General features: G+C 38.6%; 34 protein-coding genes, 1 tRNA gene, 3 pseudogenes and 1 riboswitch. Of the genes and pseudogenes, 19 read left to right on the top strand and 19 right to left on the bottom strand.

What is annotated here, in order from left to right; all coding sequences use genetic code 11:
* Window positions 1-723: 723 nt before the first annotated feature.
* Window positions 724-1,641 (bottom strand): rhodanese-related sulfurtransferase, encoded by a 918-nt coding sequence (locus PVV70_RS07635; protein WP_273758678.1) that lies wholly within the window; start codon window positions 1,639-1,641, stop codon window positions 724-726.
* 112 nt (window positions 1,642-1,753) lie between these two features.
* On the opposite strand from PVV70_RS07635, the gene eda reads away from it, so the two are divergent.
* The gene (eda, locus tag PVV70_RS07630) at window positions 1,754-2,419 is read left to right on the top strand and encodes a bifunctional 4-hydroxy-2-oxoglutarate aldolase/2-dehydro-3-deoxy-phosphogluconate aldolase (protein ID WP_273758671.1); all 666 of its coding nucleotides are present in this window, start codon (window positions 1,754-1,756) and stop codon (window positions 2,417-2,419) included.
* Here the strand turns inward: eda and PVV70_RS07625 are convergent.
* Together PVV70_RS07625 and PVV70_RS07620 are read right to left on the bottom strand one after the other, a co-directional pair.
* A pseudogene (locus PVV70_RS07625) lies at window positions 2,389-2,785 on the bottom strand (ferredoxin--NADP reductase); the annotation flags it as partial. The gene eda and the pseudogene PVV70_RS07625 overlap by 31 nt on opposite strands.
* Window positions 2,786-2,790: 5 nt before the next feature.
* The gene (locus PVV70_RS07620) at window positions 2,791-3,621 is read right to left on the bottom strand and encodes a ferredoxin--NADP reductase (RefSeq protein WP_273758670.1); all 831 of its coding nucleotides are present in this window, start codon (window positions 3,619-3,621) and stop codon (window positions 2,791-2,793) included.
* Window positions 3,622-4,241: 620 nt separating this feature from the next.
* Between PVV70_RS07620 and alr the strand changes: the two genes are divergently transcribed.
* Entirely contained in the window at window positions 4,242-5,357 is a 1,116-nt protein-coding gene (alr, locus tag PVV70_RS07615; protein ID WP_273758669.1) for an alanine racemase, read from the top strand.
* A 781-nt stretch (window positions 5,358-6,138) separates the two neighbouring features.
* Here alr and gcvP read toward each other — a convergent pair.
* The 3 genes from gcvP to gcvT are packed head-to-tail and all read right to left on the bottom strand — an operon-like array spanning window position 6,139 to window position 10,427.
* A complete protein-coding gene (gene gcvP / locus PVV70_RS07610; RefSeq protein ID WP_273758677.1) occupies window positions 6,139-8,934 on the bottom strand; it encodes an aminomethyl-transferring glycine dehydrogenase in 2,796 nt (931 codons plus the stop codon).
* Window positions 8,935-8,939: 5 nt separating this feature from the next.
* On the bottom strand, window positions 8,940-9,308 hold the full coding sequence (gcvH, locus tag PVV70_RS07605) for a glycine cleavage system protein GcvH (protein WP_273758668.1): 369 nt from the start codon (window positions 9,306-9,308) through the stop codon (window positions 8,940-8,942).
* A 6-nt stretch (window positions 9,309-9,314) separates the two neighbouring features.
* A complete protein-coding gene (gene gcvT, locus PVV70_RS07600; protein ID WP_273758667.1) occupies window positions 9,315-10,427 on the bottom strand; it encodes a glycine cleavage system aminomethyltransferase GcvT in 1,113 nt (370 codons plus the stop codon).
* Between the two features lie 137 nt (window positions 10,428-10,564).
* Window positions 10,565-10,662: riboswitch (glycine riboswitch) on the bottom strand.
* Between the two features lie 445 nt (window positions 10,663-11,107).
* Here gcvT and PVV70_RS07595 point away from each other — a divergent pair.
* The 4 genes from PVV70_RS07595 (at window position 11,108) to PVV70_RS07580 (ending at window position 14,595) form a co-directional block, all read left to right on the top strand.
* Window positions 11,108-11,770 (top strand): LON peptidase substrate-binding domain-containing protein, encoded by a 663-nt coding sequence (locus tag PVV70_RS07595; protein WP_273758666.1) that lies wholly within the window; start codon window positions 11,108-11,110, stop codon window positions 11,768-11,770.
* Between the two features lie 13 nt (window positions 11,771-11,783).
* Window positions 11,784-11,990: a Trm112 family protein gene (locus PVV70_RS07590; protein WP_273758665.1), complete on the top strand. Its 207-nt coding sequence runs from the start codon at window positions 11,784-11,786 to the stop codon at window positions 11,988-11,990.
* Window positions 11,991-12,781: 791 nt separating this feature from the next.
* Window positions 12,782-13,162, top strand: a complete 381-nt coding sequence (locus PVV70_RS07585; RefSeq protein WP_273758664.1) for a helix-turn-helix transcriptional regulator — start codon at window positions 12,782-12,784, stop codon at window positions 13,160-13,162.
* Window positions 13,163-13,563: 401 nt separating this feature from the next.
* Entirely contained in the window at window positions 13,564-14,595 is a 1,032-nt protein-coding gene (locus PVV70_RS07580) for an aspartate-semialdehyde dehydrogenase (RefSeq protein WP_273758663.1), read from the top strand.
* 357 nt (window positions 14,596-14,952) lie between these two features.
* Here PVV70_RS07580 and PVV70_RS07575 read toward each other — a convergent pair whose 3' ends face one another.
* Window positions 14,953-15,606, bottom strand: a complete 654-nt coding sequence (locus PVV70_RS07575; RefSeq protein ID WP_273758662.1) for an SH3 domain-containing protein — start codon at window positions 15,604-15,606, stop codon at window positions 14,953-14,955.
* 517 nt (window positions 15,607-16,123) lie between these two features.
* Here PVV70_RS07575 and PVV70_RS07570 point away from each other — a divergent pair.
* The 3 genes from PVV70_RS07570 to PVV70_RS07560 are packed head-to-tail and all read left to right on the top strand — an operon-like array spanning window position 16,124 to window position 18,656.
* Entirely contained in the window at window positions 16,124-16,942 is an 819-nt protein-coding gene (locus PVV70_RS07570) for a MetQ/NlpA family ABC transporter substrate-binding protein (protein ID WP_273758661.1), read from the top strand.
* Window positions 16,943-16,969: 27 nt separating this feature from the next.
* Entirely contained in the window at window positions 16,970-18,004 is a 1,035-nt protein-coding gene (locus PVV70_RS07565; protein ID WP_273758660.1) for a methionine ABC transporter ATP-binding protein, read from the top strand.
* Complete coding sequence (locus PVV70_RS07560) at window positions 17,997-18,656, top strand: methionine ABC transporter permease (RefSeq protein WP_273758659.1); 660 nt, start codon at window positions 17,997-17,999, stop codon at window positions 18,654-18,656. Before PVV70_RS07565 ends, PVV70_RS07560 begins: the two co-directional genes overlap by 8 nt.
* Before the next feature lie 206 nt (window positions 18,657-18,862).
* On the opposite strand, the gene PVV70_RS07555 is transcribed toward PVV70_RS07560, so the two are convergent.
* Both PVV70_RS07555 and PVV70_RS07550 read right to left on the bottom strand, forming a co-directional pair.
* A complete protein-coding gene (locus tag PVV70_RS07555) occupies window positions 18,863-18,991 on the bottom strand; it encodes a hypothetical protein (protein WP_273758658.1) in 129 nt (42 codons plus the stop codon).
* 680 nt (window positions 18,992-19,671) lie between these two features.
* Entirely contained in the window at window positions 19,672-20,151 is a 480-nt protein-coding gene (locus PVV70_RS07550) for a MaoC family dehydratase (protein WP_273758657.1), read from the bottom strand.
* A gap of 164 nt (window positions 20,152-20,315) precedes the next feature.
* On the opposite strand from PVV70_RS07550, the gene PVV70_RS07545 reads away from it, so the two are divergent.
* Entirely contained in the window at window positions 20,316-21,650 is a 1,335-nt protein-coding gene (locus PVV70_RS07545) for an NAD(P)H-dependent oxidoreductase (protein WP_273758656.1), read from the top strand.
* An 882-nt stretch (window positions 21,651-22,532) separates the two neighbouring features.
* Here PVV70_RS07545 and PVV70_RS07540 read toward each other — a convergent pair.
* Together PVV70_RS07540 and PVV70_RS07535 are read right to left on the bottom strand one after the other, a co-directional pair.
* A complete protein-coding gene (locus PVV70_RS07540) occupies window positions 22,533-22,889 on the bottom strand; it encodes a hypothetical protein (protein ID WP_273758655.1) in 357 nt (118 codons plus the stop codon).
* A 908-nt stretch (window positions 22,890-23,797) separates the two neighbouring features.
* Window positions 23,798-24,010 (bottom strand): hypothetical protein, encoded by a 213-nt coding sequence (locus PVV70_RS07535; protein ID WP_273758654.1) that lies wholly within the window; start codon window positions 24,008-24,010, stop codon window positions 23,798-23,800.
* Window positions 24,011-24,476: 466 nt separating this feature from the next.
* On the opposite strand from PVV70_RS07535, the gene PVV70_RS07530 reads away from it, so the two are divergent.
* From PVV70_RS07530 to PVV70_RS07515, 4 genes are all read left to right on the top strand, one after another.
* Window positions 24,477-24,746 carry a hypothetical protein gene (locus PVV70_RS07530; protein ID WP_273758653.1) on the top strand — a complete coding sequence of 90 codons (270 nt, stop codon included), beginning with the start codon at window positions 24,477-24,479 and terminating at the stop codon, window positions 24,744-24,746.
* An 863-nt stretch (window positions 24,747-25,609) separates the two neighbouring features.
* Window positions 25,610-26,353 carry a creatininase family protein gene (locus tag PVV70_RS07525; protein ID WP_273758652.1) on the top strand — a complete coding sequence of 248 codons (744 nt, stop codon included), beginning with the start codon at window positions 25,610-25,612 and terminating at the stop codon, window positions 26,351-26,353.
* Between the two features lie 21 nt (window positions 26,354-26,374).
* A complete protein-coding gene (locus tag PVV70_RS07520) occupies window positions 26,375-27,406 on the top strand; it encodes a GTP-binding protein (RefSeq protein WP_273758651.1) in 1,032 nt (343 codons plus the stop codon).
* Between the two features lie 11 nt (window positions 27,407-27,417).
* Window positions 27,418-28,389 carry a WD40 repeat domain-containing protein gene (locus PVV70_RS07515; RefSeq protein ID WP_273758650.1) on the top strand — a complete coding sequence of 324 codons (972 nt, stop codon included), beginning with the start codon at window positions 27,418-27,420 and terminating at the stop codon, window positions 28,387-28,389.
* Window positions 28,390-29,468: 1,079 nt separating this feature from the next.
* Here the strand turns inward: PVV70_RS07515 and PVV70_RS07510 are convergent.
* The 6 genes from PVV70_RS07510 to PVV70_RS07485 all read right to left on the bottom strand — a co-directional run bounded on the left by PVV70_RS07510 (window position 29,469) and on the right by PVV70_RS07485 (window position 52,322).
* Window positions 29,469-32,723, bottom strand: a complete 3,255-nt coding sequence (locus tag PVV70_RS07510) for an autotransporter outer membrane beta-barrel domain-containing protein (RefSeq protein ID WP_273758649.1) — start codon at window positions 32,721-32,723, stop codon at window positions 29,469-29,471.
* A gap of 155 nt (window positions 32,724-32,878) precedes the next feature.
* Entirely contained in the window at window positions 32,879-33,130 is a 252-nt protein-coding gene (locus PVV70_RS07505) for a hypothetical protein (protein ID WP_273758647.1), read from the bottom strand.
* Window positions 33,131-33,599: 469 nt separating this feature from the next.
* On the bottom strand, window positions 33,600-37,154 hold the full coding sequence (locus PVV70_RS07500; protein WP_273758646.1) for an autotransporter outer membrane beta-barrel domain-containing protein: 3,555 nt from the start codon (window positions 37,152-37,154) through the stop codon (window positions 33,600-33,602).
* A 936-nt stretch (window positions 37,155-38,090) separates the two neighbouring features.
* Window positions 38,091-40,895: an autotransporter outer membrane beta-barrel domain-containing protein gene (locus tag PVV70_RS07495; RefSeq protein ID WP_273758645.1), complete on the bottom strand. Its 2,805-nt coding sequence runs from the start codon at window positions 40,893-40,895 to the stop codon at window positions 38,091-38,093.
* A 1,168-nt stretch (window positions 40,896-42,063) separates the two neighbouring features.
* Window positions 42,064-45,216 (bottom strand): autotransporter outer membrane beta-barrel domain-containing protein, encoded by a 3,153-nt coding sequence (locus PVV70_RS07490; protein ID WP_273758644.1) that lies wholly within the window; start codon window positions 45,214-45,216, stop codon window positions 42,064-42,066.
* A gap of 671 nt (window positions 45,217-45,887) precedes the next feature.
* Entirely contained in the window at window positions 45,888-52,322 is a 6,435-nt protein-coding gene (locus PVV70_RS07485; protein WP_273758643.1) for an autotransporter outer membrane beta-barrel domain-containing protein, read from the bottom strand.
* Window positions 52,323-52,520: 198 nt separating this feature from the next.
* Between PVV70_RS07485 and PVV70_RS07480 the strand changes: the two genes are divergently transcribed.
* The 5 genes from PVV70_RS07480 to PVV70_RS07460 all read left to right on the top strand — a co-directional run bounded on the left by PVV70_RS07480 (window position 52,521) and on the right by PVV70_RS07460 (window position 56,364).
* Window positions 52,521-53,471 (top strand): siderophore ABC transporter substrate-binding protein, encoded by a 951-nt coding sequence (locus PVV70_RS07480; RefSeq protein ID WP_273758642.1) that lies wholly within the window; start codon window positions 52,521-52,523, stop codon window positions 53,469-53,471.
* Between the two features lie 102 nt (window positions 53,472-53,573).
* Window positions 53,574-54,530: an iron chelate uptake ABC transporter family permease subunit gene (locus PVV70_RS07475; protein ID WP_273758641.1), complete on the top strand. Its 957-nt coding sequence runs from the start codon at window positions 53,574-53,576 to the stop codon at window positions 54,528-54,530.
* Window positions 54,523-55,473, top strand: coding sequence for an iron chelate uptake ABC transporter family permease subunit (locus tag PVV70_RS07470; protein WP_273758640.1), 951 nt, complete (start codon window positions 54,523-54,525; stop codon window positions 55,471-55,473). The genes PVV70_RS07475 and PVV70_RS07470 overlap by 8 nt, the downstream gene beginning before the upstream one ends.
* On the top strand, window positions 55,470-56,228 hold the full coding sequence (locus PVV70_RS07465) for an ABC transporter ATP-binding protein (RefSeq protein ID WP_273758639.1): 759 nt from the start codon (window positions 55,470-55,472) through the stop codon (window positions 56,226-56,228). Before PVV70_RS07470 ends, PVV70_RS07465 begins: the two co-directional genes overlap by 4 nt.
* Window positions 56,229-56,293: 65 nt before the next feature.
* A tRNA-Gln gene (locus tag PVV70_RS07460) sits at window positions 56,294-56,364 on the top strand.
* A gap of 168 nt (window positions 56,365-56,532) precedes the next feature.
* Here PVV70_RS07460 and PVV70_RS07455 read toward each other — a convergent pair.
* Both PVV70_RS07455 and PVV70_RS07450 read right to left on the bottom strand, forming a co-directional pair.
* Window positions 56,533-57,350 (bottom strand): annotated as a pseudogene (locus PVV70_RS07455) (DNA adenine methylase).
* 175 nt (window positions 57,351-57,525) lie between these two features.
* A pseudogene (locus PVV70_RS07450) lies at window positions 57,526-57,671 on the bottom strand (late control protein); the annotation flags it as partial.

Raw genomic sequence — 57,671 nt, 5'->3', positions numbered from 1 at the left:
ATTGGCTGTAAGAATGACTGGAGCGGTTAGTTCCAGGTACCGTACCGGTTGACCTCACCATTTGAGAACCAGCGGACACCCACAGGCACGTGCGACTTTGGGCAAGGAGTTCTATAAAACGAATCCTTTCGTATTTCAATCATTTTTTTAATTTTAAACATTTTTTAATTCTTAAAAAGAACATGATGCTAAAAAGCAACACTCTCCACCACCAGACAAAGCCATCCCCCCACTTTCATAGGATTATTCCCCTACACCATCCGTGTAACAGAAATTACAATCTTGCTTTAAAAGCGCCTCTTGTTTCGCTTCCCCATTCCACTTTTCCTACATCCTCTATGGAAAACAACGCAACATATCATACTCAACACATTCATTTATAATTGATACTTTGTTATTCTGACCTTAGATCAAGAATCTGATCGTAAAATGCTCTCATTTCCCCCCTCTCTTACAATGCATCAATCAAAATCATGTCTCTTGCACGTTACAAACGAGGAAAGTTCTGTAGAGTAAAATGATAAAGTATTTGAATACTCAATCCTATAAAATCTGGGGAAACAAACAATCTATAATGATTATTTATCAATTAATAAATTAATGTAAAGAAAAAGACCGAAAAACATCCGGTCTTATGAAATATTTTTCTACCAAGATAAAGGCGGTTCTCTCTTGAATTTAAAAGAAAAATGCTAAAACTTAAATCCCTACACAACGATATCCTTATGTCCCTTGATGCGCATCAATTGCACGCGATTTCAACAATTGGAATTGCCTATGGCGCTCGCGAAAACGCTCTCTATCGGCTTCACTGCGCGTGTTATAACAAGCATCACAAGAAACACCTTCCTCATAGTGAGGCGATAATTTGCTTTCAGCATTCAAAGGAGAACGACACGCACGACAGAGTTCGCGTCCACATTCTTCAAGACCATGTTGAACGGAAACACGCTCATCAAAAACAAAGCACTCCCCCCACCATAAACTTTTCTCTTTTGGGACGGTTTCTAAATATTTCAGAATTCCTCCTTTTAAATGGTACACTTGGTCATAACCAAGTTCACGAACATACGCTGTTGATTTTTCACACCGAATACCGCCTGTACAAAACATAGCAATTTTCTTTTTCTTCTTTAAATCAGCCTCATGTTGACGGACCCATTCAGGAAATTCACGAAATGTTTTAATCTTCGGATCAATCGCTCCTTTAAAACTCCCAATTGCATATTCATAATCATTACGCGTATCGATTAAAATTGTTTCTTCATCTTGAATAAGAGCATTCCAATCTTCAGGCTCCACATAAGTCCCAACAACTTTTAGCGGATCAACGCCTTCGACGCCCATTGTCACAATTTCCTTTTTCAACCGCACTTTCATGCGATGAAAAGGCATTTTTGATGCCCATGAATATTTAATCTCTGGCGTTTGAAATGCTGGCTCAGCCGTAATAAAATCGACCAATGCCTCAATCGCTTCACAAGAACCAGCAACAGTTCCATTAATTCCCTCTTGTGCTAAAAGGAGGGTCCCTTTGATATCCTTTGCTTGACATAAATCCTGCAAAGGCTTTTGTAATTGACGATAATGTTTCAAATCTGCGAAGCAATAAAGTGCAGCAACTTTAAAATTCTTTTCCATGTGTTTTGCCATAACGCGCGTTTCATCCAATTTCAAGATCTATTCATTTACTCTTTAACATATTGTGCTTAATCAAACGATATAAATAATATCCTCTCGAAGAAAGAACATCATGTGCCAAAAAAGAGAAACCCTTTTATCATATCTCCAAGGACAAACTGTTATACCTGTTTTGACCATCGACAATTTACAAAATGCTGTACCTTTAGCACGGGCTCTTGTCAAAGGCGGATTAAAAACAATTGAGATCACCTTGCGAACACCACATGCCCTCAAAGCAATTCAGATAATGACACAAGAAGTCCCTGAAGCTATTGTTGGGGCCGGAACAGTTCTCAACACAACACACTACGAACAAGCCGAACAAGCTGGAGCAAAATTTATCGTAAGCCCTGGATTAACAAATGAATTAATCAATTGTGCAAAAAATAGTGAAATTCCGCTTCTTCCTGGTGCAATAACCCCAAGTGAACTCATGCAAGCTTTAGACAAAGGTTATTCATATCTTAAATTTTTCCCTGCCAAAGCCGCAGGAGGTCTTGCCTTCCTCCAAGCATTAGCCTCTCCTTTCTCTGAAATTTTCTTTTGCCCAACAGGGGGTATAACACAAAAAAGTGCAACACAATGGCTCCAACTTCCTAACGTCTTCTGCGTTGGCGGTTCTTGGATAACGCCCCAACAACTCATTGCCATAAAGGATTGGGATTCGATGAGTGCCTTAGCACACTCTGCATCACAACTCTCCTCTCACTTTACAAAAACGCGCTCTACAACATGACGATACGGACGCATTATTGGCCCCTTCAACAAGACCAAACCCTTCACACATCCTTGCACAATCTTTTAGCATTGCCATGGACCACAAATCATCACCCGATCTTCATCAGGAGAAATTTTTGGCAAGCCGATTGTTTCAAAAAAGCACCGCTCTCCATAACGACCGTAATACGCCCCATATGCTCTGAAGGCTTACGGCGTGGTCATAGGAAAAATTTCAACTGTTGTGCATACGCCCCAATCAGTGGATCTTGTTGCAAAGAGCAAACAAATTCTTTTCACGCGTTGTTTGAAAAAGAACAACTTCTGAAAATTTTTTACAACGTTCAGGATCACGAATAAGGCTTACAAAAGGAGCACCAGCGCCCACCATCACTCTACAAAAGCGCGCTCTACAACATAAGTCGCGGGAGCATTATTGGCCCCTTCAACAAGACCAAACCCTTCGCACATCCTTGCGCAATCTTTTAACATTGCCATGGAACCACAAATCATCACCCGATCTTCATCAGGAGAAATTTTTGGCAAACCAGTTGTTTCAAAAAAGCACCCATTCTCCATAACAGTCGTAATACGCCCCATATGCTCAGAAGGCTCACGCGTAGTCATAGGATAAAATTTCAACTGTTGTGCATATGCCCCAATGAGTGGATCTTGTTGCAAAGAACAAACAAGGTCTTTTGCATAAGTCAACTCATTCTTTTCACGCGTTGTTTGAATAAGAATAACTTCTGAAAATTTTTCATAAGTATCCGGATCACGAATAAGGCTTGCAAAAGGAGCAATCCCCGTACCAGTTGAAAGAAGATAAAGGCGTTTTCCAGGGATAAGAGCATCCAGAACCAGCGTTCCTGTAGATTTTTTACGCATAAGAACTGTATCACCAATTTTAATTTTTTGCAGATGCTCGGTTAAAGGTCCCCCTGGAACTTTTATCGAAAAAAACTCAAGCTGTTCATCCCAAAAAGGACTTGCAATCGAATAAGCGCGATAAATCGGCTTTTCTGCATTTGGCAAACCGATCATAACAAATTCACCTGAACGAAAACGAAAACTTTCCGGACGATTCAAGCGAAATTTAAACAAACGATCTGTATAATGATAAACTTCTTGAACAGTAAGAGCATATACATTCTCAGGAATCGGAAAATTTGAAGCAACGCTGCTGCTGTTTGACGGAACATTGGTAGCAGACGTATTCATACTCTTCCCCATATCCTTATTGAACGTTAAATTTCGAATCCCTGACGTGATATAGTACGTGCATCACCATCTGCCAACAATTTTCTTAAAACAAAAGCCTTAAGATTAACACTTTTATGTCCAAATTAATCGAATAAAGAAAATGCCAATACAAATCATATTCAAAGGAAAATAAATTTTTTGAGTCTTAAACAATCACTACACTCTCTTCGCCTTTAACACACAACGCATATTTTCCATTGTTAAGAAAGTCATGCATGTTAAAACAACTCCACCCACAACCAACAGCATAACATTGCACTCTTCAAAATGATACAATACAATAGGTTATGCTTTATTTTTTTAATATGCCTCAACAAGAGAAAATAAGTAAAAAACAAAAATCTATGTTTTTCAAATTATCAAAAGACGCCGTGTGGCTAACAACACAAATAAAACTAAATATCTCTTATATCCAGAGTACTATTTTACATAAAAAAAACGATTTCATGATACACAATTCGGTATGGGAGACTGATGATTTTGATCGTCGCAAACAGTATCTTTTCCTCTATCATAAGGAATTTCTGTGAAATAACCAAAAAAATTCCGTATTTCAAGAACACAGATAAGATTTAAAAATGAATAAATCCGCTAATGATAAAATAAACACACACCTTTATGCAGCTGTCGCAACCATTGATATTAGTGCTATTGTGGCCAATTATATCACTTTAGCCAAACGTGTAGCGCCAACACAATGTTCAGCAGTCGTCAAAGCAAATGCCTATGGGCTAGGCGCTCACAAAATTGCTCCTGCCCTTTATCAAGCGAGTTGTCGTACTTTTTTTGTTGCTCAAATCAGAGAAGCAGTGCACTTAAAAAACATCTTACCATCAGATGTCACGATTGCTCTTCTGAATGGACTTCCACACTTAGCAGAAGAGTTTGTCGCACAGTCTGGTATTGTTCCTGTCCTAAACTCTTGGCATGCCATTGAAATTTGGCAAAAGATTTGTCAAAAAAAGGATAAAAAATTTCCAGCAATTGTTCAAATCGATACCCATATGAACCGATTAGGACTTGATCAAAAAGAATTACAAAAACTTATCAAACGCCCTACAATTTTTGAAACCGCAGACATAAAATATATTCTCAGTCACCTTTCTAACGGAGAAGATGATACTCACCCATCAAATTATACCCAATTAACTTCTTTCAAAACAGCCCTTGCACAACTACCCCCTTGTAAAGTTTCCTTTGCAAATTCTGGAGGTATTTTTTTAGGCTCAGATTTTTATTTTGACCTCGTTCGCCCCGGTATTGCACTTTATGGAATCGCCCCTTCAGGAAAACACCCATCCCTTTTAAAACCTGTTTTAAAACTTGAAGCCCAAGTCATTCAAAACCGTGTTGTTGGTGTAGGCACACCTGTTGGTTATGGAGAAAGCTTTATAACCAACAGACCAAGCACTCTTGCAACCATTTCTATTGGCTATGCAGATGGTTGGCTTCGTGCTCTTTCAAATAAAGGAGCTGTTTATTTCAATGGGCACAAACTTCCCATGGTTGGGCGCGTTTCTATGGATTCCATTATTGTAGATACAACCGATCTTGATCAAAAACCTCAAACAGGTGACTGGGTAGAACTCATTGGCCCCCATCAAACACTTGAAAAAGTATCTTTAGATGCCGATACCCTTCCCAATGAAATTCTAACATCTCTTGGGTCACGCTATAAATACATTTACACTTAAAGGCTCTTTTAAATAAATAAACCGATACAAATCATCATCTTAGAAAATCAGAGAGCTTTTACGAAAGATTTTACAACAATCAATCGCATAGCATGGTCATGAGACACCGCCCATTCAAAAAAGTCTCACAATAGACAAATTGATGGGCTGTTTTATAAAAGTAAACGTCACCCAAAACACAAAAATTGAACTTTTTTCTCACATAAATGAACGAAGATGATAAACTGAGGATTGATTTTCAATTTTAAAGATTATCCCACCACAGATACGCAATCCCCTCGCCCTCATATGACATACAGGCATGAAAAAGCTGGAACTGTTCATAAAGCCTTTTTTTGCCTCACTCTCTGGCGCAAATATGCTGCTGTGTTAGGTTTGGATATTGATTGATAAACAACAGCTAAAGCACACGCACTCTTAAAAAAATAATGCCATAAAGTCAAAAACTGACCTGCAATAAACTGGAAAAATGTACCGGCTTTTTATTAAAAAGCTCTGTAACAAGCAACCATAACACCATTTGGCTTTGCGTTTACGCACTCTGACAGGTGTTCATCCATATTTTTGCATCATCTTCATAAAGAGCCGATAGAAGAAAAATATTTAGACAATTCTTAGCTCGAAAATCTGAAAGGTTGACGAGATACGACAACAAAATTTCGCATGCCTTTATCATCAGAAGCATTAAAAGTGTATTTATTCCTTATAAGCACAAAGCCCACACAAAATGTGTGGGCTTTTTTCTTTATACAAATAAATAAATTAAATACATATTTTTTATTTAATAAGTATTTCCCAAGGGTGGACACGAACAAATAAGCATTCTATCTCCCGCAACATTATCAATCCGCGATACTGGAGGCCAATATTTGTTGGCTGGATCAACAGAGCTATTGGGAAAAGCAGCTTCTTTTCGCGAATAGGGGCGTGCCCAAGCATCATCTAAAGTATCTGCTACTGTATGAGGGGCATTCACTAATGGATTATTGTCTTTTGGCCAAACCCCGTTCCCAACTTTCTTTGCTTCTTCAGCAATCGAGAGTAATGCATCACAAAAACGATCAATCTCTGCTTTTGGTTCTGATTCCGTTGGCTCAATCATCAGAGTTCCCGGAACAGGAAACGACATTGTGGGCGCATGGAATCCATAATCAATGAGACGTTTTGCAATATCATCAACACTCACCCCATACTGATCTTTCAACAGGCGTGTATCCACAATACATTCATGAGCAACACGTCCATGTTTGCCCCGATAAAGAATGGAATAAACCGGTGAAAGACGTGCAGCAATATAATTAGCATTTAAAATGGCTATTTGTGTTGCATATTTTAAGCCATCAGCCCCCATCATTCGAATATACATCCACGTAATGGCAAGAATAGACGCACTTCCATAAGGCGCTGCTGAAACCGCATGGGTTGTTCCATCCTGTTCATGCCCTGGTAAAAATGGTTTGAGATGCGCTGCGACCCCAATTGGTCCCATACCAGGACCGCCCCCTCCATGGGGAATAGCAAATGTTTTATGAAGATTCATATGACAAACATCAGCGCCAATATCAGCAGGGCGAGCAAGCCCCACAAGTGCATTGAGATTAGCGCCATCAAAATAAACTTGTCCGCCATTTTGATGAATAATAGAACAAATTTCCTTAATGCTTTCCTCATAAACACCATGGGTTGAAGGATAAGTAATCATGAGAGCAGCCAATTTATCCTTATGCAATTGCGCTTTCATTTTTAGATCATCAACATCAACATCGCCATCGCTTAAACATTTTACCACAACAACTTCCATGCCCGCCATATGCGCCGAAGCTGGATTGGTCCCGTGTGCAGAAGCAGGAATAAGACAAACTGTCCGTTGATGTTCTCCCCGTGATTGATAATAGCGTCGAATGGCCAAAAGCCCCGCATATTCACCTTGAGCACCAGAATTTGGCTGAAAAGATACTTGCGCAAATCCTGTAATTTCACACAACCATGCATTTAACTGATTGACCATCTCCACATAACCCGCCGCATCCTCTTGTGGAACAAAGGGGTGTATATTGGCCATACTCGCCCAACTTACAGGCATCAATTCAGCCGCCGCATTAAGCTTCATTGTACAAGAACCAAGAGGGATCATCGCCCGATCCAACGCCAAATCCTTATCCGCTAAACGACGCAAAAAGCGCATCATATCTGTCTCTGAATGAACCGCATGAAAAAAGGGTTGAGAAAGAAAAGCAGTATCCCGCCTTTGACCAAAGAGTCTTGGAGAAACTTGATCAACGAGTTGCGCACCCCAAAGCTGTGCTAGAGCAACAGCATCTTCTTCTGTCGACAATTCATCAAAATTAATTGCAATGGTATCATCATCGAGAACACGAACAAGGCGTCCACTCATCTTGGCTTGATGCGCAATTTCTCGGGTTTTTCCTTTCACAACAATGCTAACGCAATCAAAAAAGGACTCACCTTCACAAGAAACACCAGCAGCCTCTAAACCAGCAACAAAACGACATGTTAAATGATGAATTCGCTGCGCAATTTCTTGTAAACCTTTTGGCCCATGCCAAACAGCATAAGCCGTTGCCATATTAGCCAACAAAGCCTGAGCTGTACAAATATTTGACGTCGCTTTATCACGCCGAATATGTTGTTCACGTGTTTGCAAAGCTAAACGAAAACCAACACGCCCTTCTGTATCCACGGATTGCCCCACTATACGGCCTGGAATAAGACGTGTGAGCGCATCACTCACCGCAAGGTAGCCAGCATGAGGACCACCAAACCCCATCGGAACGCCATAACGCTGCATCGAACCGACAACAATATCAGCGCCCCATTTTGCCGGTGCTTCCATAAGCGTAAGCGCTAAAGGATCAGCCACAACAATAACCAACGCCCCTTTTTCCTTTGCCTCTTTTATGACCTCACTGTAATCTTCAAAAGAACCTTTTGTATCGGGCCAAGAGAGAACAATTGCCGCTGTATCAGAACAAATTTCTTTCTCAAAGCTGATCCGAATGCCTTGTGTTTCAGCACGCGTCTGCACAACACTCAAAGTCTGAGGATGTAAAAGACTCTGAAGAGAAATTTTTGTTTTTTTCTCCCGCGCAAAACGAAAAGCAAGGGCATTGGCTTCCGCTAAAGCGGTTGCTTCATCAAGAAGAGAAGCAGCAGCAACCGGTAAACCTGTCAGTTCACTGATCAATGTCTGAAAATAAAACAGAAGCTCTAAACGACCTTGGCTAATTTCTGCTTGATATGGCGTATAAGCGGTATACCAAGCTGGATTTTCAAACAAATTTCGTAAAATAACCGGAGGCACAAATGTTCCATGATACCCTTGCCCAATAAAACTTTTATGCACACAATTACGCGCCATCATATTGGAGAGTTCTTCCAAGGCTTGCCCTTCACTCGCAGCTTTGGGAAGGTTGAGTGAACGCCCCAAATGGATAGAATTGGGAACCGCTTGAGAAATGAGTGTATCAACACTATCGAGCTCTAAAACATCAAGCATTTTTTGTGTTTCATCAGAACGCAGCCCAATATGTCGAGAAGAAAAAGAACGCTCGATCATAGCACTCATCCAATCAAAGCTTTATAAGCATCTTCATCCAACAACTCTTTCAGTTGTGTTTCATCCTGCACTGTCATTTTCCATAACCAGCCTTCTGTTTCGGCTTTCTGGTTTACCAGTTCAGGATTATCAGCCAGTGCTTCATTGATTTCGACCACTTCACCATCAAGAGGAGAATAAACATCTGAAGCTGCTTTAACGGATTCCACAACAGCCGCCGCCTCACCTTTGGAAAGTTTTGTCCCACTTTGGGGTAAATCAACAAAAACTAAATCGCCTAATTGCTCTTGCGCATAATGTGTAACCCCAACAGTCACCATTTGTCCTTCAACGCTAAGCCATTCGTGGTCTTGTGTAAAATAAGTTTTAGACATAAAAAATCATCCTTTAAAATAACGTTGTTCAACAAAGGGAAGAGAATGCACCAAGAGCGCAATCTTTTTGCCTCGCAATTCTGTAAAGACTTCTGTTCCTTCAACTTTACACGCAACAGGAACATACCCCATCGCGACAGGACCATCAAAAGAAGGACCAAAACCACCGGATGTTACCACGCCAATCTCATTGCCCTGTTCATCGAGAAGCACCGCACCGGCACGAATAGGCTGGCGCGTTTGCGGTTTTAATCCAACACGACAACGATCAGGTCCTTTTTGCAGCGCTTCAAGAAAAGCCTTTGCACCGTAAAATTGTGCTTTTTCTCGGACACTTTTAGGAACAGCCCATGTTAGGGCTGCATCAATAGGCGTCGTCTCAGGGGTAATATCATTTCCATGCAAACACAACCCCGCTTCCAACCGCAAGCTATCGCGTGCGGCAAGTCCAATCCACTCAACACGCGAATCACTCAGCAATTTTTCAGCCAACATATGCGCATGCCCTACGGGCAAAGCAATTTCAAAACCATCCTCCCCCGTATAGCCAGAACGCGTTATAAACCAATCTTGTTGAGGTTCGAATCCCTGCATAAAGAACAATTGATTCCCTGGTAAATCCGCATCAGAAAGAACCGCTGCCGCTTCAGGACCTTGAAGAGCAAGCAATACCCTTTCAAGGGCAATCACTTGACATTCAAAATCAACAGCACGCTTTTCCAATTCTACAAAATCAGCCTGTGCATTTCCCGCATTGGCAACCAACATAAAACGGCTCTCTTCCAAACGGGTAATGATCAGATCATCGAGAATACCAGCCTGCTCATTAAGCAAATAATTATACCGTGATTGTCCAATTTTTAAAGCTGCTGCATCAATGGGAAAAGCATAGGATAAAAACTCTACGGCTTGTGCACCTTCAACGGCAATCAATTTCATATGAGAAATATCAAAAAGTCCTGCATGTGCTCGCGTATGAAGATGCTCTTTCAAAACGCCAAGAGGATAAGTTAAAGGCATGTTCCACCCCGCAAAAGCGCCAAATTTTGCCCCTGCTTTTTCATGCAAATCATATAAAGGAAGTGTTTTTAAAAAAGATGTTTCTTGTGCTGTGCCCATAATAACTCCAAAGCTGCGCTAACGGCCACACAATATGGTCGTCTCTGCACCCCTCTGTCATCAACCTGAGAGACTCGCGAAAAGATCTTTCGCTTACACCTTCGGCGCGGGCTCTCCCGACTTTCCAGATCTGCCTTGCTCCTTTTACGGTCCTTAAAGCCTGAGAGATTATGGGCTATTTCCCCTTCGGCGGCAATGCGAAAACTTGCAATTTGCACTCTCCCGCAAAAGAATGAAAGAAACGATAACGCTCTTTCCAGCATGTTTTAATCTATAACCTATCTTTATCGCACTGTCATTAGGAAAGTGAACCACAAGCTCTCATTTTAAAACTTGCATAAGCTACTTTAAAAGATTTATAATAGCACCCTTTTGAAGCTTACAAAAATTGTAAGAAACACATTTTAGGAAATTTAAGACAAAAATCAAAAGTTATAGACAAAAATACCCCTTGAAAATCATGCAAAAGGTCACACACTAAAAAGATCGCAAAGTAATATTCTTTCTTGTGCAATTCACCCTTAAGAGTAGAGTTTCATATTCTTTTAAAAATAAGGATTTCAAGTATTTTATAAGGTTGATTTTAATGCACAAGAAGTGGATTTTCTACTTTTTCAATAGTGTCATCAAGTGCAACGATTGACAGGCTAAAATTACCGAATAAAGGTCACAACATACTCATGAAAGCTGGTAATATCTCCTACAATTGCGAAAATGATCTTCCAAAGCAAATTGCTCTTTTCCCTTTAGAAGGTGCGCTCTTACTGCCCGGCGGTTTTTTATCGCTCAACATTTTTGAACCAGAATCGCTCGAAATGATTGAAAATGTTATGGTATCTGATCGTCTCTTGGGCATTATTCAACCCCTTTCATCGGATACGGACCGCTTTTCTACACAACTTTATAAAACAGGTTGTATAGGACGTATTACAAACTACAGTGAAACCGGTAATGGACAACTGTTCATTATCTTACAAGGTGTTTGCCGTTTCACCTTAGAACAAGAATTGTCAAATACAAAGTCCTATCGAACAGCTCTCATCCAATCAAATATCAAAGACTTACAAGAACTCGATATTGAAGAAAGCATTCATCGAGAAAGCTTACTTGATGTTGTTGAGAAATATCTGACCATCCATGAAATGGAATACAATTGGAGCAGCATCATAGAAGCCCCGACACCGATATTGGTGAATGCTTTTTCAGCGCTTATTCCCTTTACACCGGCAGAAAAACAAGCTCTGCTTGAAGCGCCAGATATCAAAAGCCGTGCCCAAACGCTTCTCGCATTAACAGAACGCTCACTCATGAAACAAACAGGAACAGATTACCGTTTAAACTAATGAACGTAAAAACATGAAAAAAATGACCACAGATCCCAAAATGCTCGAATTACTTGTCTGCCCAATGACGAGAGGCACGCTTTCTTTCAACCGAAAAACACAAGAGCTTATTTCTCTCAAAGCCAAACTTGCCTATCCTATTCGTGACGGTGTTCCCATTATGCTTACTTCAGAAGCGCGTCCTTTGCAAAACAATGAAAAAACAACTCATAAAAAATAAACACTCTTTAGGCAATTTGTCTTTCAAAGACCCACTGTTATCAAGCTTCTATCAAGATGATATCTTAGTGTCTTGAGAAAAAGAGTTTTACAATCCGACTTTACAACTTTTCAAAGTCTCTCAAACGATATTTTTATCTATCGTGGATGCCCTGATGACATCAAAACTTGAAAAAACCAACAAGGAAAATGGGCTGTAATTTCAATTGACGATTGAAAGCAATTGCCTTAAGGTCTAGTCGGTATACACGGCGGTCAGGGGGTTCAAATTCAAACATTAAATCCTACTTTGCAAATATACTTCCGGGACTCTTGTTATGTCCAAGTGCATTTTACGCACTAAAAGCAAGAGGCTGACTCGGTTTCAGCACTTCCAGATCCCGGAAGTCTCCAATCCCGATAGTTGAATGCCGAGGGTGCTTGCACCTGAAAGGCATGAGTATAAGCCCAATATCCAGTTTTAATGACATTTCTATAGGCTAATCTATAAGCTAAAAAATGCACTTTGATTTGCTTGAAATAAGCAATTTGAATTTCAATTGACGACTGAAAGCAATTGCCTTATGAAGAAGGCTTGTGTTTTTGGTCGTATACGCGACGATCAAATAGGGCCTGGAAGCCCTAACATCGAACGCAGAATGAATCCGCTTTGCGGGTGTCCCGGAATTTCCGGGGGCTCTTGTTATGTCCAAGTGCATCTTACGCACTAAAAGCAAGAGGCTGATTCGATGTCAGCACTTCCAGACCCCGGAATACCAATGCGAGGGCGCTCGCAGCCGGAGGGGAAACAAAGTGCAAGCTAAAAATTCACATTCTTACGACATTTCTTTAGGCCAAAAAATTCGCTTCAGAAGAAATATGATGGGGTTTTCTCAAAAACAATTAGGAAGTCATTTGGGCGTAACGTTTCAACAAATCCAAAAATATGAAAAAGGTTTAAATCGTGTGAGCGCAGCATGTTTACAGGAAATTGCTGATGTACTGGGTGTTCCCGTTTCCTTCTTTTACGCTGATTGCACAAAAAAAGAAGAGACTTCCTCGCATTGTGATGACAGAATATCGAGTAAAGCAGAATATTTACTTTTGAAAAATTTCAGAGAGCTTACCCGCAAAAAACAAAGAGCAATTTTGCAGTTGATTTCTCATGAAAAAAACAGCTTCTTATTTTTATGAATTTACTGAAAAGCTCTCAACTGTTCTGAATAACATTGAAAAGCATTTTAACTGTCTCCGCCCCAAAAGATAAAAAAATCTCCCAAGGCGATGCATCATACCATCTTTTAAAAATTCAAAAGTATGAAGAGAAACAATTGACAGAAGATAAAAAATTCACTTAAGTGCTCTCGCAAAGAGATGAAGAATTCGCATAAAATATTCAATTTTTTTCACTTCTGAAAGATTAAAAAAGACAATATTATTTGCAATACAATACTTTATTGTGCTGACAATTCTGATTGCTGTGCACAACATGGGATTTGTTGAAGATATAATTTAATGTTGTTCCTTGACCAACTCATTCTCTCCTGAGTATCGCGCGGGGAATAAACGTGGAGAGATACGAAGGAGTATAGAAAATGAGTTTTAAAGTTGCCATTGTCGGCGCAACAGGAAATGTCGGTCGTGAAATGCTTACAATTTTAGAAGAGCGTGGTTTTCCTGCGCATGAAATTGTTCCTCTAGCATCACGACGCTCATTAGGACAAGAAGTTTCTTATGGAGACAAAACTTTAAAAGTAAAAGCACTGGATACTTATGATTTCTCTGACACAGATTTGTGTCTTATGTCTGCAGGGGGAAGCATTTCCAAAGAATATGCTCCTAAAATCGCGGCAGCAGGCTGTGTCGTTATCGACAATTCCTCCACGTGGCGCTATGATGCCAATGTTCCGTTGATTGTCCCTGAAGTCAATGCTGAAGCCATAAGTGCCTTTTCTAAGCGTAATATTATTGCCAATCCCAATTGTTCAACCATTCAATTGGTCTTAGCTTTAAAACCTCTCCATGATGCTGCTATCATTAAACGGGTTGTTGTCTCTACATATCAATCCGTCTCTGGAGCTGGTAAAGAAGGAATGGACGAACTTTTCGAACAATCACGCGCTGTGTTTGTTGCAGATCCCATTACATCAAAAAAATTCACTAAACGCATTGCCTTTAATGTCATTCCCCATATCGATGTTTTCATGGAAGATGGTTATACAAAAGAAGAATGGAAAATGACGGCTGAAACGAAAAAAATTCTTGATCCCAAAATTAAATTAACAGCCACGGCTGTTCGGGTTCCAGTCTTTATCGGTCATGCAGAAGCTGTCCATGTTGAATTTGAAAAACCACTCAGCGTATCTGAAGCGCAAGCGCTCCTCCGCGATGCCCCTGGTTGTCAGCTTATCGATAAACACGAAGATGGTGGCTATACCACGCCTTATGAATGTACGGGAGAAGATGACACCTTTATTAGCCGTATTCGTGAAGATATCACCGTTGAAAATGGTTTAGCTTTCTGGGTTGTCGCCGATAATTTAAGAAAAGGCGCCGCATTAAATGCCGTTCAAATTGCTGAATTGCTCATTTCTCATAATTTGATAAAACCTAAGTCTGTCAATTAACGTCCTATCCAAAAGGACGAAGAATCCTAGCCGGTCTGTCAAAAGTCCGGCTTTTCTTCAAAAAATTTTCCCCTACTGTGGATTTATATCACCACCCTAAAGAACAATCATACGGAGCGTTGACAAATTTTATCCTAAACATCCTTGAATCCCTCGCCACCTTAAAGTTACCCCATACCGCTTAAAACAATGAAGCTCTCTCTGGACTGCTCTTGTATACAATTGTATTTTTTAAGGCGGTTGCACTAATCTCCGCCTTTATGACATTTACGGGACAATAGGATCAGCAGCATAAAGCATTTTTTGCTTCATGCTGCCATCTTGTTTGTCATTCCTATTATAAAATTAACTTTATCCTTATCGAGCAGGATAAGTCACAACACGGTAACGCGTTTCATTGCGTTCAAAATTTTTGTCATTAACCTTATCCGGAAAGAAGGGATTATAAGCATTGACGTGCTTTACAGAAACTTCTTGTGCCTTTGGCGAAGGATTAAAAATTGTTCTTTCATCTCTTTTTTTGACTCCTGTGGAATCGATAATCACATCTTTTCTGTACAGTTTTTGCATATTTTGACGTGTTTTTTGCATCGCTGGAAGAGCTTTAAAATCAGAAACAATCTGTTTTACTTTTTCTTTTTTTACTTTTGGCGATTTTATCATAGAATTTGATTTTGATTTTACAGGCACCTTTTTAAAAGCAATGGTAGGAACATTAGCGACATTGACATAACGTGCAGATGCCCAACCAACTTTTCCATGATACCCAAGAGAACACCAAGTTTTATTAGATAAGCAGCCATAAATTTGCACTTTTGCACCCACTGGAACCGTTGTGATCACTTTATAAGCTGTCGCAGGACCGGTGCGTAACGATACCTGACCTGATGCAACACGAGCAACAGTTCCAGCAATAGTCCCAGCTTGCGCGTGAGAAGCAGTCATAGCCACCCCTGATGCTCCCAAAGCCCATAAGATCATTGTCGTTGATAAAAAATTCTTTCTTAACATTATTTTTCTTCCTCTCTAATCTGTGAAGGGCAAAATATTCGCCTTTGCAAAAATTTGCCGCGTTTAAATCCAGTAATCATCACTCTTTCTTTTCCCCAAACGCCCCCAGCTCCATTGCAACCAAATCTCTCTTTGTCCCCTCCACCCCTCTCCACAAACATGGTCTTTTGACTTTGATTGCGCAGTATGTCCCTCATGAATTGACCACTAAAACATCATCTGATTGCTTGACTCTTCAACCAATCATTCTCTTAAAGAAGTTTTTAAAGTGTCATTGGTTCCCTCAACAAATCATTATAATAGAAGAATTGATGACCTGAATTTCAGAGATCTTCTATGAACAAATGATGATATTTCCCCAAAACTGCCGAAAATGGAGAGAAAAAGAATACTCTTTTTAAAATAAAAGTGATTGAATATTCTCTAAAGCTTGTATAGGCTTAGATCTTCCTAAAAAAATACAGAGTATATTGAAGATTTCCTCAAAAAATCTCTTATAAAAGAAAGTTAAAAGCACATGACATTAAAATTTTTTTCTCGTAGTTGTCTTAGAGGATTATTCCTCTCTCTCTTGGCACTTTTTTTGTCTACTGCTTTTTCCATGGCTGCAGACAAAACAAAAATCAAACTCGGTATTATGGAAGGACGGGATGCGATTATCTGGAAAATTGCTGCTGAACAGGCTAAAAAAGACGGTTTAGATATTGAACTCGTTTATTTTTCTGATTACGCTTTGCCCAACGACGCTGTTAACGCAGGAGAGATCGATGCGAATGCTTTTCAGCACGCACCTTATCTTAATGAACAAATGAAACAACGTGGCTATAAACTTTCAATTGTTGGCTATACATTTATTGCTCCAATCGGTGTTTATTCGCACAAAATAAAAGATTTAAAAGATCTGCGTGATGGTGCACATGTTGGTATTCCTAATGACCCATCGAATGGTGGAAGAGCCTTACTTCTTCTCAATTCTTTAGGTCTCATTAAGTTAAAAGATCCTCATAATATTCTTGCATCTCCACTTGATATTATTGAAAATCCTAAAAACCTACAAATTCGTGAACTCGATGCCGGTATGCTCGGGCGTGCAATCGACGATTTTGATATTGCAATTATAAACACAAACTGGGCTATTGTTTCTGGATTAAACTTCGAAAAAGATGTAGTCGCATGGGAGAGCGCAAAAAATAATCCTTATGATAATATCATCGTTGTACGCACGAGCGAAAAAGATGAACCATGGGTAAAAAAATTAGTTGCCGCTTACAACAATGAACTTATCCGCACAAAAATCAAAGAGATTTTTGGTACAACAGCCCAAACATCTTGGTAATTGTGCCAAATATCCCGGTAATCGTGAATGGAAAAACCTACTCTTATATCCTTAAAAAACATCAGCCGTTGTTTTAACAAAACGGCTGGTGTTCCGGTAATCAATAATCTATCTTTGAATATCCATGCTGGGGAAATCCTTGGCATTATCGGGCGCAGTGGAGCAGGAAAATCAACACTTATTCGCTGTTTAAATGGGTTAGAGAAAATTGATGCAGGGTCCATTTTTTTTGAAGGTGTTGATATTTCACATCTATCAGAGATAGAATGGGCACCTTACCGTCAACGAATTGGAATGATTTTTCAACATTTCAATCTTCTCTCATCGCAAAAGGTGATTGATAATATTGCATTACCGCTCAAATTAACAGGAATAAACAAAAAACAGCGCCACAAACGTGCCCTTGAACTGATTGAATTGGTTGGGTTATATGGGAAAGAATATTGTTATCCGGCACAATTATCCGGAGGGCAAAAACAACGGGTTGGCATTGCCCGTGCTCTAGCCGCTAATCCTAAAATATTGTTATCCGATGAAGCAACTTCTGCTCTTGATCCTGAAACAACACAATCTATTCTAGAGCTCCTTGCTAATATCAACAAACACCTCAATCTCACGATTGTGCTCATTACCCATGAAATGGAAGTTGTGCGCACCATAGCGCATCGCGTCGTTGTTCTTAACCAAGGAAACATTGTAGAGGAAGGACGTGTGAAAGACATTTTTACATCACCGCAAGATGATACAACTATCGCCATGCTCAAACTTGTCACGCCACAACTTCCTGAAAAATTTGCGAAAAATCTCAAACCCATCGGACAAGAGGCTGTCATTGAAATCAATATTGCCGGTGAAATTGCCCAGCAACCTTTTCTTCATCTGCTAGAAAATGAGAGTGGTTTAAAAGCACGTATTTTGCATGGTGGCATTGATACAGTTCAAGATGAAACCATCGGGCGACTCTTCTTGGCTCTTCCTGGAGAAGATAAAGAAGCTTTAGACAAAGCTGTTCAATGGTTAACGAAAAAAGGACGATATTGTGAGGTATTAGGTTATGTTTAATGTTCTCACGCATGAACTTCCCCAAGCTGTTATTGATACAATATTGATGGCACTTAGTGCATCTTTTATGGCATTTATTATAGGGCTTCCCCTTGGTCTTCTTCTTCACACAACAGCACGTGGAGGGATTTTTGCCTCATGTCTCATCAATCGCCCTTTAAGCATGATCATTGACAGTATTCGTGCCATTCCCTTTATTATTCTTGCATTTTATCTTCTTCCCGTTACGCGTATCGTTGTAGGACGAGGGATAGGAATGCCTGCTGTAATTTTTATACTTACCATTTCAGCTATTCCCTTTTATGCACGCATGGCCGAACTCTCTTTTAAAACAGTTGAAAACGGTCTCATTGAAGCGATCCGCTCTATGGGCGCAAGTCGCCTTCAAATTATCAGACATGTTCTTATTCCCGAAGCTCTCCCTAGCCTGATTACAGGTTTTACAGTCATGATCATTTCTCTCATAGGCGCCACCTCACTTGCCGGATATCTTGGTGGAGGCGGTTTAGGAGACATGGCAATCCGCTATGGTTATCAACGCTATAATACCTTCATCATGACCATTGTCATCATTCTTTTGATCATGCTCAATATTATCACCCAATGGACTTCTGATAAAATCGTACAAAAACTTGATAAAACGAAGCATTAAAAAACTGAGGATTTCACACGCCAGTATTATCATCCTCTTTAGCACTTCCAAAGCGCAACCACCTCCCAAGTGCAACATTTCTTGGCGATTGAAAACGCTCATTTAAAAAAAACAAGAACATCTCGCCACTCCATTGTTAATCTATCCATGGTTTTATGACGTTATTTTATTTTCTTAAACAAGGTTTTTGCTTTAACTGCTCCCCCTCAATCAACATCTAGATCGAATGCAACAGCATATTTTAGACACAAATTGAGTGGGATAAAAGCTCTAAATACTGTTCCTGCTTTTGCATGCCAAAGTGCAAGCGAGCGCATTGTAGATTTGTCAAGCATAATTTCTAAAACCGGAGGATAGTCTCATTTGAAAAGAATATTAAGATGTAAAAGTACAAACCAATTTTCATCTTTACCATCATTTTTGAATTCAGCATTAAGGCTTTAAAAAGCATCTAAAGCAATATCTTTTAAATAATGGAGATTACGCATTGTCTCATACTTTTATTTATATTTATTGTGTTTTTAACGGATCACAACCTGCTCATAAAATAAAATGCCCCAAATGCAATAAGACTCGGCTCATATATTCATGCGCTTTTTAAAATACATCAAAGTTTCCACGTCCATTTCGCAACAGCAGCCGTAAATGGTATAATAGTCAATCCATTGAACCTCCATCTTTACGCTTTATAAAAAAGTAAGCCGGTACCATCAGACACTTTTCCAACATCCAATGTTGTACCCCATCCCTTGATAGTTGAGACAAAGGCATACTTTTCTTGTATAGTTTTACTCCATACAAGCTTCCCCGCTTTTAAACGTGCAAATAAGTGGTTTTGATTGTTTCAACATGGAATGCGTTTAAAATGAGAGGATCTTACGATATTCTGGAATCGCATTCAGGATGAATAACACGAGATTATCCTTATAAATCAATATATTTTCAATGTTATCATCGAAGAAAATTCTTATAAAATCGTATGAAAATTTTTATCAAATAAAGCACGCAAATCATCTTAAGGATTGGAAAATTTTTCTCCCATGACAGCAACAATAAGCCATTGAGCCGTAAGGGCTGGTTTTTTTAACTGTTCCACTTCCACTGTAATCCCATAATGGAAGACCACGCGACCAGAAGGGCGAATTTCTGCATCATCAAGCACAAAACGCGCACGTACCCGTGTTCCTGTTTTCACAGGACTCATGAAGCGTACTTTATCAAAACCATAATTAATCCCCATTGTAGCCCCTTCTAACTCTGGAAGAGCCTCATAAGCAAGCGTAGACAAAAGCGATAATGTTAAAAACCCATGAGCAATCGTTCCCCCAAAAGGTGTCTTTTTAGCCTTTTCCTCATCAACGTGTATCCATTGATGATCATCTGTAGCGCATGCAAATTGATTAATCATATCCTGTGTAACAAGACGCCACTGCGATAATCCCATTTCTTTTCCAATAAAAGTAGTGACATCTTGTACTGTGATTTTTTGCTGCATAACGGCTATTCCTATTTTATTTTATAAAAGCAATCATCCCCCTTGCTTTTATAAAACCCATTGATTAGAGCATCAAGAATAAAAGATTAATTGTCTTAAAAACAAATACACCTTATGAATGAAAAATCTCTTTTAGTAGAATAGTTTTCAAATGGGAAAAAAGAATGGCAAGCAATGTAAACCTAACAGGTTTAGCGCATGATTTGAAGCAACGTGCAGAAAACCACCCTCCTATCCGTATTGGACTGATTGGTTGTGGGGAGATGGGCACAGATTTATTATCAAGTATTGCGCAAATGGAGGGAATAACAGTCGCTGCTGTAGCCACGAGGACACCGTCACGTATTTTTGATGCTGCAACACTTGCCTATGGCGAAGAGGGACATGTCTGTGAAGTTGAAAATGCTCATGCCCTCACGCAAAGCATTGAAAAAGGTTTGATTGCAGCAACAGATGACATTGACCTTGTTTTACGCCATGAACAAATTGATATTATCGTTGATGCAACAGGCTATCCTGAAGCGGGAGCAGAAATTGGCTTTAAAGCGCTTGAAAACAACAAACATCTTGTCATGATGAATGTTGAAGCCGATGTTACGATTGGCGCATATCTGAAATATGAAGCAGAAAAACGAGGACTTATTTATACCCTTGGTGCTGGTGATGAACCGACTTCCTGCATGGAACTCATCGAATTTGTTTCAGCTCTTGGGCATAAAATTGTGGCAGCGGGGAAGGGAAAAAATAATCCTCTGCTCTTTGATGCCACACCCGATGCTTACGAAGAAGAAGCATTACAGCGTAATATGAATGTGCGCATGTTGGTTGAATTTATTGATGGTTCCAAAACGATGGTTGAAATGGCAGCCATTGCCAATGCCACTGGACTTCTCCCTGATTGCCCAGGAATGCATGGCCCCCAAGCAACACTGCAAGATTTAAACAAAATCCTTATCCCAAAACAAGATGGCGGCATTTTGCAGCAATATGGTGTGGTGGATTATTCAACAGGTCAAGGTGTTTCTCCAGGTGTCTTTGTCATTGCAGAAATAGCACACCCACGTTTACGCGAGCGTATGGAAGATTTAAAAATCGGTCAAGGACCTTACTTCACCTTTCACCGCCCCTATCATCTCACAGCAATGGAAGTTCCCCTCACCTGTGCGCGCGTGATGCTTTATGGTAAAAAAGATATGGTTCCTCTCAACCACCCCGTAGTAGAAGTCTGTGCTGTCGCTAAAAAAGACTTATACCCAGGCGATCAATTAGATTTTATCGGTCTTTATACGTATCGTGCTTGGATCATGAATATTGCAGAAGCACGCGCCCACCACGCTATTCCTTGTGGTCTTTTAGAAAAAGCAACAGTCACAGCTGCCATCAAAAAAAATGAACTCATTACAGTACATAATACGGCTATCCGTGAAGATCAATGGATTGCCCGTCTTCGTGCCAAACAAGATCTTTTGCTTGATTGCCCTTCTCCGGCCAAACTATAAATATCCTCTTCTTACTCTAATATAAAAATCCATTGATGATAAGGAACAACGTTTCTTTTCTATAGGAAAGTAACGCATAAAAAATAAATGCATTTTGAATTCATCATATTTCCTTCGTGAAGATCTCATGAATTGAAAATACTTATGTAAAACAATACCTTATACTTTCTTTCTCTTTCCTTCCACTCATGCATTTCCTTCTTATCCCCTTCCTTAACAGCCCCCTTCCCTTACGCAACAGAACACCCAGAATACACTTGTATTACACATTCAGGTTTCTGTTTGAATCAACACATTTTTCAACGCCGCCCATCACCACCTCACTCTCACGAACAGTGCGCATCAATATCATACCAAAATCCCCATGAGGTGGTCTAAGATTCGCTATGTATCACTATCTTTATGCCATAAATATACGAAACCAGCAGCATCATTTTATTTTCCTATAACGGTAGCTCTTAAGCCTTAGAGACTAATTCATGAGAAAAATTTTACCCCTTTTTTAAATAATTTTTATCCATCCACAAATACAATTTGTTGTATACAAAAAACGCTTTTGATAAATCCAACATATACAGATTTAAAATGGTAAATATTTATAAAGCAGTAAGTTTATTTTTAATTTAATAGTTTGATTTATAATGACAAATTACCATCAGTCATGCACATTAGAAGAGAAAATAACCATAAACTATAAAAATCCGGTTACACCACTTTGAAAAGAAAAAACATCAATTGCAAGATGTTGAACTTTAATAATAGTTTTTAGTATTAATAGTCGCTCTTCTCCTATCCAATACAGCACGAACAACTTCAAATATTGTTTTTTTCAAAATAAGGAAATAAAAGAAAAACTCATCGACAAAGTCGATGAGTTTTCTCCTAAAATGTACAGAATATTCCTAAAAGAGAGATAAAAGTCCCAACAATATCCCCAACACATAAAGAAGCAAGAAGCGAGAAAACACCTATCCCACCCCAAAAGACGTTACCTGAATATGCAGAAACTTTCTCAATTTTTCCAAAAGCAACGCCATCTTGTTCCTCAATGCCGTAAATAACAGCTCTCTCCACAGCTTTAATAACTGCATTGTTGTCTACTGTAGAAACAGTAACTGCCATTCTCTCTTGAAATTGATTTTTTACAAAACTCGCATTCCCTTCTATAATTTGTACAAAAAAAAGAATAAGGAGTGTAAAAGTAAATGAACATACACGATTTTTAAATACTTTAAACATAGCTTCGTTTGCTCCTCTTTTTCTTCACTGAAAAAGTGAAAGAATATTTATATATAAAAATAAATAACACAATATGATATATTATATGTAACTTTATATTAAATATAATACATTATGTATTGAATGTAAAGATATAAAAACAAAATAATTTAAATTTTAAAAATAATAACAACAATACTAGAAAATTTCTAAACAACCTAGTTAAGAAAATTTATTTTAAAATCAAATGACTATAAAACATGGCGAACAAAATTAAACATCGCCTCACATTACAAAAAAACTTATCAAAGTAAAATGTAATACTTCATTATTATCTATAATTTTAAAAATATTTATGAATATCAAGAGTAATTTCTTATTTTTACAATAGAATCATTTATCATTGATGCTATTAAATTAAGAGGATAAAAGTAATAATTTTTATCAATATACTTCAAAGTAATAAAAATTTATCAAATTTCACAGCAAAATAAAGCTTCAAAAACTAAATTCATTTAAAAAGTATAGACTATAAATTTTATAAATACATTGAAATGACAATAAATTTTAAAACCATATAACCTTAAAAAATATCAATAAAAATACTTCTCTATTATTGAGATCAGAGAAAGATGGAATAGCACTTCAAGGATCCTTTATTATATCTTACATCACTCATCGATATGGTACAGATTTGCTCTTGATAATGTCGAAAAATAAAATCGCGAGCAAATAAAAACCGCGATCTAGAATAAATATATTTTCACCAATAAACCTTAAAAGTCTGTCCTATTTTTTGAATAAAATGGTTATAAAGCGTAAAAGATTCTTCAAGAACTCTATTTTCAAAATTGATAAAATGCACTTATAAACTGAATCAACTTATCAGATTTACAAAACATTATAAACAACACAAAAGCGCTAGAAAACTATCTAAAACCAAATATTAAGATATTCATGAAAAATAAGATAATTCCCCAAAATACTGAAAAACAATTCTCTTTCCTAGCTTTTATGAAAGTTAGCTTATTTTTTTCTTCAATAGGATAGATCACAGCCTTATCTATATTTCGAGCTACTATATTTTTCTCTTGATGAATAAAAAATAACTCTCTTTGAAAGAACTCTTTAGCAATATTCATATGCCTTTCTGCACCTTGTGCAAAAAAAAAGAATGAATGCTATAAAAATAGAGCAATAAAAATTATTTTTAAATATGTGAAACATAAACCCATATTACCATATTTTTATTTAAATAAAAAAGTAAAATAATAATAAAAACTATTTCCTAACAATTTATTTTTATATATATACTATATTAACTATTATACATATACTATATTCACTATAAGCGTGATTAAAATTTTAATAAAAAAATGTTTAAATATTTGAAGAAAACGTGATAGAGCAACCTATGAAAAAATCACGTTTTTGAAGGACCAGCTTCAAAATAAACAACTTAAAAAAAATAGCCCTCGAAAACTAATATTGATCAATCCCAATCTTGATCAATCCCAATCTTGATCAATCCCAATCTTGATCAATCCCAATCTTGATCAATCAATGTATCCACGGCTCATCTTAAAAGAAAAAGACTGATTTATAATCATGATTCATTGTTTTGCATGTTTGAATGAAAGACCACCTAATGATTATAAATTTCCCTTAAGTTTAACGCTTTTTATATTGAATCAATCAAATTTATTTGCTTACAAAGCACAAACGAAAGTGATGTATAGGGCGAAAGTGATGTATAGGGAGAAAACCTTAAAGAAAAAAATATCACTTATGAGGTATTTTAAGCACCAAGGGATGTTGCAAAAATCGCAAGATGACAAAGTATATGCTGGCACCTCCCTTTTACTTCAACAAGTATAAAGATGATCGTATACAATCGTTTTTCTATTATAGGGATTTACCGTTATACTCTTCAACGTACAGCATTACAAAATAGGCTTGAATACTTGCTTTTTCTTTAAAACAAGCGACGTGCAACACAATGGGGTTCTGTTTATCTTAGTTTCAACGATGCTTCTTCTTTATCATCTGATCACTCAACAAATTATAAACTCATCAAGCTCTCTACAATTTCGCGACGCTGCGCGTCGAGTTGCAAGACCAAACTTTTAGCATTTGAGGTGATTTATAAGAAGCATACCTGTACAGTTTCACGCCTTACAGCTAATCTACTTGTGATGTGTAAGAGACATGGTTTTTATTTACTCAAAATGGAACAGGTTTGGAATAAAAAAATCTTATGATTTTCGAGACTCTCATTCAACATGAAAAAATAAACACTCTTTATAAATCAATATAGTGTCATTATGTGATTTCATCTCATGTAAATTCTTCTCATTACATTCATTTTTTCTTCATAAACACTAAAATCTGTTAAGACACTCTTCAAAGTAAAATGCGTGTACAAACATTTTCATTCTTTTGTAAGACATCTATGTAAACTTGAATTCACAGCGCAAGAATCCTGATTAAAAGCAAAAAGACACAATCAAAAATGCTTACAGAAGTTATCGATCTTTAGAAGGGGTAGCGCATATTCCATCAAAACTGTGTTAGCTTCTCTCAGTAAAACCTTTCACTATTTTTAATAAAGCTCTCATTTTTAGAATATCCCTATGGGATGTAAAAATACACCTATTTGCGTTTCTCTTATAGATAGATTAAATAGTGACAGCACCTTTGATCACTTTATCTATATGAACTCCTCTTTTGGGCAATAATTTATGGTATCTAACACACCTTTTCTCGCTCTTTTACCTTTGGGCGCACATGAATATCACGGAGAGCACCTTCCCTTTGAAACCGACTGGATTATTGCTGAAGCTTTTGCAAAAGCCCTCACGTTAGAAACAAAAGAACAATTTCATATCGCCCTTTTACCAGTTGAAAAAATTGGCTATTCTATAGAACATATGGATATCACAGGAACACAAACCCTGACCTTTTCTGATGCGATTAAGCGCTGGATAAAGATTGGTGAAAACTGCTATGACAAAGGGATCAACCGTCTTCTTCTTCTCAATGCTCACGGTGGCAATTCACCTTTAATGAGCATTGTTATCACCGAATTGAGAAGGCGCCTTTCCATGCTTGCTGTAGCAACAAGCTGGAGCCGTTTTGGTTTGCCACAAGGTCTGATAGAACCTTCTCAACAGCCTCTTGATATCCATGGAGGTTTTATCGAAACCTCTCTCATGCTCTATTTAGCCCCAGAAAAAGTCCATATGGAAAAGGCAAAAAATTTTCATAATAAACAAGCGGATATGATTGCCAATTATCGCTATTTACGCGCTTATGGTCCTCATGCTTTTGGCTGGACAATGCGTGATCTCAACACGCAAGGTGCAGCAGGAAATGCAAGCAAAGCAACCCCCCAAGCCGGTAAAGCAATCTTTTCTCATGTTCTGTCTCAGCTTCGTGATTTACTTGATGATATCAAGCGATTTAACATAAACACATGGCAATAAAGAACAATAAAAGGTCTCTCCATGGAAACGACACCCAAAAAAAAACTTCCTGTTACGGTTCTCACGGGCTATCTTGGCGCAGGAAAAACCACCCTTCTCAACCGCATTCTCAGTGAAAATCATGGCAAACGTTATGCTGTCATTGTCAATGAATTTGGTGAAATTGGGATTGATAATGACCTGATCATTGAATCAGATGAAGAAATTTATGAAATGAATAACGGCTGTGTTTGCTGCACTGTGCGGGGCGATCTCATTCGCATTCTGGAAAGTTTGATGCAACGTTCTCATCGATTTGATGCGATTATTATAGAAACAACAGGACTTGCCAATCCGGTTCCCGTAGCACAAACCTTTTTCATGGATGATACTGTCCATGAAAAAACAACGCTTGACAGTGTCATAGCTGTCGTTGATGCACAGCATTTGCCCTCTCAACTGCAAAAAAGTCGTGAAGTTGAAGAGCAAATTGCCTTCGCAGACATCGTTCTTTTAAATAAGATTGATCTCGTCACGGCACAAGAACATACCCATGCAGAATCTCTTATTCTTGCCATTAATCCTCGCGCTATACTCTATACAACACAGCGCACCAAGATTCCTCTTGATAAACTTCTCAATCGTGGTTTCTTTGATCTCCAACGAACCCTAGACCATGAACCTCATTTTCTTGATGACAAGCATACAAACCAATCTGAAGATCATGTGTGTGGCCCCGATTGCCATCATGAGCATCATCATCACACATCCAGCATTCATGATATTACCGTCACTTCTGTTAGTTTAAAAACAGGTGCCCTGCAACCAGAAAAATTTTTCCCTTGGATCCAACAGCTTACGCAGCAACAAGGGCCTAATATCTTGCGTCTTAAAGGCATTATTGCCTTTCAAGGAGATGATGATCGTTATGTCATTCAAGGTATTCATATGCTTGTTGAGGGACAACACCAACGCCCATGGCGTGAGGATGAAAAACGAGAAAGCCGCCTTGTTTTTATCGGCCGCTCTCTTGATGGCGAAAAATTAAAAACTGATTTTGAAAATTGCGCATAAAATGAGTGACAATGCCAAACATAACCCATTATGATCTCCAAAGTTACTGCCTTTCCTGTGGTTTTATAGGCAATAAACCAGCCTTTGTTTCCGTGGAAGGTTTGATTGTTTTTTTAACCCCAACCCCACAAGTCTTTGAAGTTCACCAAGGAATAATTTCAAGTCATTTTTCCCATGACAAGACTGCGATCATCACAGGAGGAGAAGATGGAAAAGTCTGTCAAACAACAGTAGGTGGTCACACAGAACTGCTCAGTCAAAAAGAACGCAAATGGATAAATAACGTTGCTTTTGGTCCCCAAAAAGCTTTTGCCTTTTCCTCTGCACGTCTTGCATTTGTACATGTTGGAAAAGAACAACAAGAGCTACCACATGAACGCAGTGTAGAAGGTTTGGCTTTTGCCCCCAAAGGTTTACGACTTGCCATTGCCCATTACAATGGCGTTACCCTTCATTGGCTCTCAACACAAACATCTCCCACCACATTGCTATGGAAAGGCGCTCATTGTGGTGTTACCTTTTCACCAGACAACCGCTACGTCATTTCCACGATGCAAGAAAACGCCTTACACGGCTGGCGTCTTGCCGATCATCAACATTTACGGATGAGTGGCTACCCAAGTAAAGTCAAAAGCTGGTCTTGGAGTGCAAAAGGAAAATGGCTCGCAACATCAGGTGCTTCTGCTGCAATTGTTTGGCCCTTTCATACAAAAGACGGCCCCATGGGAAAAACACCCCTAGAACTTGGAACACGAGCAAATGCCCTTGTTAGCACCGTTTCATGCCATCCAAGCGAAGAAATTGTTGCCATAGGCTTCAATGATGGAATGATTTTAGCGGCACATTTTCGTGATGGAAAAGAAGTTCTTTTAAAAGGGTATGGAAAAAGCGCTATTTCAGCACTCAACTGGGATCAAACAGGGCAGACCCTCACCTTCGGCAGTGAAAATGGTGAATGTGGTATAATTAATATCACTGATTAAGCCAAACACCAACAAGCACAACCATCGCCGATAAAAATACCCACGCAATCCTCTAGAAATCTGAACCTCCACACATCTCTAGAACTCACAGAAGTTGCAAACACCCTCCCCCCAAATCCCCAAAGTCTTTATAATCATGAAGCCTTCCACCTTGCTAGCGGCTCCCTTTAGACAAGAAAAGGCCTCTTTATTCCTACGATAAAAAGAAGAAAACTCGACACTATTTTTTTAATAAAATTTTTTTGACCGCCGCTTGATACCTCAAAAAATAAAATTCCCTACCTGTTCTGATCGACAATCCGGTTTCTTTTCTAGACATATCAAATTGGTTTAATAAAGGGTGTTCATCGTTTTACACGTAGGAATGAAAGTCCTTCAAATCATAAAATTCTCTCGGTTCCAATCTATTTATATTGAATCAACCAATTATGAATACTTTCAAATGCTAAAATCACTGCAATATTGGAATCCTAAAAAATAGAATGATGACACCCACTTATTAGAGCAATAACAAATACTCTATATCTTATCAAAATTTCTCTTGGTGTCTATCATTTGCAAAAAAGAAACAACATCCCTAAAAACACGATCAAGCATCCTTTACTTTTTATGATAATTTAACCTCAAATTCTCTCAGCCTTTTCTAAAAGGACACATATTTTCTAACATCCTCAAGGAAACATCTTTAAAAAATGAATAAAATTGGACACAAATAACCCTAAAAACTCTTAAGAAAAACGCTTAAAAAACCATTCTTAGCCCACTTTAATATTAAAAAAACAACCAACAATACCGCCTTTTTTGAAAGATTCCGCAACAAAGCATTCAGTATAAAAGATTTTTATCACATTCATAATGAAACCTTTCCTCATATCACAACATTAAAACTTTTAGAAAAGTTTCTCATTACATAGAAGAAAGCATCTTGAGTAACTTCAATCATCAATCAAAAAAATCGTTTATAGTAACCTTTTATACTTAAAAAAATAACCATATATTGATGAAGGAATATAAGTTAAGAGATTAAAAAGGCAGAAAAATCTTCTGCCTTTCATATAAAAATGTACAATGGACCTCTTTTAAAAACGGTGGCGCAATCCAGCAGAGAAACTGGCACCAGAAAAACCAACTTTTTTAAGCCGATGCCGATAGGTTACATCCCCATGAAGAGAAAATTTTGAAGAAAGACGCGCATTAAACCCAAGCCCTGCTTCCAAAGAAGAACCAAAAGAACCTAACTGAAAATCATCTTTAAAAGAAACAAATTGCTTATCTTCAAAATTATGCAAATAAGAAAGCTTACTATAAAAAGAAACCTCTCGTCCCTCTTCCACAACTCCAAGCGTCTTGCTTAAACGCCCACCAACACGCCCCATCCATTGATGAAATTTTCCCAAATCAACATCAATATGATCAACATCATATGCCTGATAAAACTGAAGTTGCTGATATATAACCTGAACCTGTGGATCAAAAACAACGCCTTTACTCCCTATTGCAAACGTTTTGCCACTCGTTAAAGATCCACTAAACTGTTTTCCCTTTAACGCCAAAACCTTATCCCGTGCAAGCGTCAAAATATCTCCCTTAAAAAGACCATAGGATAAAACCCCGTCAATATAAAAACCCGTATCATGCTGTAGACTTCCATAAGCCCCAATAGACCATTTACCCAATGGGCTTTTTTTACTTTGTTCAACCTCCTGAGGTGCTAGAGAAAGATTTCCATAATTTCCCAAAGCCCCAAAGAGTGTACGCGTATATAAACTCTCAATCTCGTTTAACAAAACACCTGCTTGGAATGCATTATAATCAAGCTCAGCATCATAGCCATATTCAAAAGCAGATAAATTGGAAGCATAATGATGACTTGCCCCATAAGCACGCAGAAAAAAGGCTGTGTTTTTATCATCTCTTCCAAAAGAATAAAAAGCACCCCGCATTGTCTCTAACATCTTATTTTGCGTGGTCATCTCCATCAAACCCACATGGAATAAAGCATTTGGCAAAAGAAGATACGTTGGCAATTGAGGTACAACAGCTCTAATTCCTTGTTCAGGCTGAACATCAAACGGAACAGAAAGATGAGACGAAGGCTCAACAGGAGCAGCAGGTTGAGAAGGCTTTGGTTCAACGGGTACGGAAGAAGGAGCAACAGAGCCCGTAGATGAAGGAACGATTGGAACAGATGGCTTAGATGGCATAACCTCATCAGTAGAGGTCTCAACAGGAGCAGAAGGCATAGGCACAGTAGAAGGATCCTCTGGAGCAGTTGGTACAGAGGGCAGTTCAGGCGTAACAGGTGTAGAAGGTATAAGCGGAGGATTAACAGTAGGTGGTTGTTCAGGCGAAATAGTCTCTGTTGGCTTTTCGTCTTCAGATTGAGGGGGAATAACTGTAGGCGTCGGCTTAGAAGCAGATTCAGAAGAATCTAACTCAGAACCAATGTAAACACTTTCGAGACGAAAATCCCAAAAATCACCTTTCCCTGCAACCAATCTATTTTGGGGATCTGCATTTCCAGAAGAAGAACTTGGACCATAGCCACGAAGTTTATATTGATAAGGAAAACCATTTACCGTCGTATAACTGTTGAGTAACTTAAAAGAAGTTTCCTCTGCCGTCCCTGCAACTTGAATAAGTGAAACACTTTGACTCCTTTCACTGCCTGCTTCTTTATCTGAAGTTTTTTGAAATTTTTCCATCCCAATGAGGGTGGTTCCCTCAACATCCCCATAGATCAAAATGCGATCCGTTTGTTGAGAATTAAATGAACCATCATTATGCATAAATGTGCTCATCTTAATCCGAGAATTACCTTCCGCACTGTATACTTTATTGGACACGTCATCCATACCAGCTGTTTTCTTGCTATTGACTAATGCATGCATATCGTCTCCATTGTTTATTTTGTTTCCAATATACAATGTTTGATAATCTTGAGAGACATATTTCTCAAAAACAACGGTACTATCCAAAAGGCTCAAAGTAGAAAGTGATGAAACCGTAAAGTCGGCTTCTTGTGAGCCTTGATATTTACTCTTAGTAAGATACCACGTTGAACTATTTCTTAACTGCAAATCAATACGAGCCCTACCCTCAATGCGTGTTCCCCCTGTAAGGGTTGAAGAATAGGCTTGAACACGAAGAGAAGAATTATTTTCAGCTTTTAACAATAAATCAGCAGAGATTTTTGTATTTTCTGATAATTCAAGGGTAGCTTCAGCCCCATAACCAGCATCTCCCGTACCATAAATGGCAATCCCCTCTGGAACTAAAAAATTTGTCTTTGATAACTGAACAAAGGCCTTTTCCAGAGCAACGCCTTGCGCTCCCAGATTTCTCATATTGCCCCATATATTATTGGAATCTAATCCATAAAAATATAGACCATAGGTTTCCTTCCCCTGAACAGAAATATTGGATTTTTCAATCTTAATATTCGTCTTCTTAAACACATCAGCTAAATTAAATTCTTGCCTCAACAACCTAGCTTTATTATTCACATTCCCTGAAGAACTTTTAACCAAAAAACCATGCATATCACTCAGTTCAATAGAACTATTATTTAATTGAACAAAGCCACCTTGAGAGATATCAAAAGCTTCTGGTAATTTATTGACACTTTTCTCACCAACGATAACAGTTTCTTGCTTTCCTTTGCCCTTAATGACAGAACTATCAAAACTATACTCGCCTCCATAAAGTGATAAAAACGCGCCTTTCCCATTAAAAGTAACGGTACTCCCTGACAGCCTAATCTTTGAACCAAAACTGCTAATCAGACCTATTTCTCCTACACCATTCAATTCTTTTTGTGTCGTTTCTTTTGGTGTCGTTTCAATCTTAACACTCACTAAAGCAATATCTGTTCCTTTACCCAATGCAGAAATAGCGTGAGAAACCCCCGTAATAGTGCCATCTGTCATGCGAATAACCGCACTTGCAGCATGAAGAGCAGGTATATTCTTAAAATTTGAATCTTTTAGATTAAGATGAGCTGCCTCTTTTGCTAATGCACCATAGCCGTATAATTCATCTGCGCTATCACCCGTAACAGTTATCTGCGATGCATCAACAACTGTACCTGCTTTTTCTACATATAGAGCTGAAATAGGAGCAGAATCAGAAATATGTTGTTGAGAATATTTTAAATGATAAGTTTTATTTTTAATCGTGTGTTTTTTACCATCATTGCATTTATAAAACTGAGCATTTGGATCACAGAGATTTTCTAAATCATGAGAATTTGCATTAACACTCACGATTGGCAAAAAAGAAACTATAGCCGTTGTGATAAATAAAAATCTATAATCTCTTAATACATTAATCATAATTCTATTCCCAATTTTTTCTTCTTCCCCCTTGACTTAAAAATAAAAAATACGCGCAATAACGCTCACTTAAACAAACGAATAGTGTGAAGTATAAAACTTAAATATTCATTTTATACTTCACAAAACATTCTGTAGCTTATGTAAAATTCAAATTATATTTCATAAGTCCCTAAAAACGATAGCGTAACCCGCCTGAAAAGATCATCTCCATAAAATACAAAGTTTGAAGACAACTGCGTATTCAATCCCACTCCAGTTTCTAGAGAAGAACCAAAAGCCCCCAATGAGCATTGGTCTCCAAACCGCACACATTGTTTTCCTTTAAAACCAATGGCAATATGAAATTTTCCATTGAATATCATTGACCGTGTTCTTAACACTTCCAGTAACGGGAACTTATCCAAAACACTCTTTATTTTTTCTTGTGCAAGTATCCCTGATTAAATTTTATCAGTGTTTTTTAACGCCAAAACCCCATCAATCTCTAAACTTCTCTCTTCCCTCACCTTAATGCTTACCTAACCAAACTTTTTTGCCTTCAAAACACCAGAAAAACTGCTATCAGCAATATCTGAACAAGTATCACGCACACAACCTACACTCCTCAAAAGCGTCACATGAACAGGACTTTAAAAGAAAACGACACGAAAGCTCCTCTTGCACATTCACATCTATATTATGCATAAAGAATAAAATAGACATCGTAAGAGCACATAAAGATATACCTACCTCATCGATAGATTATTCCTATTATGTGACGTTCATATAATTCGTTTTGGATTATATGTAAAGTTAAAAATCAGAAAAAAAACACAATAAAGTCATGTTTTATGTCTATTGCTTTTGCGAAAGATGGATTAAAGAGAAATAAATTTAAAAGTGATAGCTTAATCCACCAGAGAAACGCGTTCCAGAAAAGCCAGCTTTGGTAAATTTATGCTTATAAATCAGATCACTATGAAAAGTCATTTTGGGGGATAATTGCGAATAGACACCAAATCCAGCTTCTAGAGAAGAACCAAAAGAACCAAGCTGAAAAGCATCTTTAAAATATACAAATTGTTTATCATCAAAACTACGAACGAAATGAAGTGTACCATAGAATGAAAGAACCTGTGCATCTTTCGTTAATGTCAGTGTTTTAGTTAAATGCCCCCCAATACGCATCCCCCAATGATCTGGTCTTCGCATATCAATATTAAGATTATCAATATCGCGTGTGTTATGAAACTGAAGATTTTGATAAACAAATTGAACCTGTGGTTCAAAAATAAAACATCGACAACCTATCATAAATGTTTTACCAGCCGTTAAGGAAAAACTTAAGGGCTTGCCCCTCAATGCAGCCGTTTTACCCCGCTCACGTGTAAGAACATTGCCATTAAACAAACCATAAGAGAAGAGACCATCCAGATAAAAACCCGTATCATGCTGCATACTCCCATATGCTGTGATTGTCCATTTATCAAATATACTTTCTTGACGTTGTTTCACCTCTCGAGGCAGCAAAGAAAGCTTGCCATAATTTCCCATAATCCCGAAAGATGTTGTACTGTATGCATTTTCGATTTTCTTGAGTAAAATACCTGCCTCTAGTGCATTATAATCAAGGTCGCCTCCATATCCATATTCCAGTGCAGACAAATTGGAAGTATAACGATGATGTCCCCCGTAACCACGAAAAAATAAAGCCGGATTTTCATTAGTTTTCAACAATCGACGAGAAAAAGTTCGCAGTGTTTGCAACTGCTTATTTTGATGACCAATATCCACCAATCCAGCATGAAATAAGGTATTTGGCACAAGAATATAAGTCAAAACCTGTGGAACAACGGCTCTCACATTTGACTCAAAATGAGAAGAAAGTTCAAAAACAGGGGAAGTAACAGATGGCGACACAGAGGAACTAGACGCAGGGGGAGAAACAACAGAAGAAGTACGAACGACAGAGGGTAACACAGGGGAACCAGACGCAGGGGGAGAAACCACGGAAGAAGTGCGAGCGGCAGAGGGTAACACAGGGGAACCAGACGCAGGGGAAGAAACAACGGAAGAAGTGCGAGCGGCAGAGGGTAACACAGGGGAACCAGACGCAGGGGGAGAAACAGCAGAAGGAGTGCGAGCGGCAGAGGGTAACACAGAGGAACCAGACGCAGGAGAAGAAACAACGGAAGGAGTGCGAGCGGCAGAGGGTAACACAGGGGAACCAGACGCAGGGGGAGAAACAGCAGAAGGAGTGCGAGCGGCAGAGGGTAACACAGGGGAACCAGACGCAGGGGAAGAAACAGCAGAAGGAGTGCGAGCGGCAGAGGATAACACAGGGGAACCAGACGCAGAAGAGACAACAGAAGGAGTGGAAGGAACAGACGGCGGGATAGGAGAACCAGATGTTGGCACAACTGGATGAGATTGAGTCATAACTGGAATAACAGGTGTAAGAGAGGGAGGAGAAACAGGAAGAGGATTTGGAACATCCAGCATAAAAACATCGGAAGCATCAGATACAGTCTTAAGATGGGGATCCCTATCAGGAGAATCTACAGGAGAAGAAAGACTTGGCTCCTGAGTTTTTTGCTGAGAATTAGGATCGATAACCTCCTCTTCACCTCCAGTCATATTAGGATGAGTTTTAGGAAAAGCAGGAACCTCATCAGAAATAGGAGGAACAACAGCATCAAGAACAGGAAAAATTTCAGTGGGTTCAAGAGAGGAAGAATCAACCACTTTACTTTCAAGGCGAAAATCCCAAAATGTTCCAGTGTTTTTAAGCACTCTTTGATTGGAATCTGCAGTCGCTAAAGTAGAGCTTGGACCATAACTCTTAAGATGATACTGATAAGGGGAATCTTCGAGTGTAACATACCCCCCCTTTAACTGAAAAGTATCTTCAGCAGCTTGTCCATAAACCTGAATAATGGAAATCCCCTGATCATTACCGCCCTCTCCCGTCAATGCCCCTGGGCTTCCAGGAACCTTATACACATGGACTATCGTTTTTCCTTCAAGATCCCCATTGATTAAAAGTCGATCAGTTTTCTGCTCTTCAAGCTTTCCCCCTTTATCCAAATAGGTATTAAGATAAAGATTCACATTACCTTGCGCCTTATAAACAGTCCCTGATCCTTTTCCGATGAGAAGTGTCTGATAACCATCTGTTGTTTTGGATTTGAGTTCCTCAAAAATAAGAGAACTATCTATAAGTTCGACCGATGAAATAGAAGAATAATCTTTTAACCTAGAACCAGACACATCAGAGTTTTGTAATTGTCCAACTTTTGGTCGCGATAAAATCCACTTTGAACCATTTTTTAACACTATCTTGGCTGTAGAACTTTCATCAACATATGCGCTTCCTTGTAAGGTAGAAGCATCAGCTTCGATCTTGATATTGGAATGTTCAATAGCTTTCAAAAGTGAATCGCCAGAAACTTTGGAATTTTGTAAGAGTTTAACAGAACTTTCAAATTCGCGGCTATAAATAGCCATACTTTCTGGAGCCATAAAGGTTGTCTGGGTCAAATGAACAGTCCCTTTTCCAGGTATAATCGTTTTTTTATCATCCAAGACAGCTTCCCAAAAAAAGTGCATACCATGAAATGCCTTCCCTCTCACAAAAACATTGGAATATTTAATATGAGCAGCATTATGATTATTCCCCTGCAATACAATGCCATGAGCATTGTTAACATTAACGTTGCCCTTCTCAAAATTAATCATGCCTTTCCCCTGAAGCATACTAAAAGCAGAAGCTTCACGATGATTATCTGTATTTGTCGTCTGTTTCCCCTTTCCGGTAATAGAAACACCCTCTAAATTAATTTCTCCATCCCCTCCTGTTTGAACGCCAATACCATCAGCAAAGTCAATCTTTCCTCCTTTCATATACATTTTTGCACCATTATGACTCAAAAGACCGATCGCATCAGCAGGTGTCCTAATCTCTGTCTTGGTCAAAGAAACAAGCGACTGCTCACTCGAAGCACTGATCCCCATTCTGGTTGCTTTAATCACCCCGTTCTGCATTTCAAAAGCGCCATCCTCGTCAATATCAGCCCCTATCGATACATCGTTTAACATGGAATCAAATAGAGCAACGCCTCCCCCTTTTGAGGCTTTTACACCTGTTGTCCAAGCGCCTTGTCCGGAAGGACCATTTACATTCGAAACACCGTTAATGATTATCGCCGTTCCTTCAATGAGTGTATTTTCCCCTGATGCCTCTAAGGCAGCACCAGAACTTTCACCCGTGAGTTGATAAGTTTTCTCAGAAATTTCATGCGTTTTCCCATCATTACAGTGATAAAATGAAGCACTTTCGTTACATGAATATTGCTTCTTCTGAGAAGAAACTTCACCAGCATCAGCATTGTGTACAAAGAAAAAAATAACCGTTGTAAAACGACATAAAGAGAGATGATTTTTAAGCATAATTTTCTACAAACTTTCTTCCCCTTCTCTAAAAATAAAAAAACACGCGTTCTATTTAATAACCTTGGCTACGTGTGATAATTTAAAATACGTTTTGTGTTTTATATATCTACTCCACACTTTATGTAAAGCTATAATCTAAAAATATCACAATTTAAAATTGCATTATTAAAAAAACACGTAAAAATAGACATCGTAAATCCCCCACACCTCAAAGCAGTGATCTCAAGAGAATTTGTAAATTGATACAAAAGGAGATAACGTACTGCCGCTTCACACTTTATATTTATCGCGCTCTCTAAGAGAGTCACAAGCATCACGAAAAACCAAACGCCCTAAACAGAATATAGATATATTGCCAATTCGCATGCTTGTTTGAAAGACACATCTCTCAACGCATCGAAGCTCATTTCGCTATAGCCCCCCCCTTTGGAAGAATATAATGGTCAATTCGTTGAGTATCCCATCTTTACACTGATGAATAAGTAAGCCGATATATCCCCCACGTTACCAACCCTAAAATGTTGCGACAGCCTTTGGGCCTTTGAGGCAATTTATAAGAGACTTTTGGGCTCCTTTCGTATCCTCATTTTATTCACACGGACTCCCCCTTGTAACGTGTAAACAAATGATTTTGATTGATTCAACGTGGAACAGATCTAAAATGAGAAAGCCCAACGATATTCATATTTTTTATTCAATATAAAAAATAAATTATTATAAATCGGTATGTTGACTGTAAAAGGGAAAACAGCATAAAAAGCAAAAACAGAGCCTCAGAAAGCCTTATCTCGTTTCTAAAAAGAAACAAATTTTCTCATGCAAAAAACATTCTTTAAAAAAGCTTATCTTCAAAGTTGCAAACAAAATAATAATAATAAAAAAAACCACAAGCGATACTTGTGGTTTTTTAGATTAACCCCAAAGGCGATCAGCCTAAAAACGATAGCGCAATCCACCAGAAAAACTGATTCCAGAAAAACCACCTTTACTCAACTTATGCTGATAAACCAAATCCCCATGAAACGTGAAATTTTGAGACAAACGGGCATTAAGACCCAATCCAGCCTCTAGAGAAGAACCAAAAGCTCCCAACTGGAAAGAATCTTTAAAGCGCACAGATCTTTCTTTGCCAAAATCATGAGCAAAATGAATTCTACCATAGAAAGAAACATCACGATCCTTTTCAGGCGCAACAAGAATCTTCAGCAAACGTCCACCAACACGCACCATCCATTGATCAAGCTTATCCATCTCGATAGTAAAATGATCAATATCACGAGCCTCATTAAACTGAAGATATTGATAAACAACCTGCGCTTGTGGATCAAAAACAACACCTTCATATCCTGTGGCAACTTTTCGACCACTCATCAAAGAAAGACTTAAAGGATTTCCCTTCAATGTTGCTGTCTTACCCCGTGCCGTTGTCACAACATCACCCTTAAAAAAACCATAAGACGCAAGACCATCGACATAGAATCCTGTATCATGCTGCAGACTACCATAGACTGTAGCAGTCCATTTATCAAATGTACTTTTTTGGCTTTGTTCAACATTCAAAGGCTGTAGAGAAAGCTTTCCGTAAGAGCCCATAACCCCAAAGGATATGACATTCTCAACACTTTCAATTTTTTGTAACAAAACACCTGCCTCTAGTGCATAATACCCTAGATCGCCTCCGTAACCATATTCAAGCGCAGACAAATCTGAAGTATAACGGGAACTCCCCCCATAACCACGCAAAAATGAAGCAGGATTTTCACGAATTTCCAACATTCCACGAGGATTAGCACGCTGTGTCTCCAACTGCTTGTTTTGATTGCTGATATCCATCAAACCAGCCTGGAGCAAACTATTGGGTAAAAGCAGATAAGTTGGAACTTGCGGAACAACAGATCTTACACCTCGTCTAGAGGAGGAAACATCTTCAATCTTAGAAAGACTATCTGCAGAAGACATCGGAACAACAGCTTTATCGCCTTGGTTAGGACGAGAAGCCGACACAAGCTTAGAATTCTGAGTGGGTTTAGATGTAGTATCAGAATCAATATATCCATTTTCGAGGCGGAAATCCCAAAAATCTCCTTCACCTTCGACTAATCTTTGAGACACACTTGCATTTAGAGACGCATTTGCTCTTCCTAAATGAAATGCTGGACCATAAGCATAGAGCTTATACTGATAGGGGCCGTCTTCAAGTGTGACATACCCCCCCTCTAACTGAAAAGAACCTTCCCCTGCTTTTCCAGAAACCTGAATAATTGAGATACCTTTGTCATTTCCATGAAGCCCTGTACCACCTCCTGGACTTCCTGAAACGCTTTGCACATGTATTATGGTTTTTCCTTTAATATCACCATGAATTAACAACCTATCAGTTTTTTGATTTTTAATATCTCCCCCTTTATTTAAATATGTATTAAGATAAATATGCGCATCACCCTGCGCTTTATAAACAACACCCTCTCCTTTTCCAATACGAAGTGTTTGATAATCATTCATTGTATTATCTGCGGGTTTCTCAAAAATAATAGAACTATCAATAAGCTCGATCAACGAAACCGACGAAACACCTATAGAATCAGAAACTTGTAAAGTTTTATTTTTCGGTCGTGACAAAGTCCATTTCGAACTACCTCTCAACTTAAATTCAGCAGAAGAATTTTCATCAACATGCACTCCCCCTACAAGCATAGAATCATTAGCTAAAATCTTCACTAAAGAGCCACCTTCAGCCTTCAACAATAAATCTCCAGAAATTTCAGATTTTTCTGAAAACTTAATAGAACCACGAGATTTGTTGCTATAAATAGCTGTACTATATGGAACTTTAAAAGCAGTCTTTCTCACCTTAACATGCGGTGATCCTCCATTGAACAGATCAGCTAATGTTGTCATATTTTTAAAGTACATACCATAAAGTGCATTCCCTTTCACTGTAATATTAGAATCTTCAATATTAGCATGAGTATCATCAGCATGATCACCCTTTTTCTGCAATAAAAGCCCATGAACATCACTAACATCAACAGAACCCTTCACAAACTGAACATAACCATTTCCAGATATATGAAAAGCAGCATGATCACTCTGATGTTCTGTATTCCGCCCTTGTCCCACCTTGTCGGAATTACCCTTGCAGTTCATAGAGACACCCTCTAAAATTAAATATCCATTTTCTCCTGCTTTAACCCCAACAGTACCGAAGTTCACCTGTGTATTCGTTAAATAAAGTTTACTGTGAGATTTCCCTTCTGCAAAAGCCCCCACTTCAATTGCATCAATCGATCCGCCAGATATCGCAATGCCGTAACCTTGAGATTCTACTCCCACTAAAACCCCACTCAAAGTGGATTCGGACAGAGAGACGTACGCCTTTTCTGATACCTTTACGCCATATTTCCAAAAGTTCTTTTCCGAATTACTCTTTTGATCTAAAATACCCTTAACAGTTATATTTTTACCGTGAATAAATGTACGTTCCTTAGACGCCTCTATGGCTCCATGATTACCATTAACCTTTTGCCCCGTGAGCGAATAAACTTTATTATTAATTTCATGCTGTTTACCATCAGAACACTGATAAAATGCTGCATTTTGATTACATAAATCTTGCTTTTCTCCAGGGAGAATTTTAGATTCAGCATTGTGCGCAAAAACATCAACATGATGTGTTAAAAAAATAAGTGCGGTTGTAAAAGTACATAAGGAGAAACGATTTTTAAATAGACCAGCCATAATTACACCATAATTTTGCCCCCCTTCTAAAGATAAAGACATAACGTACCAAAAGACTTAACCAAGAGAAAAATTTAATACGTTTTGGTTTGATGTATTGAGTTTATTAGTATTTTTTGTGTTTTATGTAAATATGGAATTAGAAAATGACTAAGAAATACACTCTAAATCTGTCGTCTTTACAAAAAAATTATAAAGATTGAGCTAAAAAACAAGACAAAAATCATCTCTAAAGTTTCTCTGTAAAAAACTTTAATAGATTGTCAGGCATTTAAAAGGCCTATTTTAAACTGCTGCCTCATCAATTCCCAGAGACTGTACAACCAATATCCTTGCAATAAATTTTTATTGAAAAAATGTATGCTCCGTAAGCAGACAAACCATATGCCAAAGTTGGAAAACAAAGGAGCATACACATCTGCTTTTAGACAATCTTCATGGCAAGACAGCTTAATTTAGCAAGAATAAGAACGTATAAAATAAAAATCAGTTCCTATTTTACCGCCTCCATTTAATTCAACTTTATAGCATTCAGAGCCATATCTTTAAAAAGTCAAAATTACACATGACTTCATCCTGTTATTTATTGCATTCTTTTAAGAAAGCACATTTTCAAAAAACAATACTATGTTTCTCATTCACCAGCTTTTTCATATATCTCTCATTTCTTCTACCCCCATTGCACAACAGCTGCGGATATAATATAAAGTATCCTACCGGATACAGCGCTCATTGCGCTTAAGGTGCATTATTTTCTTTACCAACTTCTAATATTATAAATCCGCTCCTCTTAACACAATTCACAAAACTATATTATCTCCTTTCTTAAACGATTTTTTTATCCACCTACCAATCCTACACATGCCAATGAATGCTTTTTATGGATTCATAATAAGAACATTGAAAATATTTTTAGCATTCTCAGTTAAAAAATATCTTTATAAACCGCATATTATAAAAAATATGAAATACATATTTTGAAACGATAACGTACAAACTTATTAAATTTTTCAAGCAAAATAAAAGAAGCCCAGCCCCCAAATATATTAAAAAGAGATGAAAAATCATACTCTATAAAAAAGCGATAACAACAAAATGAATAGAAATGAAAAAAGCCACAAGGATAACTTGTGGCTTTTTCAAAGATTAAACAAAAACAGTAACAACTCTAGAAATGATAACGCAATCCACCAGAAAAACTCGTTCCAGAAAAACCAGCTTTCGTTAGCTTATGCTGATAAACCAAATCACCATGAAGTGCAAAATTTTGAGACAATTGAGCATTAAAACCTAATCCAGTTTCTAATAAAGAACCAAAAGCGCCTAGCTGAAAAGCGTCTTTAAAATGCACAAATTGTTTTCCTTCAAAACCATGAGCAAGATGAAGCTTGCCATAGAAAGAAATAACTTGAGCCTCATCAGTGGCAACCAGTATTTTTGTTAAACGCCCTCCAACACGACCTACCCACTGATGAAGCTTTCCTAAATCAATATCAAAGCCATCCACATCGCGCACTTTATTAAATGGAAGATATTGATAAACAACCTGAACTTGCGGATCAAAAACAAAACCATCCTCTCCCACCATAAATGTTTTTCCAGTCGTCAATGAAGCACTTAAAGGTTTTCCCTTTAATGTTGCCGTTTTACCCCGTGCTGTTGTAAGAACGTCTCCCTTAAAAAAACCATAAGACACAAGACCATCAACGTAAAAACCTGCATCATGCTGCATACCGCCATATGCTGCAACTGACCATTTATCAAATGTGCTTTTTTGACTCTGTTCAACATTTAAAGGTTGCAAAGAAAATTTCTCGTAAGACCCAATAATTCCAAAAGAAGTGGTTCCATACATATTTTCGATTGCTTTGAGCAAAATACCTGCCTCTATAGCATTATAATTGAGCTCTCCGCCATAACCATATTCAAGCGCAGAAAGATTTGAAGTATAACGATGATTGCCGCCATAACCGCGCACAAAAAAGAAAGGCTTTTCGCGGCTTTCTAACAAACTGCCAGAAGCAATTCGCAAAGTTTCCAAGCGCTTATTTTGATTGCTAACATTCATCAAACCAAGATGACGTAGGGCATTAGGCAAAAGGAGATAAGTCGGAACCTGCGGAACAACAGCCTTTACTCCCGGCTTAGGACGAGGATGAGGCTCCGGAGCTGGTCCTGGAGGAGGCGTTGGAGCAGGAGAAGGTGTCGGGCGAGGATCTGGTTCAGGTTTAACATCATCAATAGATCGACTCTCAAGACGAAAATCCCAAAATTTCTCGCTTCCTCCAACTAATCTTTGAGCAGAATCCGCCTCCCCTAATTCAGAGTTTGGACCATACCCATAAAGCTTATACTGATAAGGTAATTCGTCTAACGCTACATATCCCGCTTCCAACTGAAAAGAATCCTGTTTTGCTTGTCCAGAAACCTGAATAATTGAAATGCCTTCCTCATTCCCTCCCCTTCCTGTATATCCTCCTGGACTTCCTGCAACAGCATGCACACGGAGCTTTGTTTTTCCCGAAACATCACCATGAATTAAAATACGATCCGTCTTTTGCTGATCAAGAGCTCCACCACTATTCAGATAGGTATTCACAGAAATAGAGGCATTGTCCCGTGCTTTATAAACTTCACCCTTTCCACTTCCGATATGAAGGGTTTGATAATCATCAGCAGCAGAAGATTCATGTCTTTTGAAATGAATAGAGCTCTCACCCATAAGGCTGACGAGTGAAATAGAAGAGCTATTTGCATCCTCCTGTTGATCTCTCTGCAGCTGTTGTGGTAAAATCCACATAGAGTCTCCCAAATAAAGTTCGGCATTAGAATCTTTATCAGTGTAAGCACGACCTTCAAGAGTAGAAGCATCAGCCAAAACCGTTATAGAAGCCCCTTTTTCAGCTTTTAATAAAAAATTCCCCGAACGAAGAGTGCTTTTCATTAAACTTACTGCACCAGAAATAAGGTTTTCACCGTAAAGAGCCGTATCGTCTAAAACAGAAAGCTCTGTTGTATCCAAATTAACAACTTCTAATCGTGGTGGCGCTTTTTCTTCCCCTAATGAAATATCCTCTTTTTTATCCCCATCTTCGCTCCATGGCTTTTCTCCCTTAAAATATATACCGTAAGATCCCCCACCCTTTACGGTAACAGAAGAAGATTTAAAATTAGCCTCAGTCACATAAAAATTATTCGATAAATCTTCTGCTTCATCTTCGGTTTCAGATTCTTCTTCAGATCGTTCTGGTCCAAAATATAAAGGCTTGAGCGAATTTTTTAACAATATACCATGCGCATCCTCAACATCAACAGTTCCCCCTTTAAACTCAACCTTTCCCCCTTTATCCATTAACAAGACCGCATGGTTTTCGTCTTTTTGCCCCTTTCCAGTAACAGCAACACCATCAAAAAAGACCTTCCCCCCTAACATTGCAGAAATACCGTGACTGTCCGCAAAGTTAATCTTTCCACCTTCCACCCCGATCTCCGCCCCGCTATAACTTAAAAGGCTTGTTGATCCACCACTCGTGTTAATGTTTGTATCCTCGAAAATAACCAATGAATGTCCTATAGCTTCAACAGCCCTATCACTCTCCCCTATAGTTCCCTGTTTGACCTCAATGAGGCCATCGCGAGCAAAAAGAGCTAACTTTGTATTTTTGAGCGTCGGTTGTTTCAAAACAATCTTTCCATCATCTGATACAGCTACACCACGCAAAAAAGATCGACCAGAAACGTCACTGTTAACCGTTACATTTTCTCCACTAACCCTTGTGCCTACCTTCTTTACCATTATAGCCGTCGGATCAGCAGGATAATTGGAAGCGTTCTCATGGGTAATCCTATAAGATTTATTATCAATATTAGGCTCCCCGCAATTATCGCATACATAATACAATCCGCTATAATAATAAAACGCAGGATTCATACCTATTGCATCAGAGCCTTCATTTCTAACCGTGTTATCGATATTTTTCTCATACCCTTTCCCCCCATTTTGTTGTCCGTTCTCTCCCTCCTTTCCACTCAACTCATGATAGTTGCTCCCCCCACGAATACCCTCATCGTTATTGCCAATATTAATCATACTAGGAGGATAACTCCCCCCATTCTCTCCCTTAAGAGGAAGCTTATGCTTATTACTCCCGCTCAGCTGAGGAGAAGAATTAGCAGAGACAACTGGAATAACCTTTATAACATAAGGTCCACTATTCTTCCCCTCTGTAGCTGCATAAACCTCTCTTCCATTATGAAGCAAAGAAAGGATAGCTGTTGTACAAGCACATAAACATACATGATTTCTAAACACTTTAATCATAGTTCCCTCGAAACTTTCCTTCCCCTCTCATTAAAAATAAAAGCACTCACAAAACATCCCACTGTGCCACCTCAACATACAAAAGGTGTACAAAAGACATGCCTCATGCTCATTTGAACCGTGCAATGAATCATCCCTATACACTTGGTAAAAGCTCTACGCGTAAAACCATCTATAAGAGAATAACAACAGAGCACAATTTATGAGTGTATAATGCATTCTGTATTTCGTGTAAAGAAAAAATAAAACCGGTGCGTGTAATTAATTAAAAACACAATCAAACCTTGTTCGATTTTAAAAATTACTCCACAAAGAGATGAATGAAAAAAATGATTTAAATCAGTGAAAACAAACGCTCAAAAACGAGCTTTAGAAAACGTCAAATATTATATTAGTTAGTATCAATACGGTATCAAAAAAGATAACATAACACACACTGGTCTTATGAACGCTTTAAAAGCCCATACAAGTGTGTCACTCTATCGCATCATCATCAGCGAAAGTTTTAAGAAAATTTGCTTTAGCGTAGAAAAACGCGCTCATTGCGCACAATAAACGATATCTTTTCTATTCATATCAAGAAAACGAAAGGAATACACAAATTGTTATAAAGAAAAAAGGCAGCACTGTGTGCTGCCTTTTTTTAAAAAAGTACACCCTGTACCTTATTATTAGAACTGATAACGCACACCTCCGGAGAAACTTGCTCCAGAAAAACCTGCCTTATTAAGTTTATGTTGATAAAGAATATCAGCATGCAGAGAGAACTGTGGCAACAATTTGGCATTAAGTCCTACCCCAGCCTCTAGTGAAGAGCCAAACGCCCCTAACTTGAAAGCATCATTGAAATGCACAGACTGTTTTTCTCCAAAACCATGAGCAAGATAAAGCTTCCCATAGAAAGCAACAGCACTCACACCTTCAGAGCCTGTAGGATTCTTGGTTAAGCGTCCACCAACACGTGCCACCCATTGATCAAGGTTACCCATTTCAATATCAAAATTATCAATATCACGGGCCTTATTAAATTGGAGATGTTGATACACAACCTGAACCTGCGGATCAAAGACAAAACCTTTATACCCTGTCGCAATTGTCTGACCAGCAGATAAAGAAGCACTTAAGGGATTACCTTTTAATGTTGCTGTTTTACCCCGTGCAAGAGTGAGAACATCACCTTTGAACAGACCATAGGATAAAAGACCATCGACATAGAAGCCAACATTATGCTGCATGCTACCATACACCGTAGCAGTCCATTTATCAAATGCACTCTTCTGACTTTGCTCAACATTCAAAGGCTGCAGAGAAAGTTTTCCATACGTTCCCATAACGCCAAAGGATAAAGCACTGTCAGCATTTTCAATAGTTTGCAACAGCACACCAGCCTCTACACCACGATAGTCAAGATCGCCACCATAACCATATTCAAGCGCAGATAAATCTGAAGCATAACGGTAACTTCCACCATAGCCGCGTAAATAGAGAGCAGGATTCTCACGAACCTCTACCATTCCCGTAGAAGTCATCCGCAACGTCTCCAACTGTTTGCTTTGATTGTTAATATCCATCAATCCAGCATGGAATACGCTATTAGGTAAGACGAGGTAAGTTGGCACTTGTGGAACAACAGACCTTACAAATTGTTCAGGAAGGACAGCAGATCCAGCAGACTTAACATACTGATTTTCTAAACGGAAGTTCCAAAACTCTCCACCATCCTTAACAAATTTCTGCTGAACATGCTCCTGTTTCGAAGTCGCTTCTGGACCATAAGCACGAAGCGTATATTTGTAAGGTGAGTTGGCCAGCGCAACATAATTACCATCGAGTTGGAAAGAATCTTTCCTTGCTTGACCATAAACCTGAATAACTGAAACGCTGTGAGCAATCTTGGCATTCGCTTTAGCATCTCCACCATTGCCCGCATCACCTCGTACATGTATTTTTGTTTTGCCAGAAACATCACCATGAATGACAAGTCGATCAGTGACTTGCTGATCACTTGGATCATGAGGATTTAAACGTGCATTGAGATGAATGACAGCATCACCCTGCGCCTCATAAACTGTGCCTTTCCCATTTCCAATATGAAGAGTCTGATATTTCTCTTCAGATTCGGAAGACCTAAAATCAATAGCACTATTTACAAGTCTCACAGAAGAAACACATGAATCCAAACATCCTAAATCTGGAGTCCCTGAACTCTTCTGAATACTTCTTTTGAGAATCCACTCTGAATTATTGGCTAAGTATAATCCTGCATAAGAATCTTTATTAACGCGAACACCCCCTGTAACAATAGAATTATCCACCAAAACCGATATATGAGAATCGTTCTCAGCCTTCAACAACAAATCACCAGCAAGTGTTGTTTTCTTTTCTAATGAAACAACCCCACCAGAATTATTACCATAGATCGCTATACCCTTTGCAACTTCAAAATCAGTTTGTTTCAACGAAACTGTCCCTGTCATGCTTATAGGTGTTTTCTCCTGTTGGGTGGATATAGCACTCCGCTTAACAACATTTGCTTTCTGAGTTTCTAAATTCTTACTCCGATTTTGTTGACTCTCCCCTTTCTTTATTCCCCCATCAAAATATATGCCATAGGTTCCATCACCTTCTACTTTAACAGTAGAAGCCTCGATATTCGCGTGATTCATAGCAAAACGAGCCTCAGAAGATCTCCTCTTCCTAGAAGTCCCCATTTCAATCACATCATCACCCTTTCTAACCCACAAAGCGTGAGAATCAGTCACAACACTCCCATTCTTAAAATCAACAGAAGCATTGTCACTCAATAGAATAGCAGCACGCCCAAAATTATCTGTAGAATCTGACTTCCCTGTCGCTTTTTTCACAGTAATGTTAACTTTATCTAACTCAATACGTCCTCCAGATTCTGACCTTACTGCCACGCCTTTTGCCTGAGTGATAGCCCCAGAATTCATGGTTATCTGACCAGCCTTACTTGCCAGCCCAGCCGTAGCCAAATCTCCGATCACATTAATTTTTGTACCCTTTAAATTAACAGACGATCCAGAACCTGCCAAAGCGCCCACATAATGAGCATTGACCATTCCACCAATCATCTCGACCGTTCCACCTCTTTGCGCTTCAAGCCCAAGCACAGAAGACTGAATTGTGGAGTTTTTATCCAAAACAACTTTTGCATTGTTTTCTGCAAGTACAGCACTCACAGCCTGTAATGTAGTAGAATCAACATTATTTTTATTATCAGAAGAATCCGCACTACTAATTGTAGCCCCTTCTAGCTTAATAATTGTATTCTGATTTGTTGCATGCATAGAATGTTGAGTTGCCTCACTTGCCTTCAGTGTAAGGTCTGCCACTGTACGTGTTTGGCCATCACTACACAAATAAGGAGTCTGAGATCTTCCCGAGCCATTTCCTTGTGTAGCATCACCACACTGAGAAGAAATAGTTTTCTGAACACCATTCAACACAAGAGTACGCCCAACAGCTCCATTAGAAGATGGCAAAGGTGTATCAGAAGAAGGTGCAGCAGATTTCTCAGAAACTACAGAAGCAGAAGAACTCATAGAAGCTACTGATTTTATAGGTGTAAGCCTATTTGATACAGTATGATACCCAGGTGTTACAGAAATCCCATCGGCAGATATTACACTCCCCCTACCTGTATCAGATCTCCCAACTGAATTAGCTCCTGAAGTCCCTAAAGTTACCGAACTTCTACCTCTAGATGAAGGAGATGAATTGGATACTACTTCAGATGTTCCATCCCCCTCTAGATCAGTAGATGCATCCCCTTCAGATACAGTAGAAGTAACAGCAGATGTAGTAGTAGAAAGAGTAGATGCTACTTCAGATATTTCTGCCCCTCCCAGATCAGTAGATGCCCCTCCTTCAGATACAGTAGAAGTAACAGAATTTATAACAATCTGAGACGTAGTTACCCCCGTATCCGTAATGGTATCACTACTATCTCCTTCTACTATAGCATAACCTACATCATTCCCAGTACCCTCATTTGAACTACCAAGAAGAGAAATGCTTAAAGTTTCATCATTTCCACCTGTTGTTACAGGCATCGCTCCCTCTATTGTATACTCTACTTCATTAGAAGCCGTTGTACTCGGATTAACAAGACGATAAATATTCACTCCATTACTTGTGTTTAATGGTTCAGAATAACTCGAATAATTCTCACCTAACCTTTGAACATAAGCAACCACATCTTCTATATTGCCATCAACAACCTCTTTAGGTTCCAAGACACCTGTTAGAACAGATGGATTATGTCCTGTAGGTTCAGAAGTTGAAGTAAGATTTTCAACAGATCTACCACTTAAATCCATACGAGACTCATCTGTATCAGATCTTCCAAGTGATGCAGGATTGCCATTCACACTAGAAGTAGTAATTCGATTAGGTCCCTCAGATTCAGAATTTCCAGATACCATAGAAGTACCAGATGGAGTATTTGTTACTACAGTAAGCTCATTTACCTCAGATACAGAAAGACCGGATGTACTATCATCAAAAGAAAAAATTGGACCAGAAGATATAAGACGTCCACGAGGTCCATGAGTTATACTTGGCCGCTTCTCACCGTTTTCCAATTTACTTTCTAAGGTAAAATCCCAAAACATCTCAGATATATTTGCAGCTTTTTCTGAACTCCTAGAATACCTTATTGGACCAGAAGCCTTAAGAATATATTGGTAAGGTGACCCCTGCAATGTAACATATCCATTAGCAAGTTCAAAGGAATCTCTTTGTGCCTCTCCATAAACTCGAATAATTGGAATAGGAATAGGTTTTTTTCTATTTTGCTCCTGTCCATTTTGATTTTGCACACTTCGATGCTGAACTCCCTCTCCATTTAGTTTTTCATTTAAAGTCGTGATGATAGAATTATCATTTACATACACCTTCGTTCTTCCAGAAACATTGCCATAAATCAGAAGTTTATCAGACGAAAGCTTAACATCATTTGAATTACCAGAAACAAAATTCACATTAACATAAAGCTTGGAATCTCCACTAGCACTGTAACCTCCTCTTCCAACTTGCAGCGTTTGATAATCTTCATCTTCACTTCTCGGAGGCAAAAATACAATGCTACTATCTAAAAGACCTACATACGAAATACATGAATCTATACAATTTGCATTTTTCTTCAATTGTTTATGATTAGTACTTTTTGTTAAATACAATCCTGAATCAGACAAATAAAGCCCAACATCTGCACTATTGTCAATATGAGCCGCACCCATCACCGAAGATTTATAAGCATACACTGATAGATTAGAATCAGCAGCAGCTTTTAAAAATAGATCACCCGAAAGAACAGTTCCCTCTCCTAAAACAACAATACCATTTACATCACCACCATAAATAGCTATCCCCTCTGGAATCTTAAGAGTAGTCTTTTTTAAAAAAACCCCCTGCCACTTTTGATCATTATTCCCATTTCTTGTGATTTCCTCTTTATATAAAGTTTCTTTCCCTTTAAAAGCTACATTCTTAAAATATATGCCATAAGAATCCTTCCCAGTTATTTGAATATTTGATTCTTTAATATCAGCTTGAATCTTAAAAAAATCTTTTTTCTTGTTATCACTAATATATCTCTGAAAAGCACCATTACCTATAATATTATTCATAGTAGAAACGACATCCTTTAAAGCACCATCCATAACATGATAAACATCATAGAGTGCATTCATTTGAAGCATTTCATCCTTTGAATAAAGAGACACGCCATCATCATGACCATCACTAATAATAAAACGAGAAGACAAAACACCCTCCCCGAAAGCACGATCATGCATTGGAACAACTAAAGATTCATCAATACTACTAGAAACCCATAGAGCAACTGCATCAGAGCCCTTAACACTTCCTTTATTAAAAGAAATCAAACCTCCATCTGACAGAAAAACAAGATTTGAAGAATCTGTAGAATTAAAACTATTTCGGTCACTTATCCCCTTTTTAAAGTTAATATTAACCTCATTTAGTTTTATAATCCCTTTATTCCCCGCTATAATTCCTATCCCGCCTTGATCAAGATCAATCGACCCAGATTGCATCATCATTCCAGAGCTACCAACACTTCGTAAACCAATCCCAACTGCAGAAAAATTCACTCCATCTAGAAAAATAAACGATCCCAAATCAGCAGTAGCACCCATCCGAGTATAATAGATTCCCCCACCTTTCATATAAATCCTTGACTCATCTAGAGCACCAACCCCAACTATAAATTCCTTAATATTTGATCTTTTTAACTTAACTACTGAATTAGTCGTTACTAGTACCCCCGTCCCTATTTTTTCATCAAGATAAGCATCTACTCTAGAATTACTACCTTCTGGAAAACGCATTCCCCTAATAGACACGTCCTCTAACTCAACAGTCGTACCTTTAACTGAATAAGAGACTCCTTGAACACCCGCACGATACTCCGTTCTCTCAGTAACCTGTGCTGCTGTATGCATAGCGCTATCACCTAATTTTTTAACGCTAATACTACTTCTTTTGATCGTATGAAGCCGCCCATCAGAACAGACCACAGACTCAAGAGTCTTAAAGCTCCCATCACACTGATTTACATCAGAAACACCGCCAACACCTACACCACCAGGAACACCCCCAACACCTACACCACCAGGAACACCCCCAACACCTACGCCACCAGGAACACCCCCAACACCTACGCCACCAGGAACACCCCCAACACCTACACCACCAGGAACACCCCCAACACCTACACCACCAGGAACACCCCCAACACCTACACCACCAGGAACACCCCCAACACCTACACCACCAGGAACACCCCCAACACCTACACCACCAGGAACACCCCCACCACTATCAACTGCGACTACTCCACCCCCTTGAGAACCAGTTAATGCTTGAGGAGGGTTAGGCAAAGCTTCAGGTGTAGAACTGCTCTCTTGTCCTCCCCCAAATAATGAAACAACTGATCCCCATCCTGATGTCCACCACGATCTTGTCTGTGCCACAGAAGAATCAACACCTTGTAAAAGGAAGAGAGCGCTTGTTGTCAGTGCGTACAAACGTGTACGCTTTTTAAATACATTGATCATATGTTAAACTTTCTAAATAATGTTGCAAAAACACTAGAATTAAGTGAAAATGAGGTAAGTGAACAATTTGTAACATATGTTAGTCAACTTTACAACATAGTGTTATTTATTGCTGCGTCATTTTGTGCATAAAAATGCCTAAGTTAAGTTTTTAAGTGCACAAACCCTTGTAATATCAGATAAAAGGATAAAATCACGATGATAAAATATATGAAATGCGTGACTTCCGTCTTACTCGTTGCAATGAGCTTTGCAACGGTTTTATGGACACAAACGAGTATTGCAAATACGAATACTCAAACAAATGTAACGATTAATCATGTTTCAGGAACGACTTCTGTTCCCACTTCTCCGCAAAAGGTTGTTGTATTTGATATTGCCTCATTGGATAATATGAATCGCCTTGGGATTAAAGCAGTTGTCGGTATTCCTGAAGGAAAAAAACCTTCCTATCTACAACAATTTAATGATGAAAAATATGAAAAAATTGGCACCCTTTTTGAACCGGATTATGAAAAAATTGCCACTCTTCAACCCGATTTAATTATTATTTCTTCCAGAACCCAAGCAAAATATAACGATTTATCCAAACTCGCTCCAACGATTGATTTAACAATAGGAAACGAAAATTCTCTTGAAGATATTAAACGAAATGTGTCTATCCTTGGCAAAATTTTTGGCAAAGAACAGGAAGCAGAAAAGGAAATTGCAGAACTCAATGAAAAGTTAGCTGAAGTTCGTAAAAACACTCAAGGAAAAGGTAAGGGGCTTATCCTCATGACCTCTGGTGGAAAGATCAGTGCCTTAGGACCAAAATCACGTTTTGATATTTTACATTCTGCTTTTGGTATTGCTCCTGCAACCGATAAACTCACTGTACAAAAACACGGACAACTCATTTCTCCTGAATTTATTCTTGAGACAAATCCTGATTGGTTGTTGGTGATTGATCGGGATGCGGCAATTGGACGGGAAGGACTATCCGCAGCACAACTACTCAACAATGAGCTTGTGCACCGCACAACAGCAAGCAAACAAAACCAAATTATTTATTTGGACTCTTGGAGTTGGTATCGTGCAAGTGGTGGTTTAACGGGACTCCTTGAAACCGCTAAGCAGATTAATGAATCCTTTACAAAGAGCAAATAAGCGCACAAAAGAGCTTGCTTGCGATATGAATAAAATTTAAAAACAGAGGCTGTTTATTAAGCAGCCTTTGCTTTTTTAGATTTTGTGAGAAAATAATTTAACGTGAAGAATTACTGGATAACCATAACATTTCTAATTCTCCTGTCTATCCTCAGCATTTTTGTTGGTTACTCTGATGTCACACCTTCTGACCTTTTGGCATCCGATCCCCATGCGTGGCTTATTTTCTGGCAAACACGTCTTCCTCGTACCATTGCAATCCTTTTAGTAGGTGCAGCCCTTGCACTTTCAGGCATGATTATGCAACTACTGACACGTAATCGCTTTGTCGAACCATCAACCGCAGGAACCGTTGAATCTGCTTCCCTTGGCATTCTTTTTATGATGATTTTTCTGCCCGATATTACTGTTTTAGGAAAAATGGTCGTTGCGACACTTTTTGCCATGACAGGCACTTTACTTTTTATGTTTTTATTGCGCCGCATTCCTTTAAAATCGGCTCTCATTGTACCCCTTACAGGGATTATGCTAAGCTATATTATTGGCTCTTTAACCAATGCCATTGCAGATTATGAAATGCTCCTTCCTTCCCTTCAAGCTTATTTATTTGGTAGTTTTGCCATGATTCTTGAGGGAAAATATGAACTTTTATGGCTCTCCCTTCCCCTTTGTATTCTAGCCTATTGTACTGCTGATCGCTTTACGGTTGCAAGCTTAGGAGAAGATTTAACCAATAACCTTGGGTTAAATTATCGTTTCGTCATGTTTTTTGGTCTTTTTATTGTCGCCTCAATTACTGCTGTTGTTGTCTGTACCATCGGCCGTATTCCTTTTGTTGGATTGATTATTCCAAATATTGTTTCAAGTTTCATGGGAGATAATATGCGCTATACTGCTCCTTGGGTAGCCATCAGCGGTGCAGGATTGGTCTTGATTTGTGATCTTTTAGGGCGAATCATTCATCCATCTCTTGAAATTCCCATCAGCACCATAATGGGCGTGATCGGTAGTTTTATTTTTATGATACTGCTTTTACGCTGGAGAAAGCGTCTTGGATAGAAGCAAAAAAACAACATGTGTACTAACAACGCTTATTATCATAGCATGCACGGTCATCAGTCTTTACATGACGTGGAATATTAATATTTATACATGGACATTTCGTCTAACAAAACTGATCTCTCTGCTTCTTATTGCCTATGCAATAAGCGTTTCTACAGTTTTATTTCAAACAATCGTTAATAACCGTCTTCTGACCCCTTCAATTATGGGATTTGATCAGCTTTATATTCTAATAAAGACTATTCTTATATATTTTGTAGGCTCTCTTTCTTTACCCTTTTTGAATGAAGAAGGACAGCTCATTCTCGAATCCCTCATTCTCATTCTTTTTTCCATAAGTCTTTTCCGCTGGCTATTTTCAGGAAGCCTAAAAGGGCTTCACTTGACGCTTTTAATGGGTGTTATTTTAGGTGGCTTTTTTTTCAGTTTACGGATGTTTATGCAATTGCAACTCAATCCAGACCAAATGATGAATTTAACGGATATTATGTTTGCAAATTTTAATAAATTTAATACGTCTCTCATAAGCTTTGCCACAATTATTGTTTTCATTGTGAGTTTAATTGGGTGGCGTTTCCGCTATCTACTTGATATTTTGGCTTTGGGACGTGAAAATTCTCTCAATCTTGGCATTAATTACCACAAAAGTGCGACAGCTATTCTTATTTTTGTTTCCATTCTTGTCTCTATTTCCACCGCATTAGTAGGACCCGTCACTTTTTTTGGACTGTTAATTGCCAACCTTTCCTATGAACTTTCACCTCAAGCAAAACACAGTGTTGTTGTGCCGATTGCAATATTATTAGCGATAATTTGTTTGGTAGGGGGACAATTTATTTTAGAGCAAATTTTTCACATGGCAGGACGTTTAAGTTTTATCATTGAGTTTTGTGGAGGGATTGTTTTCTTAATGTTACTGATGAAGGGAAAAGTAAAATGATTGAGATCAATCATCTTTCCAAGACTTACGGAACACGATTGATTATCGATAATTTATGTCTTCATCTTCCCAAAGGGGGGATTATTTCTCTTATTGGGCCTAATGGTTCGGGAAAATCAACTCTTTTAATGCTGATAAGACGTCTTTTACCGCACGACAAAGGCACAATTAATATAGACGGTTTTGATATTGATAAAATTCCCCATGATATTTTGGCTCAAAAGCTCTCCATTTTGCGTCAAGATAATCCTTTATCCTTCCGTTTAACCGTGCACGATTTAGTAAGTTTCGGACGCTATCCTTATTCAAAAGGCTGGTATACACATGAAGATAGACAATTTATCGACAGTGCACTACGCTATCTCGGCTTACAAGATTTAAAAGACCGTTTTTTGGACGAGCTTTCTGGGGGGCAGCGTCAACGTGCTTTTATTGCCATGGTTATCTGCCAAGATACCGATTATCTTCTCTTAGATGAACCATTAAACAATCTAGATATGAAACATGCCGTTTCTATGATGAAGCAGCTACGCCGCACAGCTGATGAACTGAAAAAAACCATTCTTATTGTTATGCATGATATTAATTTTGCCTCATCTTATTCAGATATGATTGTTGCACTGAAAAATGGGAAAGCAGCCTATTTTGGGACTCCCCAAGAAATTATGCGACCAGAAATTCTTAAAGACATTTATGATGTAGACATTCAAATTAAAACAATCAATGATATTCCTATCGCTCTTTATTATCGATAATTATAAAAAAAATTTTACGCTTGCCTACACTGTGGAATCTGCTAGAGGTGGTAAAATTGGCTTATTGGGGAATAGTTTAATGGTAGAACAGCGGACTCTGACTCCGTCAATCTTGGTTCGAATCCAAGTTCCCCAGCTGTAGCTTGCCACGAGGTTGTAGCTTGCCAGCGGGTTTTGTATATTTTGACACTAGGTTTTGTACCAATTTATTTTTTTCAAAAGATTTTTAAGGGGTTCTCAAAGGGTCTTCAAAGGTCTTTCAAAGGTTATTTAAAGACCCTTTAATGCATCTTTTCTCTTCATCCTAAAAGTTGCAATTTGAGATGATGAGCTCTTGCGCCGGAGTCGGATTATTTGAACCACATGTATAAGATGTATTCACCTCTTTTATCTTAAATTGGCTAAAGGTTTTTCGGATTTCTGGTACATCATTGAGAGAGAGAAGAAACTTTCCCTTTAGTTGTGCAAGCAGCATAGACATCGTCTGGTAATCCTCCCGCTTAAACAAATCCTTTCCATAATAATCCTCAACACCAAAATAAGGCGGATCAAGGTAAAACAAAGTGGTCGGCCGGTCATAACGCACAATAAAATCAGACCAATCTAAATGTTCAATGGTCACACCCGCTAAGCGGCGGTATATAAGCTTTAATAAGCCTTCAAGTTTGAAACTGTTAAACCGTGCACCACGGTTAGGATCAACGCCAAATGTTCGTTTAGCCACCTGCCCAGCAAAACTCAACCGCTGGAGATATAAAAACCGCAAAGCCCGCTCTAAATCTGTCAGGGTCTTTGGATCTTGTAGAGCGAAACGCTGAAACATCTCACGACTGCTTATCTGGAACTCCAACAGATCCATAAAAGGGTGATAATGGCGTTGCAACACCCGAAAAAAATTCACCACATCACCTGAGCGGTCATTGATGACTTCATATAAGGGAATCAATTTCCTCCTGAAGAATATTCCCCCATTCCAACAAAAGGCTCAGCATAAGTGCGATGGGGAATGCCTTCAATGATTTTGATAATGGTCTTCGCCAACTTGATTTTGCCACCAACATAAGCAGCAGCTGGTTCCGTAGGATCAACAGATTTTAATGTTTCTTTACAAAGTGTATCCATAATTTTTTAACACTCTTTCATCTATATTAGCCATCTTCTCATTGCTTTAAGTGATAAGAAGTGGCTGCGATGTTAAGTTATGTTGCATCGGACGGGTGTGTTCGCAAAACTATCCCCGTTGGCTGGGCAACCAGCCCAGCCTCTATTCTTCGCTGTTTTCTTTTCCCTTGTTTGGTGCCTCTTGATCGGTGCGCACCACATAAGGCAAGGTTTGTTTGGTAAATTTGGGACTGACCTTTGCTTGATAACCATGACGTTTGGCAAGGCTCTCAACAATCTCAGCAATGGTTTTATGGTCAAAATGTTCGCTCACCTGTTCTT

Source organism: Bartonella sp. AU55XJBT, from assembly GCF_028618525.1.
Note: the sequence above shows the minus strand (reverse complement) of the source record. Positions and strands in the feature narration are given on the sequence as shown.

Coding starts and splice junctions, on each gene's coding strand:
- PVV70_RS07635 (WP_273758678.1), bottom strand. CDS start 1,641: ATGGAAAAGAATTTTAAAGTTGCTGCACTTTATTGCTTCGCAGATTTG.
- eda (WP_273758671.1), top strand. CDS start 1,754: ATGTGCCAAAAAAGAGAAACCCTTTTATCATATCTCCAAGGACAAACT.
- PVV70_RS07620 (WP_273758670.1), bottom strand. CDS start 3,621: ATGAATACGTCTGCTACCAATGTTCCGTCAAACAGCAGCAGCGTTGCT.
- alr (WP_273758669.1), top strand. CDS start 4,242: ATGAATAAATCCGCTAATGATAAAATAAACACACACCTTTATGCAGCT.
- gcvP (WP_273758677.1), bottom strand. CDS start 8,934: ATGATCGAGCGTTCTTTTTCTTCTCGACATATTGGGCTGCGTTCTGAT.
- gcvH (WP_273758668.1), bottom strand. CDS start 9,308: ATGTCTAAAACTTATTTTACACAAGACCACGAATGGCTTAGCGTTGAA.
- gcvT (WP_273758667.1), bottom strand. CDS start 10,427: ATGGGCACAGCACAAGAAACATCTTTTTTAAAAACACTTCCTTTATAT.
- PVV70_RS07595 (WP_273758666.1), top strand. CDS start 11,108: ATGAAAGCTGGTAATATCTCCTACAATTGCGAAAATGATCTTCCAAAG.
- PVV70_RS07590 (WP_273758665.1), top strand. CDS start 11,784: ATGAAAAAAATGACCACAGATCCCAAAATGCTCGAATTACTTGTCTGC.
- PVV70_RS07580 (WP_273758663.1), top strand. CDS start 13,564: ATGAGTTTTAAAGTTGCCATTGTCGGCGCAACAGGAAATGTCGGTCGT.
- PVV70_RS07575 (WP_273758662.1), bottom strand. CDS start 15,606: ATGTTAAGAAAGAATTTTTTATCAACGACAATGATCTTATGGGCTTTG.
- PVV70_RS07570 (WP_273758661.1), top strand. CDS start 16,124: ATGACATTAAAATTTTTTTCTCGTAGTTGTCTTAGAGGATTATTCCTC.
- PVV70_RS07565 (WP_273758660.1), top strand. CDS start 16,970: ATGGAAAAACCTACTCTTATATCCTTAAAAAACATCAGCCGTTGTTTT.
- PVV70_RS07560 (WP_273758659.1), top strand. CDS start 17,997: ATGTTTAATGTTCTCACGCATGAACTTCCCCAAGCTGTTATTGATACA.
- PVV70_RS07555 (WP_273758658.1), bottom strand. CDS start 18,991: ATGCTTGACAAATCTACAATGCGCTCGCTTGCACTTTGGCATGCAAAA.
- PVV70_RS07550 (WP_273758657.1), bottom strand. CDS start 20,151: ATGCAGCAAAAAATCACAGTACAAGATGTCACTACTTTTATTGGAAAA.
- PVV70_RS07545 (WP_273758656.1), top strand. CDS start 20,316: ATGGCAAGCAATGTAAACCTAACAGGTTTAGCGCATGATTTGAAGCAA.
- PVV70_RS07540 (WP_273758655.1), bottom strand. CDS start 22,889: ATGTTTAAAGTATTTAAAAATCGTGTATGTTCATTTACTTTTACACTC.
- PVV70_RS07535 (WP_273758654.1), bottom strand. CDS start 24,010: ATGAATATTGCTAAAGAGTTCTTTCAAAGAGAGTTATTTTTTATTCAT.
- PVV70_RS07530 (WP_273758653.1), top strand. CDS start 24,477: ATGATTCATTGTTTTGCATGTTTGAATGAAAGACCACCTAATGATTAT.
- PVV70_RS07525 (WP_273758652.1), top strand. CDS start 25,610: ATGGTATCTAACACACCTTTTCTCGCTCTTTTACCTTTGGGCGCACAT.
- PVV70_RS07520 (WP_273758651.1), top strand. CDS start 26,375: ATGGAAACGACACCCAAAAAAAAACTTCCTGTTACGGTTCTCACGGGC.
- PVV70_RS07515 (WP_273758650.1), top strand. CDS start 27,418: ATGCCAAACATAACCCATTATGATCTCCAAAGTTACTGCCTTTCCTGT.
- PVV70_RS07510 (WP_273758649.1), bottom strand. CDS start 32,723: ATGATTAATGTATTAAGAGATTATAGATTTTTATTTATCACAACGGCT.
- PVV70_RS07500 (WP_273758646.1), bottom strand. CDS start 37,154: ATGCTTAAAAATCATCTCTCTTTATGTCGTTTTACAACGGTTATTTTT.
- PVV70_RS07495 (WP_273758645.1), bottom strand. CDS start 40,895: ATGGCTGGTCTATTTAAAAATCGTTTCTCCTTATGTACTTTTACAACC.
- PVV70_RS07490 (WP_273758644.1), bottom strand. CDS start 45,216: ATGATTAAAGTGTTTAGAAATCATGTATGTTTATGTGCTTGTACAACA.
- PVV70_RS07485 (WP_273758643.1), bottom strand. CDS start 52,322: ATGATCAATGTATTTAAAAAGCGTACACGTTTGTACGCACTGACAACA.
- PVV70_RS07480 (WP_273758642.1), top strand. CDS start 52,521: ATGATAAAATATATGAAATGCGTGACTTCCGTCTTACTCGTTGCAATG.
- PVV70_RS07465 (WP_273758639.1), top strand. CDS start 55,470: ATGATTGAGATCAATCATCTTTCCAAGACTTACGGAACACGATTGATT.